The sequence below is a fragment of the Paenibacillus sp. Y951 genome, assembly GCF_056786395.1.
The window spans coordinates 1-57671 of sequence record NZ_JBXCIY010000002.1; the positions used below are offsets into that span (position 1 = coordinate 1).

The following is a 57671-nucleotide window of genomic DNA, read 5'->3' on the forward strand; positions in this document are numbered from 1 at the left end:
AGTGAAGTCTTTTCGATGCACAACGTGCTCGGAAAGATCTTCGTGTTTCGCTTGTTATTAACAATTTCACAAAGGTGAAATTGTTAATGGCAGTTCTTACTCGTTGTTCAGTTTTCAAAGATCAAGGTTATAAATTATAATAATGTATCTTCTCAGTTTCACTGATAAAATCCATTTTTTCTTTATTTCTTATCGACCAATCTCTCGCGGCGACAAGGAATAATATATCATAACTGTCTATCTCATTGCAAGTGTTTTTTTCGAAAAAGTAATTTTTGTTTTTCTTTACTTTCACACCGCTCGAAGCGACAAGTAGTAATTTATCATATAATCACTATAAGAGTCAATACTTTTCCTAATAAAATTATTAATTATATTAATTAACGCTATTTATTCACTATATTTTGATTATTTCACCATATAAAGGGCATTAATCAGTAATCAACACCCTTTTACATTAATAATTCAATACATATTGAAGTTCAACTACATTGTTTTGTGCATCCTTATTAAGGATAGCTACCTCTTTCAAATGATGACCTTGAACAAGTTTTTGAATAACTAGCGTAATATCCTCTACAATATATTGCAATTGCGGATGCTGCTGTAACTCACTTATACTCCATGACTCTTTTTTCTCACTCATAATATCAAGGAGATACTTACAACATATCTTCATCTTACTCATTACAGAAAACTCGCAAGCAAGCATGACCAACTCAACACGTTGCTCGATCGTTTCGGGACTTGCTATTAATTCTTCATACAACTTATATACACCTGGATGCACTTTACGAAGTTGTTTCCATACGGTGAGTTCAGGATGGATGCCTTCTTCTATAAGTACAAGATTGGCCCAATGATGTATCGAACCTAATATCTGGCTATAAGCATCCAACACATTACCAACTGATAAATTGCGTTTTGCCTGAAAAAGCGTTGCCAGATATCCGCTAAACTCACAAAGCTTTCGCTGATCACGCAGCTTATTGGGAAACTCAATGATTTGTTGCTTCATCTTCGCTAAATATTGTTGACTGTCCGCAATGATTTCTCCTGACATTAACCAATCCATTAAGTTATAACGATGTTGTGTAGTATTAGAATCTTGTAGTTCACGTGAATGTACCGTTCTAACAAAAATTCTCTCGTGATTAATTTCTAAGTGCTCGACCTTTGCGATATTATCCTCTTTTGTTGATACGACTAGTAAATAGAATACATATTCATTGGTGTGGAAAGGAAATTTCTCCACATTATGCATAAGCACTAGCCCTTGCACATCTTTTCTTAATGAGTAAAGTTCAAGTAATTGTTTTTTTATAATTTCCACCACTGCCTCCGTATAGCTAATCATATAAAGATACGATATAATATGAACTTGCAGACACTACATTTGTTCGACAATTACATGTTGATTCCTGCTTTTTTTCGAAATATTTTGTCTTAAGAGAGATTGATGAATTGAAAGTTGCTATTTATTGAAGCTACTATACGAGGAAGGAATGACAGAATGAAAAGTATCTTTTTCAAATCAGCAAAAATTAATGAGTTTCGACTTTGGGGGATGATTTTCACACTTGTAGGTATGGGTATTATGATTCTTGGCACGGGAGGAATTTTGCTATTTGGTAATGTAGGTAAAATTATCGCTGCATTTTTCTTAGTTATCGGTCTAATCGCTTTGCTAGTAAGTGTTGCAATCTACTTCTGGGCTGGCATGATGTCTACAAGTGCAACGATGCTGCAATGTCCTGAATGTCACAAACAAACAAAAATGTTAGGCAAAACGGATCGCTGTATGTTTTGCAAAACAATTCTCACACTTGATCCTGACGCTGCAACTACAAATGCTACAAACCTTTCTACAGAAACTACGAGTGAACAAGCTCGTTCATAGTTACTGGATCAACTCTTACCATAATAAATAATCTACATAAGAGAACAAAGGCTAGTCAATGATGATTCCATCACTGACTAGCCTTTGTTTTTATAAATCGTTAGCTTCGCTGCCAAATCCACCGCGAAGCTAACCATCGTGATCACAAGTAGATGTTTTGAACTATCTACTTAAATAATGACTTCTGTATGACCGGCCAAATTACGGGCTTCTGGAACGACCTTGCCCATGTCGCGACACCTGCTAAATCATATTGATGCACAAGATCAACTCTACTCGCAATGGAAAGCTCGTCCTCTAACCAAATTCGCTGAGTGACTCCTTCTTCCACATACTCAATATAATGTTGTCCACTGGCTTCATCCAATTGCGGTTCTAATGACTGCTCAGCAATAATCTCATCCGAACGCTTCATCCCAATCGCTTTGGAACTCACTTTCAAGGAACCATCTTCCTGAATGGTCTCAGACCATATCCGTGTGTATAATGGCATTGCTAATATTAATTTCTCAGGAGGCACTCCATCTTCTTCAATAATTCGTGAAATAGAATTTTCAACCCAAGGAAGAGACGCTACCGAACCAGCCTTTGGACTCGCCGCCCAATGTTCGTCATATGCCATAACAATCATGTAATCAACGATTTTACCGAGTGCTTCACGGTCTAGAAATACTGACCACATTTCACTCGTAGATTTAGGTGTTACGTCGATAGAAACGACTAACCCTTGTTCATGCATAATTGGCGTTAACTCTTTAATAAATTGCACAAGATTTTCTTTATCTTTTGTATATACATTTTCAAAGTCAATATTAATACCTTCAAGCTGATATAGCTGAGCAAATGCAATTAACTGCTGAATCATAAAAAATCTCTTTTCAGCACTAGCGAGCACTTCACTCGTCTGATCCGGCTCAAATCCATTACTGAATAACGCCCAAACTTGATATCCCCGTGCGTGAGCCCACTCTATATACTCATGGGTAGCTTTACCTTGAATCTTTCCAGTATCATCCACAAGTTCAAACCATGTTGGACTTACAACGTTAACACCTTCCATTGCTGGCATTTCCGTCAAGTTAGGTTGTCTACTATATATAGCTTCCCACGTTAAATTAATCTTTTGACCAGCCAAATCATGATCTATCCCTTTATATTCATCCACATCACTTGCATAAACGATCGGTGAACCTTCTATAGTATGTGATGCTTTTACAAAGCCTTCAACGCCATCTAATGTTTGAACGCGAAGCCAGCCTTCTTGTCGCTCCCACACCATAAGTTGTTGCCCTGATTCTATCACTTTATAATATGGGCTTTTAATCGTTGCAGATTCGCGTAAGTGACTCCCCTTCTCATTAGTAATAGTCACCGTATCTACAGCGTCATTTCCCTTATAAACCATCACAATTCCCGTTGAAGCAGAGTATTCGATATGAAAACCATATAATTGCTCAATAATTTCTGATGGTATATAGACCGTATCATCAACTACATCTGCCGTTAAAGTTAACTCATATGATTTCTCATTCAAAAGCGCATTCAGTGATTCCGTTTCAAATCGCAACACTTTATCAACCGTTGTTAATACCAGTGTATTACTTTCTTGCTCATAATATATTGGTGAATCTATTAAAATCGTTTCTAGTAATGGTAATGGTAGCTTTACATGCTCATCTACAATAACAGCACCAGAAGCTTGCAACTTACCTTCATAATAGATAGGATGCTCAAATGGATAGGTTGTACTATTTTGCTCAAACGAAGGGACAAGCTTTACATAACCGATCCAACATGTTGCAACCAATGCAATAACGAAAAATAGCCAGATGATACTATTAAAGCGAAAACCCTTTCGCTTATTCACGTGAAATGTTTGTCTAGGTTCCAATTTTTATCGCTCCTAATTAAAAACGTGCAGAAGAGCGATGAAATGAATCGCTCTTCTGCACGTCAAATAAATTCTAATACTTAAGTTGAGTACTGCTACATTTTTGACAGAGACCGTATATCTCCATACGATGCCCTTGAACAATAAAACCTGTACTTACCGAAGCTACACGTTCAACTTCAAGTAATGGAGGATGGATAAAATCTACGATTGACCCGCAACATTTGCAAATTGCATGATAGTGATCTGATAAATCCGCATCGAAACGACTAGAGTCATCGCCATAAGTTAGTTCGCGTATTAAGCTCGCTTCTACGAATAAACGTAAGTTGTTATAAATAGTTGCAACACTCATGCTAGGATAAGTAGGTGATAAAGCCTTGTATATATCATCAGCAGTAGGATGCGATTGCGTATCCATCAGAAAACTTAATATCGCGTGTCGCTGCGGGGTCATTCGAACGCCATTAGTTTTCAATTGTTCTAAAGCTAATTGCACGTTAGTAATCATTCCCCTCACGCCTTCCCTAATAAAATAATTATTACCATAATAAAATCATTACTACTATAATACGTTTATAATTTAAGTTTTGTCAATGTTCGCTTATTGAGCAACCTCTATAAGGATATAATTTGAGGCATACATAGATATCGTATATATAGCAGCTCCAACACTAGCTTCATATCGTTTACTATTCTTTTCAACAATTCGATCGCCTGATATTTTTCCAAAAGATACTTTAGCTCCCATTAAATAATGTGCTTTTCTTGGTAGCTTCACTACAATATTTCCTACGGTTGCGGTCAAACTCCAATTACCTGCCACCTTATTAGTTATAACATGTAACAAGCCATTCAGTGCAGTTGCTTGTACGTCATCAAGTGGATTAATAAGTGTAACCATCCCTTTCTTGCTTTGTACTGCTACACTACCATCTATGTTTTTCATAAAAACATTTCCTTGCTTAGTACTTACTTCCACATCTCCGGTTATTCCATATACATTAATTGCAGCACTATTACTTTCAATACTAAGTTTATCCAATATCGTTATCCCTTCGATATGCAGGGCACCATGCTCTAGCTTAATCCTCATACCTTCAGTAAGCTCATAATGATTAGGGATAACCATTTTCACATCCATACGCGGATAACGATTCAAGTTGTATAAAGGTAGTTGTGATTGCATTAATATTCCACTATCGAATTTAACATCAATATAACTTTGCTGCTTTACTTCTAATGCTTGTTCTTCATCTTCCGTGTTCACATATAGGACAGGGTATAACGTCAATTCATCTACATCATCCCGTACAATTTCAACGTAACCATTCAAATTTCTAAATTGAATTTTCCCTGATGCATCCATAGGTAATTTAATTGGTGCTAATTCATAGCGAAAACCAACTGATCCATCTAACTGTTCCTTATTGGGAGCAGGAGCATGAAAGCTTTGTAATATTTTTGTGGGATAATCGCTATACTGCATGACAAAGTAAGATGTGCTTCCAAGTATAATAAGGACGAACACGCCCCAATAATCAGGTCTAAACATCGCTGCTCGATTAAACCAATAGTAATATATCGCTAAAACAATAAGTTCAAGTAGAAATACAAGTGGCGTAATGTAGCCCCACTGCACCCACTGTATCGGTGCAATCTGTTGTAACCATAATAAAATGGCTAGCAATGTCAATAAAGCTCCTACCGTAATTCTACCTATTAAAATATATGTTTTTATTTTCCTTTTCAAATGCGTAACTACATACATAACAATACTCATAATTACGAACATCGGATAGTGGTAAATAATTTGTAATTTGAACGCATACGTATTACTGAATGGTAATAACAAAACAATGGTTAGCACTAACAATATTAACGAGAAAGCTATTTTGATCCATGAGTTTCTATAATAATATCGCTCATCCATTGCTTGTAAACTATTGAAAATCGCATAAAAATAATGATAAGGCAAACTAAGTATTAGAAAAGCAATCGTTAATGGTTGTTCAATAACGAGCACATGTAACAATGTATATGCAAGCGCCAGATGAAATAGAAAGCTACTCACAATAAATATCGCTTTATCGTAGATACCACGATAACAATGACCTAAGCCCGGCAATAACACCGCCAGGCCTGCTGTAATCCAATTTTTCCTATGATCTACTCGTAACCGATCCAACGAACACCCTCCACTTGCTTCAATTCCTGCACGAGTGACAAAATACTATCTTTACGTTTGCGAGAGACGTTAATATGAAGGGTAACTTTAATATGTCGTGATTCACTCAATCTTTCTCCTGTATGTGTATCGAATGTATCCATATCTTCAATCGACATTTTATTAAGTGAAACATGATGCTCATCTAGTTTTTGCTGTGTATACAATAATAAGATCGCTTGATCTGTGCATGTCATATTAACTACATAATGTTGTTTGTTACGCATAAAGCGCGATTCTAATTTGTTAAATAACCATAGAGTCAAAACAACTAAAATCATAACTGCAATAGAGGCAAAATAAAAACCTGCTCCTACCGCTAATCCGATCGCAGCTACCACCCATAAGGATGCTGCAGTCGTAAGTCCAGATATTTTTTTACCGGTAAATAAAATAGTTCCGGCTCCAAGAAAACCTACTCCTGTAATTACTGCAGCAGCAAGTCTCGCTGGGTCTACACGTACATTAACTTCATTAACGAAATCAGAAAATCCATAGATAGATAATAACATTAACAAGCATGCCCCTACGCAAACTAATATATTAGTTCGAAATCCAGCAGCATGATTAGCTTGCTCACGCTCAAAACCAATAATTCCGCCAAGTACTAATGCTATAATGAGACGAATCAAAATTTCTACCTCGTCAATATACCAAGGGTTTCCAACAGCTGCTAACAGCATATATGCACTTCCTTTATGCAATAATTATTATGAATACAAAGAGATACTGCGTGGTTTCATAGTTTGAAACCACGCAGTAATGCACTACTATTGTATGCCAATATAATCATTTAATTTACTGAGATTTCAAGCGCTCAATAAGTAGCTTGTTAACTAATGCAGGGTTTGCTTTCCCTTTAGTTTCTTTCATCAATTGACCAACTAAGAAGCCAATCGCTTTTTCTTTACCAGCACGATAATCTTCAATCGATTGCGGATTACGCTCAAGCACAGCATCAACGATGGCAAGCAATGCACCTTCATCACTAATTTGCACAAGACCTTGTTCCTCAACAATTTGTCCTGGAAGCTTACCCGTCTCCATCATTGTTTTGAATACCGTCTTAGCGATTTTACCGTTAATTGTACCTTTTTCAAGCAGACCTAGCATTTCACCTAGACCTTGACCAGTAAGCGCAATATCCGATAGTTCTTTGTTATTACTGTTCAGATACGCTAGCAGATCGCCCATAATCCAGTTTACTGCACCTTTAGCATCCTTCGTATAGGAAAGACTTTCTTCGAATAGATCGGCTATTTTTTTCGATGATGTAATCACTTCAGCATCGTAATCAGAAAGTTCGAATTGCGAAGTATAACGAGCTTTACGAGCATCTGGAAGTTCAGGGATCGTAGCACGAATCGCATCTTTCCATTCTTGACTAATGTTAAGCTTCACAAGATCTGGGTCCGGGAAGTAACGATAATCATGTGCTTCTTCTTTACCACGCATCGAGAAGGACTTACCAACGGCATCGTCAAAACGACGAGTTTCTTGAATAACGATGCCTCCTTCATCAAGAATTTCTGCTTGACGAATTTGCTCATATTCTAATCCACGCTGCACGCCGCGGAATGAGTTCATGTTCTTCAATTCTGCACGAGTACCAAACTCAGCTTGACCATAAGGGCGTAAGCTAATATTCGCATCGCAGCGTAAACTTCCCTCTTCCATCTTCACATCAGATACATCACAGTATTGCATGATCGTGCGAATTTTTTCAAGAAAAGCTTTTGCTTCTTCAGGTGAACGGATATCTGGCTCAGATACAATCTCAATTAGTGGTGTTCCTACACGGTTAAAGTCAACCAATGAAGCATAACCACCATCAATATGAGTTAATTTACCCGCATCTTCCTCAAGATGCACACGCGTAATACCAATACGTTTCGTTTCACCATTCACTTCTATATCAATATATCCATGTTCACCAATTGGCTGATCAAACTGTGAAATCTGATACGCCTTAGGTGAGTCGGGATAGAAATAGTTTTTACGATCGAATTTACTAATATCAGCTACTTGGCAGTTCAATGCCATGGATGCTTTCATCGCATATTCTACAGCTTGATGGTTCAACACAGGAAGAACCCCCGGATGACCTAAGCAAACTGGACATGTATGAGAGTTCGCAGGTGCGCCGAAAGCAGTTGAACAGCCACAGAAAATCTTACTATTCGTATGCAGCTCAACGTGCACTTCCAAACCTACGACCGTCTCGTATTTATTGGTAGTCATAATAATCTTCCTTTCGTAATCACGCACAAATTTATAACTGTGGGCGCTGCTTATGGAATTCAGTATTAGCCTCAAATGCATGAGCTGCACGTAATACTGTAGATTCATCAAATGCTTTACCGATAATTTGTAAACCGATTGGCAGACCATCAGCTTGACCACATGGTACACTAATTGCCGGAATACCCGCTAGCGAAACTGGAATTGTACAAATATCATTAAGATACATCGTTAGTGGATCGCCAACTTGCTCACCAATCCGGAAAGCCGGAGTAGGTGCTGTAGGTCCAATAACAAGATCATATTTCTCGAATACTTGATCAAAGTCTTGCTTAATCAATGTACGTACTTTTTGAGCTTTCAAATAATACGCATCATAGTAGCCAGAACTTAATGCATACGTACCTAACATAATACGACGCTTAACTTCCTGACCGAAGCCTTGACTACGAGATTTACGATATAGATCGATAAGGTTCTCTGGATTTTCTGCACGAACGCCATAACGAACGCCATCGAAACGAGCCAGGTTAGAAGATGCTTCAGATGAAGCAAGTAAGTAGTACGTAGCAATCGCATACTCTGTATGTGGCAGCGATACTTCTTCCCATGTAGCGCCAAGCGATTCATATGTTTTCAAAGCGTTCATAACTGCTTCTTTCACACGTGGATCGATACCTTCTCCTAGATATTCCTTAGGAACAGCAATACGCAAGCCTTTCACATCACCAGTAAGTGCATCCGCATAATTGGGAATCGTTACATTAGCAGATGTAGATTCCTTCGGATCATAACCGGCAATAGCTTGCAGCACATGAGCTGCGTCTTCAACATTTTTCGTAAGTGGTCCGATTTGATCAAGAGATGACGCAAAGGCAACTAGACCAAAGCGTGAAACTAGACCGTAAGTAGGCTTCAAACCAACGATACCGCAATATGCAGCTGGTTGGCGAATCGATCCACCTGTATCAGATCCAAGCGAGAAGTAAACTTGTCCTGCCGCAACAGCCGCTGCCGAGCCACCACTTGAACCACCAGGAACGTGGTTTGTATTCCATGGATTACGTGTTGCGAAATAGCTAGAGTTCTCGTTAGAACCACCCATTGCAAATTCGTCCATATTTAATTTACCAATCGTAACGGTACCGGCATCACGTAACTTACTCGTTACAGTAGCGTCATAAATAGGATTGTAATTACTTAAAAATTGGCTGGCACATGTCGTTAACAAACCTTCAGTAACGATATTATCTTTAATTCCGGCAGGCAAACCGAACAAAGCTCCTTCTGCTTGTCCATTTGCTAGCTTCTCATCTAATTGAGAGGCTTGTGTGCGTGCAGCGTCCTCATTCAATGTAATAAATGCTTTAATGCTCTCATCTGTTTCAGCGATGCGATGGTATGATGCATCGACTAGTTCTGTAACAGAAAGCTCTTTGTTTTTCAGCTTTGCTCCAACTTCTTGGATACTTAATTCAAAAGGTGACAACAGTAGTTCCTCCCTTCACTCTCTCTAAATTATTCAAGTACCGCAGGTACTTTTATTTGATCGTCTTCTTCGTCAGGCGCATTAAGAAGTACCTTCTCAATCGGTAACGATTCCTTCAGTACATCTTCACGCATAACATTCACAAGCTCAAACACATGACTTGTAGGCTCTACATGATCAGTGTCCAGCTCATTAAGCTTCTCAGCATACTTCAAAATAGCATTAAGCTGATCTGTAAACTGAGTTTTTTCAGTATCAGATAGCTCCAAGCGTGCAAGGTTAGCTACATGGTCAACATCTTTTAACGTTATACTCATCAACAATACTCTCCTTAAACTTTCATTCATATTATTATATCCTGCCTAGCGCAATTATAGCAATGACAACAGAAAAAAGAGACATAGCGAGCTTTCACACGCTACCTCTCTTTCATTAGATCCATGCTTTTAGATTAATTTGACGAATAAAATCTTCACCTGTTGCGATCTGCGGCTCAGACTCTTCTTCAACTTCCTCTTCTGCTACACCATTCATAATATTATAAAATAATTGCTCGTTCTGAGTAGCAAGTGCATAATCAATTAATGCTTCCTTCTCAATTTGCTCGGCTTCCTGCTTAAGAATTTCTTCTTCTAGCTCAATATCCTCATCAGGCACAGCAAAATTGCGATTCAGGCTAGGGACACGAACAACATAATCAAACACGTTATCGGCATTACGATCATATGCAATGATGTACCCATACTCACCTATAGGAAGCTTCTGTTCAAATTGATCCTCTATAAAAACTACTTTAGATCCAAGTGGTAACATCGACTTCAACCCCTATGATTAGCACATGAAATGCTATGTGATATGCCTATTATCCTACTAAACTTTTGGCAATCTGTCTATGCAAGTTACATAGAAATTCGCTAATTGTCGATAAAAATATACATTAGTCGCCTTTATTCTTAGTGCTTCCTTCCACATTCCCTTCAATCCCTGGTAATTCTATCAATGCTTGATCAAAAATATGAGGGAGCTTCAATTGAGACTGACCCATTTGACTAAGTAAAAGTCTAGCAAATTCATCACTTTCATCGTGATCTTGATTTTCTTTAATAATCGTTATCTCATGATGTAATCTTTCCATCTGCTCATCCAAATTATTAGCAACATCGGCCGCTTGCTTTAATTCCGCCGTAAGTTTAGATGGAACGGCTTGATCATATTTATAGAATATCTTATGTTCCAGACTCGCCCAAAAATCCATAGCGATCGTACGAATTTGAATTTCAACACAAACGATTTCACGACCAGTTGTCATCACGACAGGAACACCCGCGATAAGATGTAAACTACGATAGCCGTTAGGCTTAGGACTAGATATATAATCTTTTACTTCATAGATTTCCACATCAAAATGTTTCTGTAGCATCTCCTGCACACGATATATATCTGAAATGAAAGAACATGTAATTCGAATGCCAGCTACATCCTTAATCTCATGGCGAATGCTATTAATAGAAAACGGGAGACTTTTCCTTTGTATTTTACCAATAATACTTTCAAACGATTTCACACGAGTTTTCGTATGCTCGATCGGATTGTAATCATGCAGAAGTTGATATTCTTCCTTTAATATTTCAATTTTCGTTTCTAATTCAGTTAAGGCGAATTGATACATCATCATGACACGTGTAACATCATCGCGTAATTTTTTGAATTGTTCTACTTGATTAGAGATCAGTTGATAGTTGTTCATCTATATTCTCCTCACTTGTGCCGCCCAGCTTCACTTACCCATTATAAGTCGTTATGTGTAGTCCCTGCGTCCACCTCTCTATTGTATACGATTGAATTATCGTCACGCAAATTAGTTCAGGGTGATGTGTAATAATACAAGCTGCTGCAAATAATAGCTAACATAGCCCTTGTCAGAATTAGTCGAATTCGTATAGAATCTACAAAGCAATTACTATTTTATTAAAGGAGCAATAATCATGCGCAAATCAATTGGTGTTCACGAACGGCCACCAGTAGCAATGTCACTTATGCTTGGTCTTCAGCATCTATTTGCAATGTTCGGTTCAACAGTCTTAGTACCTACGATTCTGGAAGTAGATCCTGCGATCTGCTTGCTGATGAATGGTATCGGTACACTATTGTACATATTGATCACAAAAGGGAAAATTCCAGCTTACTTAGGTTCAAGCTTTGCATTTCTTGCACCAGTAACTGCGATTATTACGAAACAAGCTGGTGGCGGTTATGCTGACGCACTTGGCGGCTTTATCGTAGTAGGTATTATTTTCACAGTCGTCGCATTCATCATTCAAAAAGTCGGTACCAAATGGATTGATGTTGTTTTCCCACCCGCAGCGATGGGCGCAATTATTGCAGTTATCGGCTTGGAGCTCATTCCAGTAGCGGCTGGTCTGGCTGGTTGGATTAGTAAAGATCACGATCCAGATTGGGTAATGGATCCACAAGTTGTTATCCTATCTATCGCTACATTAGCAGTAACAGTAATCGGTTCCGTTCTATTCCGAGGTTTCATGCGAATTATCCCTATTCTTTTTGGTATCATATTCGGTTATGTACTAGCTATCTTTATGGGTTTAGTAAAATTCAATGGAATAAGCAATATTGCATTTTTCAAGTTCCCAACGATGACTACTCCTGAATTCAATTGGATTGCCATTGCGACAATTGCACCAGCTGCGCTCGTTGTCATCGTGGAACATATTGGTCACTTAGTCGTTACAAGTAATATCGTTGATAAAGATCTTTCCAAGGACCCTGGTCTACACCGCTCTTTACTTGGTAACGGAATCTCCACGATTATTTCTGGTTTTGTAGGGTCTACACCCAATACAACTTATGGTGAAAACATCGGTGTCCTTGCGATTACTCGTGTATTCTCTACATTCGTTATTGGACTAGCAGCAGTCATTGCAATTGCGCTATCCTTCTTAGGTAAATTCTCATGGTTAATCTCAAATATCCCAGAAGCTGTTATGGGTGGTGTATCACTACTATTATTCGGTGTTATCGCGGCATCAGGTCTAAGACTACTTATCGAATCAAAAGTAGATTACAGTAAACCTACCAATCTTTACTTAACGACAATCGTACTTGTAGTTGGTCTAAGTGGTGTAACTCTTTCTATTGGAGACTTCGCCATGTCGGGTATGTCACTTGCTACGGTAGTAGCAATTATTTTAAGCTTATTGTTCAAACTGTTTGATGTATTGAAAGTGTCCAATGATTATGAAGAGTCTGAACATTAATAACTAGAAAACAAAAAGGGCTGATCCTAAAGTATATTACAACTACTTTAAAGGATCAGCCTTTTTTTGTGCGCGATAAGTGGATATCAAAATAGTAGCTAATTTATCTAATTAGCGCATCGTATGTCCGTTCGTTTTTCGTCAAGCTCTTGTTTTGGCTTTGAACGTTAATGATCTGCCTTAGTTATTAATCGCCTCTACAAATTGCTTCAATGCTTGTTCGAGAACCGAACGTGGACAAGCAAGATTTATACGTAACCAACCTGCACCTTCAGCACCATACGTAGAGCCTTCATTAAAGGCTACCTTCGCCTTCTTATACATAAGCTCCTTCAATTCAGCTGGGTCCTCGCTAATCGCACGGCAATCTAGCCATAGCAGATATGTACCTTGTGACTCCAGTGATTTAACTGCTGGTACATGCTGTGCAAGATATTCTACTGCGTAATCTAGATTAGCTTTCACATAGACGATCAACTCATCAAGCCATTGTTCACCTTCATTATAAGCTGCTTGAACAGCATCCTGCGCAAAGTGATTGGCCATATGAATACTTAATATTTTTACACGCTTATCGAACACTTCACGTAGCTCGCTATTCGAGATAACTGCGAATGAAGTATGTAGTCCTGGAATATTGAATGTTTTTGTTGCAGCAAGTGCCGTAATCGTAATATTCGCTGCTTCTTCAGATAGAGAAGCAAACGGAGTATGTGGATGTCCTTCGAAAGTTAGATCACAATGAATTTCATCGGATACGACAATAACACCATATTGAACAGCCAACTTAGCGACTTTTTCTAATTCTGAACGTTCCCATACACGACCACCAGGGTTATGCGGGTTGCAAAGCAGCATTAATTTGGCGCCATCTTTGAACAGCTGTTCTAAATTTTCAAAATCCATCTCATAGCGTCCGTTTTCAATACGTAATGGATTGCGAGCAACGGTGCGATTATTCCCTTCAATGACATCATAGAACGGATAATAGACTGGAGATTGAAGAACTACGGCATCGCCAGGCTTCGTATACAGATCTACAGATAAACTAAGTGTCGTTACAACACTTGGAACATCTATAATCCAATCTTGTTGTATACTCCAATCATGTCTACGTTCAAACCAATTTGTGATGGCTTCGTAATATTCACTGTTTTTAATTGAGTAACCATATATCCCTATATCCGTACGTTGCTGAAGTACTTTTTGTACTGCTGGAGGGCTATAGAAGTCCATATCTGCGACCCATAGCGGCAGAATAGAAGCGTCACCGAACAAAGGACCTACTTGATCCCATTTATAAGAACGAGTATTGCGTCGGTCAATGATTTCATCAAAATTATACATCAAATTAGTCACACCTCTTATCATGTTTAATTACACTAACTTTATCACTTTTACAATAAGAAGCCAACTTTTTATCTGGCTACCGCTTGGAAACATATCGATTCCCCTCTACATAATATCGCCATAGATAATCCTTTGCTTCTCCGCTATTATCAATTCCGATTCGGGGGCTAGAAGAGATTTGTTCATACGTAATCCCTTGTGCAATATATAGTGGAGCTTGCGTGAACTGACTACCGTAATCGTCCATCGTAATGCCTAGCGCTTGACATAGCTTACCTGGACCATTCGTTAGATCCTGCTCCTTCTTATCTTCGCCGCGTCGTTGCTGCATGATCGGAATGCCAACTACAGGCTCTACCGCTCGAATTAGTACAGATTCAGGTATTCCCACATCACCACTCACAACATTTATTAAGCAATGACGATGCATCGTATGTGTATATACATGCCCCGCTTCCGAAAACAAAATTTCCGTCCGTACCGTTATACGATTTTTATAGCCATGCGCCGCTTGATCCTTTGGACCAAGATAGCCCTCCGTTTCAACAATATAGCCTGCTGTTATACCCGCAGCTGTTTCCTTTACGAGAATATGACCGAGTAAAGCCTGTGCTAGCTCTAGCGTGCTTTGATTATAGAAGGATTGCGGCAATATATCTAGTTTCACCATGTACGCCCCTTTACAGAAATAGAAGAAGGATAATATGAGTCAGCTGTAAGCTAATCAACATTATCCTTCTCATTATCTATTCATTCTTATACCTATTGTTAATAAGGTAGGTAAATCTTTAACTTTTCTTAATACAGTGTAATCACTTTCTCCCATGTTAATGATTGACCAGCCTCATTCGTGAAGGTGATGGAAACTGTTCCCTCTTCGCCTTTCAGCGAATCATCATAGAAGAACCCCATAAATTGACCATTTCCACTAATGTAGAAACCATCTTCACCATTGCCACCATGCTCGATTGCTTCTTGCAGTGTATTAACTACTTCGGATGATGATGAACTCCATTTCATTGAAGTTAGCATATAACCCTCTGGTCGCTTTTGTACGGAAAAGTCAAAACTATTGCCTTCAATCGGTTTCTCTGCCTGATCAATAATGATTAATATCTGATCATTGTTAGCTTCTGCGACTGGTTCGGTTGGCTTGGTTGGTTCTGTTGTTGACGGAGAAGTTTCATCTACATTTGTATCTTCATTGCCTGGGATTTCTGATGTTATAGGTGCATTAACGTTATTATTACTCTGATTCACATTATTACCTGCTTGCTCACCACACCCACTTAATAACGCAACAATAACCCCTGTCATTACCATATATCTAATCTTCATTATAAATCACTCGCTTTCTGTTAATGAGAAGTAGAATTCTACTCCTTGCTTAGTATTCCTTACCCCATATTCGCTATGATGTAACTGTAAAATATGACTTACAATGGCTAGACCTAGTCCAGTACCACCTGACTTGCGATCTCTAGCTTGCTCTAGACGATAAAATTTCTCCCAAATATTGATTAATTGTTCTTCTGGGATATGTTCGCCTTCATTATGAATACTTATAACAACATGATTATCATCTTGATGCTGTACTTTAATATTTAACTCGCTACCAACAGGTGCATGGCGAACAGCATTACTTATTAGATTAATTAGTACTTGCGTAATCCGTTTAAAATCAGCTTCTACCAAATATTGATTATGCCGCGAAGGACTGAATGCTAGATATAAGTTCTTTGCTTCTATAATCTTAGAGAACGATTGGCATACTTGTTGGATAAGCTCAACGATATAAAATTTACTAAGTTCCAATTGAATGACTTTTACTTCGTACTTAGATAATTCCAACATATCGAGAATTAATTCATTCATTCGATCGCTCTCATTAACAATATGTGTTAGATACTTGTCACTCTTCTCCTTGGCTACACCATCTTGCAATCCTTCTGCATAACCTTTGACAATGGCAAGAGGTGTTTTCAATTCATGTGATATATTAGCTACTAACTCTTTTCTGAGCTGTTCAGAGCGTTGCTTTTCCTTCATTTCCGCTTGCAATTGCTCATTCCGTTCTGATAATTGAGTTAACGTAGCTTCAAGATTTGTAGAAAGCTCGACTAAGCGAGTAGCTAACTGTCCGAATTCATCTTTGCTACTTAGTGGTGACTTCTCAGAGAATTGAAGCTTAGCTAGTTGCCCTGCAAACCTATTTAACGTTACAAGTGGCTTTGTAATATACCTTGAATAGAAAATCGCTAATATAAATACAACTATAATGATGATAGGGAATATATAAAGTACATATTTTTTCATCATTTCTACTGCTTCATCAACGGGTTGTAGCGATGTCATAACCAGTACGTATTGCTGCTCATCTGTTACCTTCTGTAACGAAGTCACATATTCAACACCACTCCACGGATCATTCCATACGGTCGTTACTTGTTCTTGTTGCGCCCAATGAATATTCGCCCACTCTTCCGATAACATCCAATCTTGAATCATCTGCTTCACTAAAAGATCTTGATACATTGGATTATACGATCGTTGCTCTGGTATTTGCATGTCGATTATGGTCCCTTGTTCTCGCACTAAACCCTGTTCAAGAAGACCGCCATCTGATAGCAATTGTACAGGATGCATAATGCTATCTTGTTCATCCATGTAAATCCCATCTACCGTGATCGTATTACCTACATGAAGTCCAATAGGAAGCTGATCGAAAGTCATTCCGGCCATTGGAAGTATTATCGTAATGGCACGTTGCTGCAACTGCATTACAATATAATAAGGATCGTATTCACGCAGTTGAAACTGACTGTCTAATATTGCAATACTAGCATCATACTCATTCATATAGTGACCAAGCAATTGCGATACAGCTTGATGATTGGTAGATACTTTCTCATAACCTTCTGCAAAACTAGATGTTTGCCTCTGCAATTCAGCAAGCTTCATATTGCGATAGAACTTCTCGAAAAACATACTCTCCATAATCATCACGACCGCGAACAACAAAATAATCATAATAGAAGTAATCATATACAATTTGAATACGACCGAATGTCTCCTCATAGCAGCGGATCGAATTTATAGCCTGATCGAATGACGGTTACAATGAATCGTCCTTCCGCTCCTAGTTTGGCTCTTAATTTCTTAATATGAGTATCAACCGCGCGATCATCACCTTCATAATGATAGCCCCAAACTGTGTTCAAAATAAAAAGACGAGATAACACCTTCCCACTATTTTTTGTTAATAGTAGTAATAGTTCGTACTCTTTCGGGGATAGATTAACGACCTCATCGGTTATCTTCACCTCATGAGAATTGCGATGAATGGTAAGTTCACCAAATTTAAGTAGCTCACCTTCACTACCTACTGTCCCCTCTGTACGTTTCAACAACGCGTTCGCTCTAGCAACTAATACACGAGGACTGAATGGTTTCGTTACATATTCATCTGCACCTAACTCATAGCCAAGCACTTGATCATCATCTTCAGCCTTTGCTGTAATCATAATAATTGGTACATCGGAATTTCTACGAATGCTACGGCAAACTCCGATGCCATCGAGCTTTGGCATCATAATATCAAGAATAATAAGATCAATCGTATCTTCTTCGAATTTTTCAAGTGCGATTAGCCCATTCTCAGCTTCAATGACATCCCAATGCTCAGCAATAAAATAATCCGCAACAATCTCTCGCATATGAATATCGTCTTCAACAAGTAATAGTTTTCGTCTCATTGACGCTCACTCCAAGTCTTATCTTCTATCGTGTATATGAGTATTGTATATTTTGTCCAAAACTATACCAACCTTAATTACACAATATTTTCAATCACATTATACCACCTCGTTTGTTGCATCCTATCGTAATTATAAGGAGTTCATGTGTACTTCATGTGTATATTACGATATAAATGAGAACTGCCCTTCAAGGTAGACACCTTAAAGAGCAGTTTTTCATATCAATATTACGAAATCTAATCTATTTGCGGATTCAAAGATTTACTAATTATTTCAGATTGAAGCATGTGAAGGAAAGATTCTATGCTATAGGAAAACGACTTTTTCCCTCCAAACTGTCGAACATTGACTGTCATTTGTTGCATTTCCTCATCACCAACAACAATGATATAAGGTACTTTCTTCAGCTGCGCGTCACGTATCTTATATCCTAACTTCTCTTCACGAGTATCAAGTTCAATTCTAATTCCTGCCTGTCTAAATTGATCATATACCTGCTCTGCATATGGCATATGGATACTATTGGATATAGCGACTATTTTCACTTGTACTGGAGCTAACCATAACGGAAAAACTCCACCGTAATGTTCGATGAGTATACCAAGGAATCGATCGATGGAACCAAATACAGCACGATGAATAACTACTGGTCGCTGTTTTTCATTATGCTCATCCATATAATTCAATTCAAATTTCTCTGGTATTTGGAAATCTAGTTGCACTGTAGCACATTGATGACTGCGAGCAATGGCATCTTTAATATGAATATCTATTTTCGGTCCATAGAATGCCCCATCCCCTGCATTGATAGTATAAGGAAATCCTAAATCATCTAAGACATTCATTAAAGCTGCCTCTGCATAATCCCATACGTCATCGCTGCCCATATATTGCGGTGGCCTAGTAGAAACTTCGATTGAAAATTCAAATCCAAATATATCATACATATGCTTAATCAGTTTCAGTGTTAATCCGATCTCTTGCTCAATCTGATCTTTTCTTACAAATATGTGGGCATCATCTTGGCAAAATGTTCTCACTCTTAACAAGCCGTTCAACGCACCGCTAAATTCATGACGGTGAACCTGACCAAACTCAGCCATTCGAATTGGTAGATCTCGATAGGAACGTAGCTTCTCTTTGAAAATCAACATATGTCCCGGACAATTCATTGGTTTTAGCGCAAATTGTTGATGATCTACTTCAGTAAAGTACATATTATCTTTATAGTGATCCCAATGTCCGGAACGTTCCCATAATCGCTTATTCATCATCAACGGTGTTCTTACTTCCTGATAGTCATACAGATGTTGAAGCTGACGAAGAAATCCTTCTAACTCATTCCGAATGATTTGACCATTTGCCAAATAAAAAGGCATTCCTGGAGCTTCCTCTGAAAACATAAACAATTCTAACTCCTGTCCTAATTTGCGATGATTCCGCTTTTGTGCCTCCTCCATCTGATGAAAATAGTCTTTCATTTTCTGATTAGATTCAAAAGCAACACCGTATATCCGTTGTAGCATTTGATTGTTACTATTTCCACGCCAATATGCTCCTGATACAGAAGTTAACTTGAACGATCTAATATAACCTGTTGACGGTACATGTGGACCTCTGCAAAGATCAATATAATCATCTTGACGATAGATTGAAATTACATCTTCGCTTGGAATATCCTGTAGCAATTCTAGCTTTAATGGATCCTTTGCGAACAGTTTCATTGCAACATCATAAGAAATCTCTTCTCTGTTAATAACATAATTCGAATTGATAATACGTTTCATTTCCTTCTCGATACTCTCTAGTTGATCAACCGAGATAGTTTCACATATATCAATGTCATAATAAAAACCATGTTCGATAACTGGACCTACGCCAAAGTTGGCATTACCATATAGATTTCTCACTGCTTGAGCCAATACATGACCTGCTGAATGACGCATTACTTCTAGCCCTTCAGGTGAGTGGATATCATAAAATTTAATAGTGGACGATTGTTCAATACGCATATTCATGTCTACTAATACGTCGTTCACCTTTGCTACGACGGCATTTTTCTTCAAACTTGAAGATACAGACTGAGCGATTTGCATTGCAGTAATACCTCTCTCATACTGCTGTTCCCGGCCATTTGGGAAAATGATTGAAATTGGGTGGTGTTCCATTAACCTCGACTCCTTAAATTTATTGTGAAACAAAAAAACACACGCATCCCTACTAGCAGGGACGAGCGTGTGTTAGACCCGTGGTTCCACCCATATTCTCAATACACTTTTCCCGTGTATCGACTTATGATCGCCTTATCGCAGCGTCTACGGTATAAGTTACTTTACATTCACTTATACTGCTCCAAGGTGGTAAATACTTCGACTGCATTAGAAGACTCTCACCATCGTCTTCATCTCTGAAAATCGTCCTTAAGTATTCGTATCCTTTTCTTAGCCTTAAAAATATACAAATAAAAAAACACACGCATCCCTAAAAAAGGGACGAGCGTGTGTTAGACTCGTGGTTCCACCCATATTCTCGACACAAATGAATTAACTTGTATCGACTCATGATCGCTTTATCGCAGCGTCTACGGTATAAGTTACTCTACATTCACTTATACTGCTCCAAGGTGGTAAATACTTCGACTGCATTAGAAGACTCTCACCAATGTCTCCCTCTCTGAAAATCGTCCATAAGTATTCATATCCTTTTCTTAGCCTTTTCATATTGTTATGAATTATAATAAATTGCTCTATACTAGTCAAGCGACAAGTTACAGTGACATTTTCACAGACGATTGACAATGAGAAATTACATTTACTAGAATCCCAGTCCCAATCGACCACCCACGTCGATATAAAAAACCGCTAAAACAATAATCATTTTAGCGGTTTTCCATAAATTGAAGTATTATTTCGTTGATCGGATCATTATCTTTCTATCATCCGTATAGTGTGATCAACGTATGTGTACCCATTATTGCTCTCAACGATTTCCTTTTATAAACAACGAATAATAGTATATACAATGGCAAAAGTAATTAGGGCAGCAGCAAGGGAAATTAAGCGAATCCATTTTCTATTGTACATGAATTCAAGTCACCTCTTTCACATCATGCTGAAACATCTTGATGTATTAATATATTAAGCAAACAGCATTTTGTAAACACTTTTCAAGAAATTATTTTAATGCGACTAATCTCCACACAAAAAAGGCATTACCACGAATATCTCCCTAATCGGAATATTCAATGATAATGCCTCGTCCATCGTTCACAGTTGGTGAAGATGTAATAATTATTAAGTTAGAGCTACCATTATGGTTCTCTTACGATCTCAACATAACCCGATTGGCTGTCCCATAGTATTTCTGCGCCAAGAGCAGTTGCTAAAGCTCGCGCTGGTGCGTAAGTAGTTCCATCGATAACTACAACTGGTGTTGGCCACTGTACTGTCGTACCGTTAATGATCGCTGTGTCACTACCAATTTGTAGCTTAATCGCTGTCTCTGTAGCTTTATCGTAGATATGAATTTGCTCTGTTGCTTTATCAAATCTAATATTTCCACCGAATTCTTCAATGATCTCTCTAACAGGGATCATTCCATAATTATCTTGATTAACAAAAGCAGCATAGTATCCTGGTTCATCAATATAGTTCCAGTACGTTTGCTTGGAAATATGCAGTTTATTTTTCAATAAATCATAGACAACTGAATCCTCATCAAAGTAATTAACGATTTCAAAACCTTTCAAATAATCAAAAGACTCTAATTTCACTTCTAGACCAGATGCCACAGGTACTTCTGCAGAAACCTTTCCATTAATATTCCAAGCTTCACTTTCCGACGTAATGCTTATTCCCTCAAAAACAGAAGTACCAAGCTCTTCCTTCATTGCATCACTTACTACATAGTTCAATGAATAAGCTTGTTTGCGAATATCTAGATTTGAATCGATATACATATCGAATTTAATCTCTAATGAATCGTCTAAGTATAATTCAAGCATTTCTTTATCTTCTGTTTCTATTTCATTCATTGAAGTCTTCATCTCTTCTAGAGAAGTAACAATTAATGTAACAGTTTCATCGATAAGAGCTTGCTTATCAGCTTCCGTAATAATTCTTGCTTCGAATTCTCCATCATTGAAAATAGCAAGATCTTCAATCAGTTCAGGCTCATCTTTAAATAAATTCAGTACTTCGCTAAGTAATTTTTCAAGTCCTGCACGATCATCAAGTAGCGCGTTCGTGATTTTCTTGAACCAATTCCATAGCTCCATACCTTTTAATTCACCATGAATTTTCATTAATTTCGTTGCTTCACCATTGATATCCTCTGTTACAGGCGTCGCAGACATCCGCTCAAGATTAGGAAGTTTTTGAATACTGAAATCGGTAATAAGTTCGCTTGCAGATTGCACAGCAGCAATAATTTTCTCATCATCAATCGCAATCTCCGTGACATTGTCAACATCTTCAGCTGTCACTCCGTATTCAGAGTACATATAGTCATTCATTAATCTCTCACTAGTTTCACCTGTAAGATCGAAAGTGAATGAACGAGTAGCACCTTCTAAAGAAATGATAAGTAATGTTTCTGACATTTTCATATCAAACTTAATTTCTGATAGATCACCTAAAGTTAGATGCCCCTTCAAAGAAATATTATTTTGATCCTGCATTTTCATATCGGTAATCGATACTTTTACATTAGATATTAAACGTAAAATAGAAATAAGTTCCTCATCTTCAGCAAAAATCTCATCATTAATCAACGCTTCTTCATTGAATTTCAACTTAAACTCCATAGAAGAATTACCTTCTGATGACGTTACTTTAAGCGTCTTTTTCAATGCTTCATTAATGTCTACTCCACCAATAGCTTGGCAACCAGCTAAAATCACCATGCTACAAATTAAAACTAAAGCTACTAATCTCTTAACACTTTTTAGTTTCTGCATTAACTTATTTTCCTCCTAAGTATGTTGGTAAAATTTAGTGCACCATTGATAATATTACTATTAGGATGGAAATATGTAAACCATTGCACAGATTAATCATCTACTGTCCATTCAATAGTTATGCTCGAACATAAGCAAGTAGCATGTCTTTCAATAGTTTTTGCTGATTATGAGGCTGAATATCGTCATCAAGATAAGTAATTTCTGATTTCAGCACAATATTATTGCCGAATATACCGTAAGCATTGATAACCGTCATAATCGACTCTTTAATAGGGATATCCTGTCGCAAGGAACCATCTTTCTCTCCATCTACAATAATCGGAGTAATCATATCTGAAATTTGCTTCTGTGTTTCAATTTACTCTTCGATATTAGATAATGGTTCTTTGGAAAATGCGGCGTAGCTTTCAAACGCTTCTCTAAACTTTGCGGAATTATGTCTTGTTTCTGTTTGATTTTCTAGTAAATAATTTAATATATCTTCCAAACGCTCAAACGCAGATTTCGGCGACTGTGCGATTTGTTGAAAAACTGGTATCGATCGTTCTAAGTTTTGAATGGCTACTGCTACGATCATTTTTTTTATCGTAGCTTAATCGACATCGAATATGAAAGTCCGCTTCTTGAACCATTATTGGAAGAGGAAGTTCAAAAAGCGGACTTTAAACCTTTATTGGAAGACTCGGGCATTTGAACGCTCGTGTACGCATGACGTACACATTGCTGGGTTTTGTTGTATCGTCTGCCATTAGACCTTAGTTTCGTATTGTTTCCTCATAGCTCAGAACAATATTGGATAGCTGTGGCGTGTTCTTCCCACGCTCGGTGTATAAGCCTACGCTATATTGAATTCGATCGAATTTAGAAGTGCTAGTGATGACTTGACCATTCGTAACCTCTTGCCAACTATCCCATGAATGACTACCTACTGACCTTGTTCGGATCCATGCCTTCACAGCAGTATAATCAAGAATGACTTCGCTCCAACTTAAAGTCGCCTTTCTCCCTTCGTTTACTTCGATAATCTCTGATTGAATAAATCCATGCGGGATATAGGGCTGGAATACTTTTTGTAAGTAGGATAGCTGTCCGGTAAACTCAGTACCATTCAAATATTCAGGTGGAATGAATTGCGAATTCATCGTGTTTGCTTCATCTACCGTTATATAAAATTTAATCGTTTCTGACGTTAAATCTCCAAGTACATGTTTCGAAATACGATATTCAATCTCTTCGCCCGCTGAATTGATGATATAATCAATATCCTGCTCGCCTAACCATTTCCAGCCATCATTACTATGCTGATCTGTAAAGCTTTCATCCCATTTATACAATCCTCCATTAGATACTTTATACGTTGCAGCAATATACCCCGAATTCCACCATGAACCTTTGAAGCCATCTAATAGCTGACCATCCGAGTCAATATATATATTGTAGTAATATTGCGGAACACCGTTGGCATCTGTATCAAAATTAATGTGACCAGCAACTTTTAATTTGATATATAAATATTGACGATCATCTGTCATCGATAAGCTAGTTACAGCGGCATCTTCAACTATATCGGGATTCATATAAAGCTGATCGCTATTACTCCAATCCGTCATTTCTCCATCAATCGTAATCGCATCATCGAAGTAGTAGCTACCCTGATTTCTAGCTAATGTTGCTGTATGAGAAGCTTTATCTATTGTTGCAGTACTACCTGTAAAATAACCTGTCGTAATCTTTCCACTTTGCTCCTGATGCAGTAACATACCTAGTGGTTCATTTAGAATGTCATAATACTTTACCGTTTGCATCGATGGATGCGCATAGCTCCACCCATATAGCTCATGAACAGCATTGTTTAGGAACGTATAGTTAATTCTTGCTTGATCGTCCAGCTCACCATAGCTCTGAGTTAGTGTTTTGATTGTTGAAGGGCTAATAGCGTTTTTCTGCTCTATATAGTCAAGCTGACTATTATTAAAATTCCATATGTATGAATTCGTATCTGCTGCACCATTGGCACGATCCATATCCCAGTACGGATAATTGTAATTGAACTTTAATAGTACTTGTTCCATACTCAATGAATTAGCCCCGTTAAATTCAAATCTTAACTTCAAATATTTCGATTGCTTCCCGATACCGATCCAGCTATCCGCTTCACTTGTCCATAGATTTGGAACTTCCGTCCATGTATTACTGTCAAACGGTAAGCTATTGCCTATCCACGCTTGTATAGAAACAGTATCATTACTTCCTCCAGTCCCCTTCCATTGTGGATATATCCAATCGTACTGAGCTCTATTATCTTCCGCTTGTAAAATTCGATCCATATCCACGACAATTTCCATTGCACCTTTCTCGCCACCAACTACTTTACCATCCTTAATAGTTGTCGTACCTTCAAAGCTCCAATCTGTAAATCTTCTACCATAAGTAGTTTCTCCATCTATAGAAGCTGTCCGCCCTAATGATATCGAGGAATCCCACACCAGTTGATTAGAATTCCAATAGCTAACATAGCTTTCCCATAAATAATAATCACCAAGCTCAGCAAACGATCTCGTTCCATTAACAATACTTTCCATCCCTAGAGACTTAATATATTCCGTAATTTCTTGAAGTTTTGAGTAGAAAATTTGTTGCTTGTCGGCCTCCTCCTGATATGCAATATTCCAATAAGCAATATCACACTCATCAAGAAAAATACCATCGGCGATCCCCTGCTCCTGCAACGACTTTATTGTTGCTTTAATCGATTGCATATATTGCTCAGAATCTTCAAATCTTGATCCGAAAGGAATATACTGAAAAACTTTAACCCCCTGCTCCCTTACTTTTGTTACACTCTCCAAATTTTTGTCAGAAACAATTATGAAATCATATATTGAATAATCAGTGATCCCGCTATAATTCAATTCTCCATAATAAATGATAAATTGATGCGGCTGAGAATATGTAGTATCTAATGTCAACGCGGACGAGGATCTTTCTAATATTCCTGCTGTTGTAGTATCTATCGATGACATATCAAATTCGTGGGTTTGAATAATCGTCTTGCCTTTATCATTACCTAGCATACTTTCACATCCGATCAATACAATCACTATTAATAATAGACTCAAAGCTGTTTTGAACATTGTATCCTCCTCATCTTCGACGAACTCTCTTTAATTTACCATATAATAGAAGTTAAGGAAATAAAAAAAGCAGAACACATCCAGCTTAGATTTGCTAAATAATTGAGATTAGCAATTACGATGAGCTATCATTTTTGCTATAATATAACTATGTCTTTTTGAAAGAAAGTAGGGATCAATATCATATTTTATATTATCGCAATGGTAGTAGTTTTAATCGATCAGTTTACTAAATATGTAATTCGAGCTTATATCGATATAGACCAAGCCTTTACCTTCTGGGGAATTCCTCTCACACATATTGAAAACAGTGGGATGGCAGGCGGCTTGTTTCCAGGTAACGCACGACTCTTCGGTGTAATAGCGGTATTATTCGTAGTTGGTGTTCTATATTTTCGAAAGACTGGTGATATGAAGGGAGCTCTAATCGATAGTAGCTTTGGGTTTCTTGTCGGAGGAGCGATCGGCAACGGTATAGATCGACTGCTACATGGCCAAGTGACAGACTTTATTATTCGTAGAAATGGCGTTCTTAATATTGCAGACCATGCGATCGAAGTAGGTGCACTATTGCTTATTATTTATGGGATAATTAGTTGGTTCAAAAAACGTGCTTTATTAACAGAAACAGAAAGTTAACTATATACTCGGCGAAAAATATACATAAAATTTATATTGATGTTGTAAAACCCAAAGGAGATTTTTAGTCTATTAGATTCGTCAGCGCATATTTGGCTCATTATGCTCAATATTTTTCGCCGAGTATATAGATTTCAAAATAAAGCCTCTAGAATAGTTGCAGAAAAATCGCAATCCCTATTCTAGAGGCTTTTACTATACAGCAATATCCTCACGGTTCTAGAATTTTCACGATTCTAGAATTCCTCAAGGCTTTCTAAGCTTGTTTTTTAACTTTCTCCTATAGCAATTCTTTAGCTAGTAGCTGCACACATTGCAAGCGAGAAGCCTGTCCATGTTGATTCAAATTGAACATCACTTCTTCGAAGCCGTAGTAGTCTTGATCTGCACGAAGGCGATCTGCTACTTGCACAGCTGTTCCGACCAAGTGAATGTTACGATTTTGTTGTAAGTTCATCTTATCCATCTCAGAGAATTGCACATCTGCCGCTTCTTCTGGAGATAGTATTTGTCCGATTTGTCCCTTTAAGAAATTTAAGCGCCATATATCAAGCGGCTTCGCATAAAACTCCGCCTCATCTACCGTCGGTGCAACTGTTACGGAATAGGTAACATTAATAAGTGGTTTTTCCATAAAGTATGATGGTTCAAAATAAGCGCGATACGCTTCAAATACCTCTTTATGCATTTCACCTGAGAAGAAATGGGCAAACGAATATCCAACGCCCATCTTGCCTGCTTGAATCGCACTATTGCCTGTCGATCCCAGTAAAAATGCCTCGGGAAGCTGAATATTGGTCGGAGACGCAATAACAGAATCATATATCGCTGAGTTTGGCTTACGATCACTCATCAGGCGAAGCGTTGTTGATAGCTTGTCATACATATCCATACTCATTTGCGAACGTCCTTCTGCCAATGCGCGAGTTGCTGCTGGATCTCCTCCTGGAGCACGTCCTACGCCAAAATCGATACGTCCCGGATTAAGACCAGCAAGTGTTTTGAACACCTCTGCCATCTTAAATGGTGAATAGTGCATCATCATGATGCCACCCGTACCAATGCGAATGTTCTTCGTTTTCGCGGCAAGATGTGCAGCAAGTATTTCTGGAGCTGTGCTCACATACCACTGCGTATTATGATGCTCTGCCATCCACATGCGAGAATAGCCAAGCTGATCTGCTAATATCGCCAATTCTTCAACAAATTGAAGCGCCTGCTCAGGCGTATGTCCTTTGGTAATGGGTCCTTGATCTAAAATTCCGATTTTCATGTTATGTATCTCCCCTCTTTATGCGACTGACTTAAAAATATTGTGGATAGCCTGTAAACTTGAAATCTTTCCCCACAGCTGTAATCGTTAGATCTGCCAAATCTATAGCGTCCTTCATTAACGTGACACCTGCGCCTTCAAGAAATGTCGGTGCATGAGTTCCTCCGACTAATTTGGGAGCGAGATAAATAACGACTTTATCAACAAGCTTATTTTCCAGAAAAGCAGCATGAATCGTGCCACCACCTTCAATTAAGACAGACGAGACAAGCTTTTCACCCAATATACGAACAACATCGCGAGGATCGGCATGCTTCTCGCCTGAAGTTGCATATATGGAAATGCCAAGCGCTTCTAGCTTTTCCCTCTTGTGCTGATCATAATGCTGAGCTGTAAATATCCATGTTTCAGCCTTTTGATCCGTAACAACTTTTGAATCTAATGGAATTCGCAATGTAGAATCTAGCACGACTCGGATCGGATTTCTGCCATTAGCTATTCTAGTCGTCAACTCAGGATCATCCTCGATGACCGTATTCACACCAACTAATATCGCCATATGTTCGTTTCGTAGTATATGTGCATCATATCTTGCTTCGTCCGATGTAATCCATTTGCTATCTAAAGTATGTGTAGCAATTTTGCCATCTAATGTACTTCCCGCTTTCATCGTTAAGAAAGGCTTCTTTTCAACAATGAATTTGTTGAATACTTCGTTCATCTTGCGTGACTCAGCTTCCATCACACCTACAACGACTTCAATACCAGCGTCTTGCAATAGTTTAACGCCATTACCAGCAACGACGGGATTCGGATCTAACGTTGCGATAACAACTTTTTTGATCCCCGCTTCAACTATTGCTAACGCACAAGGTCCTGTTCGTCCATAATGAGAGCAAGGTTCAAGCGTAACATAAATCGTCCCATTGCGCGCTTGCTCTCCTGCCATGCGAATCGCATGAATTTCAGCATGTGGCTCTCCTGCTTTCAAATGAGTACCGATACCTACAATTCGATTATCATTAACAATAACTGAGCCGACTAATGGATTCGGGTCAGTCTGCCCTTTCATCGCACGCGCGTTATCGAGCGCTAATTGCATATATATTTGATCATTACTCATTGGAACACACTCCATCGTCTTTCAAATGTCCAGAACGCTCAATTTTTGTCTGTAAATAATTTTTATTAAATTCGGAATTATCTCCCCATATTGGCTCTCTTCCAGAAAGGGTTAGACCAGCATTTTTCATCGCTGCTACCTTCTTCGGATTATTCGTCATAAGCGTCACTGGCTTCGTCCGCAATGTTTTCAGCACTTTAATCGCATCATCATAATTTCTTGAATCATCGACAAAGCCAAGACTTTCATTGGCATCCACTGTGTCGTAGCCATTTTCTTGTAGCACATATGCCATCGCTTTACTAAATAAGCCAATGCCTCGTCCTTCATGGTTTGCCAAATAGAAAAGCGCACCCGTGCCACTATCAACGATGTTTTTCATCGACTGCTTTAATTGATAACCACAATCACATCTTTTGCTACCAAATATATCGCCAGTATGACAAATCGAATGCATGCGAATCAGCGCATCCTCGGCATTAGCGAAATCACCATAGACAAGTACACTAGATTGCTGATACTCTGCCAAATTTGCTGAGGATAGTTGCTTAATTACTTCTTCATAATTGTTAGTCGCCTGACATTTGCTTAACCAGCAATACCATTGAAAAACAACCGTTTCGCCTTCTAAATTAACAGGTAGCTTAATCGGACCTACTAGATAAACGGCACCTTTACCGGATTCAATCATTTGTATTTTATCTGTTAATAAATTAAGCATTTCGGGTTCAAGTGCTGTATGCAATATATATCATTCCTTCTAGATGAATTTGATTATTAATTCGAGTATAAGACTACCTTACCATTATTTCATATTTGCTTACCTTTTGTAAGTAGTGAATTTATTATTATCTATTTAAATGATTATGGATAATCACTTATAGTATTTCACAAGCCAGTATAAAATAAATATTACAAAAATTAGACGATAAATCTCCAGTAAAAACCGAAAATCAATCGCCACTTTAACTTTTATTTATTGTTATCTATCGGATAAGGCTATAGCTGCTGCAATTACTCTTTGTTGGTCGTGTGTTGCAAATGGGTCAAGGTTTGAATAAATATCTCTTTCACATGATCATCATCTATAGAATAGTATACTGTCTTGCCTTCTTTACGGCGCTTTACCATTCTTATATTACGCAAATATCGTAGTTGGTGAGATACGGCTGACTGAGTCATACCAAGTACAACGCAGAGATCATGTACGCATAATTCATTATTCAGTAAAGCATGAATTAGCTTCACTCGTGTTGGATCGCCTAATGCTTTAAATATATCGGCCAAATCAACAGCTGTCTTCTCGTCAAGGTTGATTTTTTTCAAATCAATAGGATTAATCTCGGTGCCCAAACAAGTGCCGTCGCATTGCTCTTCCATTACTCGAACCATTTCTTCCACACCGCCTTTTCATTCCTTAATAGAGGTAGTACAAAAAGCACTAATATTAATATTATATCAGAAAGATTACGGATAAGGCAGTCATCATCTATGCATGATAAAGATTAACGTAATACTTCACTCAATCCGTTCATTGTCATTGACATACTTACATATTTGGCATATCATATGAGCAAGTGTTCATATGATTGTATTGAAAGGAGGAAGTTCAATGAATGAATATCGTGTGAAAGGGCTTTCCTGTGGCGGTTGCGCCCAGAGAATTGAAGATGAGCTCAAAAAACTGGAGCATGGGAACGACTCATCTCTTAGCTATAATTCAGGTAAACTTACCATTAATCCACAAATTTCTATGACTGAGGTCAATAAAATTTTGAAATCCGATGGCGCCTATATTGCGAAGCAATTAAATGGCGATCACGACCATTCAGATGAACATTCACATAGTAATCACGATCATAGCCATGGCGACCACGGACATGATCATAGTCATGCAGATAGTAATAATAAAATATTAATACTACTGATCACTTCCGGTGTTATCTATATCGCAGCTTTACTACTGGAAGGTGTTCTCGACCAACAAGCTCTCATTCTTTTATTTTTGGCAGCAACGATCATTAGTGGATACACAACCTTTATGCGTGGCTTAAAAAATATTATAAGCCTAAAATTCAATATCGATACATTAATGACGATCGCTTTAATTGGTGCTGTAGCTATTGGCGAATGGAAGGAAGCTACACTTGTAGCAATTTTGTTCGGTGTCAATGAATTACTCGAAGGCTATGGCATGGAAAAGGCTCGACGATCAATGGAAACATTGCTGCAAGTTGCACCCAAAGAAGCGCTAAAGTTAGACAATGGTCAAGAATCAATTGTTCCGATCTCCACCTTACAAATCGGCGATCTAGTCAAAATTAAACCTGGTGAAAAGATTCCATCTGATGGTATCGTCTTCGAAGGTAAAAGTTCCGTTAATGAAGCTGCTATTACTGGTGAACCATTACCAGTGGAGAAGGGAAACGGAGAGACCGTCTTTGGAGGAAGTATTAACAATGAAGGCTTGCTCATCGTTCGCATTGAAAAAGCATATAAAGATTCTTCCTTAGCAAAAATTCTCCACCTTGTGCAAGAGGCACAGGAAACGAAGACGCCAACTGAACTCTTCATCAATAAATTTGCAAAATACTATACACCGCTTATTATGATTGTCGCTGCACTTGTTATGCTCATCCCTCCTTTGCTTTTGCAAGGTGATTGGATGACATGGCTATATCAAGGTCTCTCGGTACTAATTGTTGGCTGCCCGTGCGCATTAATTCTATCTTCGCCAATTGCTATCGTTTCAGGGATTACACGTACTGCTAGACATGGGATACTCGTTAAAGGTGGCGTTTTCCTTGAACAGCTGGGTAAGATAGATACCCTTGCCTTTGACAAAACAGGTACATTAACGAAAGGAGAGCCTCATGTCGCTCAGCTAGAAATATATGACGAAGCACGTTTGTTCAAAATTGCTGGAGCAATCGAGAAATCATCTTCGCATCCATTGGCGAAAGCCATTATGAAAGAAATCGAACGTAGAAATATTGTTAGTCCCGATCCCGACGAAATCGAGACGATTAGCGGTCGAGGCATTAAAGCAAAAATTGCTGGACAGCTCTATTGGCTCGGTAATGAACAAACGATTGAGCATCTCGTTATTCCAGCAGCTATACAGCAGCGAATTAATGAGTTGAAAGATGAAGGCTTCACGCTTGTACTAGTTGCAGATGAACAACAACTACTTGGCATGTTCGGAATTGCTGATGAAATTCGCGAAGAAAGCCGATCTGTCATTGCAGCTTTGCATCAGCTAGGTATTAAGCGCACTGTTATGCTAACAGGTGATCACCAGAAAACAGCTGAGAAGGTTGCTTCTGCCGTTGGTGTTTCCGAGTATTACGGCAATCTACTGCCAGAAGATAAAGTGAGCCGTGTGAAGGAGCTATCTGCCAAAGGTATAGTAGCGATGATTGGCGACGGTATTAATGACGCTCCGGCGCTTGCTTCCGCGCAACTAGGTATTGCGATGGGTAAAGGTACGGACAGTGCCATCGAGACAGCGGATATCGTCTTGATGCAGGATCATTTGGGTAAGCTTCCTGAAGCGATCTCAGTTGCCAAGCGTGTCAATCGGATTATCCGCTTCAATATTACAGTAGCGCTCGGCTTGAAAATCATTGCACTATTGTTGACGATTCCCGGTTGGCTTACGCTATGGATTGCCATCCTGTCTGATATGGGAGCGACTATCTTTGTAACACTAGTAAGTTTGACGATATTAATTGAGCGTAAGCGAGGATAATCGTTCTCTTTCTCTCCATCCATCTGTCCAATTCTGAAATTTCCCCTATAGATAAAGCTCATGCCGGGCGCACAAAAATGGCGATGTAGGAATCTCTCCTGCATCGCAATTTCACCCAAATCTTCGGAATAATTTAAGCTATTCACTGATCTACCAAAATAGTTCACCATGATTTAACAGTCGTGAGATGCCTTCTACAAAGAAATAATCACCGTAAATAAGTGGAACATCAATATTTTTACCTTCTGGGTAATGGCTAGTGCCATGCAATAGTAGTCCTTCCTCAGCATCATTATCCCAAGCTCCGTACTGGCTATACAAAGCATGCAGCATCCGCTCACCTGCCTCTTTGTATAGCGTAGCTTCTGAATCAGCTACCTGCTCGGCGAGTAGCAACAAGCCGCAAGCGGCACAAGCACCAGCCGACGTATCACGGTATTGAGGTACATCGCCAGGTAGACGAAAATCCCATACTGGGACATGGTCAGCGGGAAGATTTGCTATGAAAAAATGAGCTACGCGCTGCGCCGCATGAAGATAACGTTCCTCTCCCGTATGCTTATAGCTTAATGCCATACCGTATATAGCCCAGGCCGCACCTCTTGACCATGCGGACTGCTCGGAGTATCCTTGTCCTCCATTCACACCTAGCTTCTCTCCGCTTTCGGGATCGAATATTACAATATGATTGACCGACCCATCAGGTCGGATAAAATGCTCGAGTACAGTATCCGCATGCGCAATCGCGATATGCTTGTACCGTGGGTCACCGGATATCTCGGAAGCCCAGTGCAGCAACGGCAAATTCATTGCGCAATCGATAATCGCCCAGCCTGAGTTGTCTTCTCCTGGCTGCCACGGATTCCATGCGCGAATATAACGCCCCTTAATATTATAGCGAGCGCTAAGCAGATTGGCCGCAAGCAATGCACGCCGCTTCGACTCTTCTCCACCCAGTATCTTGAATCTAGCAACACTAGTTAACTGCCACATGAAGCCAATATCATGATCGAGACGATAATAATCGGCAATGACTTGATCTAATTGCTGCTCGCAACTTTCCCCAAGCGCGCGTAGTGACTCATCCTTTGTATCACGATAAACGAGCCATAGCAGTCCAGGCCAGAAGCCTGCCGTCCACCAATGCGGCGGCTCCAACACATATTCACCATTCACGCTAGCATGCGGGAAACGATCCTTAATTCGTTTGCTCGTCCGCGATACTTTGCGTACAATTTGCTCCCAAGCCTCTTGTTCCCAGTTCTTCGTTACTGTCATCGCTCTCAATCTCCATTCTATCGTCATTGTGATTTTTTAGCTTATAATATATAAATACATTTACCATGAAAAGCAGTTTTTTGATATAGTAAAAACAAAATCCCCCTTCAGAAAAACTCTTCCAAAGGGGGATTGCTTTATGGGATAATGCTATTCTACATAGGATACAAATTCATTGACAGGCTTACGATAGCCTCTCGGTCTTCTGCTTGACACTTTTTCTTTTCCGAGCGTAATCATCATAACAACTTCATATTGATCATCAATATTCAATATGTCCTTAACAGCCGCGGCATCAAATCCAATCATTGGGCAAGTATCCCAACCCTTATCTTTGGCAGCTAGCATAAACATCATTGCCGATAGCGAACCATTTCGAATCGCTTCATCACGCTGAAAACTGTCTCCGCCTCGCTCATAAAATGCCATCGTATCTTCAACCTGGAAATCATACTCTTGTTTATTAACGATTCCTAGCAACAATAATCCTTCATATATTGTTGCTGCATCTCTAAATGCTAATTTATCTCCAGTAACAATAATAACCGCTGAGGATGAGGACACTTTATATTGATTTTTAGCTGCAGCTTGTAGCTTTTCTTTCACCTCAGAGTTAGTAATAACTGTATAATGAGGATGTTGGAGGTTAAATGCTGTTGGAGCGAACTTAACCGATTCAAAAATTTCATCTAGTTCTTTATTCGAAATCGGATGATCCGGTAGAAAATTACTCGCTGAACGTCTTTCTTTAACTAGTTCTTCAAATGGTGTCATATGTACTTCCCCCCAGTATTATAATTAGATCGATATCGTTTGTATAACTGACGATAATAATATTATAACTCAGACGCTTACTTTTTGTAAGTGCATAAGTTATATATTATTGTCATTTGTCTTATTAATAGAATAGAAGCCAAACGAGGTGAGTTGACGTGCAGATCATATCTAGAAAAATAATTACAGCAGCAATAGCTGGAACCATTCACTCTATACTATTAGCATTATTTTTCCCTACCCCTTTTGGACAATCTGATGGTTCTAGTTATATTTCAGATTTTATTTCAACTACTCCAACGTACATGATGTATGTTTTTCCTATCATTTATACTTATGGTATATTAACATCTATCATCAGTGATAAGTTAGGAAGCATTTTAGCGAAAAAAAGTGGTGATCCTAGAGTCGAAATCATGGTGTCTGGATCTCTCCACATCGTGTTCGGTCTTGTCCTTTTATTGTTTAGTTTAATTGGAGCAATTGTCTTTTTCTTAGTTGATAAAGTATTATTGAAAGCAAATAAAAATTTCACTTGGGTAGCAGCATTGGTGAGTCTATTAATCCCCTTGTTATCTTTGTCCTTTTTTATCCTGCTAAATTAGCTACAGCTCCCTGAACGAATCGGAGATCGCTACGTGAACTAATCGATAAAAACAAGGTTACTTTATTTACTCTGTAACATCAATTTTGGTGCTACAGTATCATGTACGATGCAAATTTTACTCAGTAACACCAATTTTGGCGCTACAGCATCATATACCATGCAAATTTCGCTCTGTAAACATCAATTTTGGCGTTACAGCATCATGTACCATCAAATTTTGCTCTGTAACATCAATTTTGGTGCTACAGTATCATGTACCATGCAACTTTCGCTCTGTAACATCAATTTTGGTGCTACAGCATCATATATCATGAAAATTTCGCTCTGTAACATCAATTTTGGCGCTACAGTATCATGTACCATGCAAATTTTACTCTGTAACATCAATTTTGGCGCTACAGCATCATATACCATGAAAATTTCGCTCTGTAACATCAATTTTGGCGCTACAGACATTCGTCCTCTCTATTTTCTTATTAAGCTCAATGAAGTCAGCTACTTGTTCTGTTCCAATTCTATCCCTCTTTTGTTACATGCCGTGCCTCTGGCACACCAGACAGAAAATAGCTGGAACCTTTGATACCACTAAAAACTTATACTTTCTAAATATCCGGAAAAACACCTAAAGATCCCTAGAATACTTATCTAGAGACCCTCGATATTAATATGGCAGCCAGAAACTCATCTCCCCCTGCTTGCGATTGCCCCACAAATAATAAGGGATTGCTTGTAAACGAACAGGTTTCGTCTGTTTTTGAATTGAATTTCCCGCAATCGTAATCTCGCAATTTTCTTTCCAGTCAAACACGCAGAGCGAATTCCATAAGTGGGATTCGTTATCCGTGTTTGTCGTCTGGTAACATATGAACATACATCACCGCAATTGTGAACAATAACGGAAATGAATTGAACCTAAATGAACATTGAGGTATGATTCTAGTTAAGGAAATACTATCTTACTAAGAGGAGCGATTTACTATGGAAATTCGTCACGCATCACACCCGCAAGAAGTTAAAGGATACGATACAACTCGTTTACGTCAAGATTTCTTAATGGAATCATTATTTACTGAGAATGAGCTTATGCTTTATTACAGTCATGTTGACCGTTTCATTACTGGTGGTGCTTACCCAACTACATCAGCTATTAAGCTAGAAGCGGATCGTAAAGATATGGGTTCTGACTTCTTCTTGGAACGCCGTGAAATTGGGATCATTAATATTGGTGCGCCAGGTAAAATCACCGTTGATGGCACTACTTATATGATGGAACCAAAAGATGGACTTTATATTGGTCTTGGTGCCCAGGACGTTATCTTTGAGAGTGTTGATGCTGCTAATCCAGCTAAATTCTATATCAATTCCTCACCTGCACATAAAAACTATCCAACTGTACACATCCCAATCAGTGAATCTACACCAGCTCATCTCGGAAGTCCTGCTACATCCAACGAGCGAGTTATTAATAAATACATTCACCCACAAGGTGTTCAAAGCTGTCAGCTAGTCATGGGCTTAACAATGTTGAAACCAAATAATATGTGGAATACGATGCCATGCCATACTCATAATCGTCGTTCTGAAGTGTATTTCTACTTTGATATGCCGGAAGATGGCGTTGTGTTTCACTTTATGGGTGAGCCTCAAGAAACTAGACATCTTGTCGTTCGCAACGAACAAGCGCTTATCTCACCAAGCTGGTCTATCCATAGCGGTGTAGGCTCAAGCAACTATACATTTATCTGGGGAATGGCTGGGGAGAACCAAATCTTCGATGATATGGACCATGTTGCCATGCAGGATATAATGTAGTAAGAGCTTAACATTGGCTGATGTGTAGTCGGTGAGGGCAATTACGTATATAAAGGAATGGTTAGTTTGTCTAGTATGAAACGTCATCAGCAAATAATGGAGTTACTCATTCAGCAAGGGGAAGTAAAGGTACAAGAACTCAGTGAACAGTTAGATGTCACCGGGAAAACGATTCGTACTGACTTGGAAGTACTAGAACAGAGGGGTCTTCTGACGAGAGTTCATGGTGGAGCTGTGTTGAAGCACGCTACAGACCTTGGGCTGCTTCCATTACAGATTCCGAATCAAAAGCATATAACGGAAAAGAACGTTATTGCACAAAAAGCACTTGAATTAATAGAAGAAAATGATATTATCGCCCTCGATGGTGGGAGCACAACACTCGCCATTGCCAAGTTATTGGAAGACAAGCCACTTACAGTTATTACGAATGATCTGTTTATTATGAGTGAGCTTATTCGCAAAACCAAAATACGGCTTGTTATTCCTGGTGGCTATCGTAATCGTAACTTACTAGTTGGCAGCGAGGCGATTTCGTTCATTCGCAAGTTGAATATTCAGAAGGCATTTATAACAACAACTGCAATCCATCCGGAACAAGGTCTATCGATTTACACGAGTGAGTTGTATGATATGAAACGGGCTTTTCTTGAAACTGCCAAAGATATATATTGTGTAGTGGACTCCAGCAAATTTGGAAAGACAGCATTGTTAACCTTTGCCCAGTTAGATGAGTTTAATTCTATCATCACGGATCGAAAGCTATCGGCTGATGAGATTCATGCTTATGAAGAACATAAAGCAAATCTCGTGTTCGTGGATTCACCTCATCAAGCCAATCATTGAACCATAAGTGGAGGTATATATAATGAATCAATTATTTCAATTATCGGGTCGAACTGCAATTGTAACTGGCGGTGGCGGTGGATTAGGCTTAGGAATGGCTAATGGTTTAGCGAAGGCTGGAGCCAATATCATTCTACTGACACATAACGAACCAAAACCAGGAGTGCTTGAGCAGCTTCGCTCTTATGGTGGCACCGTTCATCCGATAACTGCTGATTTGTCTGATCTAGCAAAAATTTCTGATATCGCTGCTGAAGCTATAAAGTTAGCTGGTGGTAAAATAGACATTTTAGTCAATAACGCAGGTATTATTCGTCGTACCCCTGCCGCTGACCATGCGCTTGAAGATTGGCATGCTGTACTCGATCTCAATATGAACAGTGTGTTCTATCTATGCCAAGCTATCGGTAAAAATATGATCGAGCATGGCAGTGGTAAAATTATTAATATCGCATCAATGCTTTCCTTCCAAGGTGGTATTAATGTTCCTGGATATACGGCATCTAAGCATGCGGTTGCCGGTATTACAAAATCATTAGCTAACGAATGGGCTTCAAAAGGGATTAATGTTAACGGTATTGCGCCAGGATATATGGCAACAGATAATACGACTGCATTGCGTCAGGATGAGAAACGTAGTGCAGAAATACTTGGACGAATTCCAGCTGCTCGCTGGGGTGCTCCAGAAGATCTAGCAGGTCCTGTAGTATTCCTAGCTTCCAATGCTTCAGATTATGTCAATGGGCATATTTTATGCGTAGACGGTGGTTGGATGAATCGCTAATAGTGCATGTTCAAAAAGTTGGATTTTTGAACAAACTCTAATACTTTAGCAAGGTGGTAAATAATGATGGGCAGTACTCTATCTCTTTCCGTCGTAGGTGATGACGGTTCTATTAAAGCTAGCCATTCAGATAATGGGTCAGTAAGTTTGCTATACACGAACCTATATGAACCTGGAGATGTTATTGTTCTGGGTAGTACAGCACAAAACGTTTACCTAGTCATTCAGCTAGAAGATTCGATGAGTGCGGAATTTGTATATCTTGCTGGAACAGAATTTAAATTTGTTATACCTTTTGCCGAGAAGAGATCATCCTATTCTCCAAAATCATTTACTGGTAACTTGCATCTGCTGACAGCCCGCCTTGCGACAAGTGAAGAAATTCTAGCAGATCGTACAATTAAACAAAACGCCTGAGCGACAAACTGTTGCATTAGAGCCTAAGCAGGTCGAATGGGTGAAGTTAAGCGAGCTTATTCAATCCGATGATCCATCTCCATTCCCAGCTTTAACTCAGATTGAAGTGTACGGACGAGAGTGTTCATAGTATAAGATATAAGCCTGATAGATCAAGAATCTTGATCACATCAGGCTTTTACTATGTTAGTTATAAGGGAAGATTAATTTCATTACCCTCGATATAAAGCCGTTCGATAATGTGAAATCGTGCTGATTTTATGGAAAATAGCAATTTCAACTCCTTCAAATCTTTCTACTAATGCTTGATTCACAAAGGTATGCACCGTACCTTTTCTTAAAGGGGTAATTGATAAGTGCAGTTTTGCATACTCCAGCTCGTCTTTGAATTGCTTTAATCCAATCGACCAAGCCTCTCCATAATGAATATGATCGGTAATCATTCTTTCATTGAGGTAAGCAGCAGCAACATCTCCATCATACTCAATCTCCATAAATACATCTGCAACTTCTTTTGGCCAATTCGTATCAATATGAATAAGTGCACTTCTTTCAAGTGGATGCTCAATACTAAGCGATGGACAGTATGATTGCATCTTAATCGTAATGAGATCAAACAGCCCTTCCTTGGCTTTACTCACTTTACCAAAGGAAGCCACAACTTCTGAAGGTATAGCTGGATAAACAGCCAAATCCCAATCTTCATTACCTTCTGATGTACTCACTAACCGTTCATCCTTCACAAACAATCTACTTGAGCTAATGATTAAACGCTCTTCTCCCCATAGCTTAAATTTATATAATTGAAGCGCTTCTTCACGAGTAAGAACTATGATTCTAGTCGTAGCTCCGTTTGTTAGTAGCACATCTATAGATGATTCTTTTCCTAGTTTCGGTGAAATCACATAAACTTCCCCGTCTTGATTAATACTTGTATCGATCGAGCTTATAGCAGATACATTCAGCTTACTAATAACCAGTTCTGGCTCCAAACCTTCAGGAGCATAGAAAACAATAAGCTTCTCTTGATCATTCTGATCTAATACGGTAAGTGGTTGAACAGTAGCGGATACAATAGATACTTCTGCAATTTCTATATGAAATGGCAACACCGTACTTACATTTTGTTTAATAGTCATGCTTCCCGAATACGGGAATGTAACCTTACCTTTAACCGAATCAATTTCTAGCGTAATACCTTCACGATCAGGCAGATCTAGATGGTCCTGGAAGTTATTAATGAAAACAAAGCCAGATCCGTCTTTTTGTCTGACACACCATCTTAATGATTCCGTGTCAACAGGATCAATCGTTGCTTGACCCTCGGGTAATTCTGTACCCATTGGTGCAATTATAGATCCAAAGGAGTCCATAAACAGAGATAAGGAGCGAATGCGATCATATGATGTACCTACTCTACCAAATTCGCCGAGTGGAGCTTGGTAATCATATGTTATTTTAGGAAGCCCATATTCATTCAAGAAACCACGCTTACCTACTGGATTAGATCCACCATGGTACATATAATAACCTAGCATATTACTGCCGCTAGCTAATTTCACTAAAGTCATTGCTTCTACACTTTCAGGACTCACGTTCGGCCTTGCTGTGTAACTAACCTGCATCCCACCAGCCATCTCACAATAAGCAACGGGATACCCCAACGTATTATAATTAACAGGCTCAGAAGGGGTTACATGTAGATCACGATAAATATATTCACCACTTGGTGGTTGATTAGGAATCCAAGGCGTATAGGCATAACCTGCAAGCATAGGTAGCGTATCCTCTTCTGGTACCGCTGCTCCACCCCAAGCTGTAACTGTAAAGAATGCTGGATTCATTCCTGATTGTTCTGCAATTTTTCTAAGCTGGGCTAAATGTTCATTACCACCTGTTCCAGACGACATAAATATACCAGCTTTATAGCCCCATGAATCTAATGGCGCACCACAATGCATATATTCATTTTCTAATTGAATACCAATAATCGTTCCACCTTCAGCGAAAAACAAGCCTTTAATTTGCTTTGAGATTTGCAGATACAGTCTTCTTGCATAGAAAAGATACTGTTCGTCATTAGATCTGATTTCTAAAGGCTTATTGAAAATCCAATCCGGTATACCACCGTTTCGCACCTCACCATGACAAAACGGTCCAATTCTCACTATTAGCGGGAACTGATGCTTGGCACATAAATCAGCAAAATGACGAAGATTCCGGTTTTCATCCCAGCGAAAAACCCCTTCCTCTTCTTCGTGGTAATTCCAGAATACATAGGTAGCGATAACTTGAACACCGCCAGCTTTCATTTTCAATAGTTCTTCTTCCCAGTGTAAATATGAAAATCTAGTGAAATGGAATTCACCTACTACTGGGACAATCGGTTCTTCATTCCAAGTCATATAGAAATTTGTAAATCCAAAACTTTCACCATAAGGATTTTTTGCTTTGTTTCCAGCTAGCTTACCTTCTGAAATCTGTTTATTTTCACCTGATAATTTTAGAGAATATGTTGTCATCGTTCATTCCTCCATGTCTTATTTACAATAGCTTATTGTTCTCAAGCGCATAATTGTTATATTATGCTTTCAACCCGGAAATATCAGCAAAGTCTATCACTCTACAATTAAAAACGAGCTGTAGAATTGCTTCTACAGCCCGTTTTTCGTGAAGGACTACTTGATTATCCTTATATGAATGACAACATTTTCAATTCATAGTCAATTAGCTTCTGTGCAATTAACGAGCTAATCCTGCTGTCTCTCAATAATGCCTGTTAAAAAGGACAACGCTAGTCCCTGTCCCCATCCTTGGGCCCATTTTCGCGGTATTTCTAGATATCCTTCGATGTTATTCATTACCGCAGTACCACCAGATACATTCAGCACCTTTCCGTTATCGGCTATATTCGCCAATATTCCGTGTAATGCCCTTTGAACATATTTGGTATGTAATGGGTTGCCCTGCATAACCATCGCAGCGGCTATACCTGCTGAGGCAGATACTTCAGCATAAGCTTCTGGATGGTCAAGAACCGTTCCCCATAAGCCATCTTCTCTTTGCAATCTTTTGAGTGCAGCTAGCTGATCACGTAAGGAGCTATCGATATGCATAAATGGAGGATATAAATAAGGCTGAGGAAGTACTCTGCCAACTCTAGACATCGTATAGGCTGCCCATGCATTGGCTCTTCCCCAATAAATACCCGACATATGATCTTTAGCGATATGGTTATAGCCGTGATACCACAATCCCGTATGCTCATCCTGTAAATAATTAATATGCCAGTAATATTGATGTAAAGCATCATCGATTAATGCTTTATCATTAAGCATAACTCCTACTCGCAGCTCCAAATATGCCGCCATAAATAACGTATCTGCCCAGCATTGCTCGGGGAAGTCATTATTAGCAGATACCGTATGCTGAAGTACCTGATCTCCGAAACGTAGAGCATTATTCTTTATATAATCGATCTTGCTCATAATAAGATCCAAATATTTTTGATCATTCGTTTGCTCGTATAACGTCACTAGCATATGTCCCATGGCACAAGTATTTACCGTCCATGTAGGTAGCCCTACTTCAATATATTCCTCACACCATGCTGCCATTCTGTCCAAATAATTCTGGTTACCAGTAGTTTCAAATGCTCGACTTACTCCGTAATAGGCAACGCCGCATGGCCAATCCCATGTTAGATCCATACTTAACGTATAATCTACAACACGATCAATCGTAGATTTCAATTCGTTGATGTCTGTATTTAATTTCTTCATGTTATACCTCCATAACCCAAGCTCCTGCAAGAGCAGGAGCTTGGGGAGTTTTAGATGTTATATTCTGCTTTTTGAACTTCCTTCAAATAAAGGTTCAAAAAGCGGGCTTTCAGAACCGAGCAGGTGAAGCGCTACTTGAGAAAGGCGGAAGCGCAAGTGTACATGATTACGTACACGCGAACCGTACTTTCCAAGTTCGCTTCAGATGCGATGTCGAATATGCTACGTCAGCATCACTTCGTTATCAAAGTCCGCTTTTTGAACTTCCTCTAACCGCTATTAGCGGAAGTTGCCTTTTTCGATGATACCCTGCTTCTCATCTAAAATTTCTTGGTATCCGGCTTCTAGATAAATTTGTTTTGATTTTTCATATAATGCATCAAATTGATCTTCAGGAGCAGTTACAATTTTAATATACAGCTCTTGGAACAATTCGTTCAGATCCGCTTTATATTCACCAACCGTTGTCACAACATCAGTAAACAATGCATCCGGAGTACGATATTGTGCAGTATCAGCATAATATTTCAAGTGAGTTTCAATTAAATCCTCGTATCCTGGTGGTGCCCAGTTTCTAATTTGAGCTTTTTTGTTCACTTCTGCATCTGGATATTGTGCACTTTCTGTTACAATAGCCCAGTAATCTTTATTATTGTTCATAGATAAAACAGATTCACCAGTGTATTCTTCATTTTTCATTGCAATTCCTTCTGCATCAAGTGTATAGTTATCACCTTCTACACCGTTTTGTAATAAGAATAGAACATCCGGTTGACTCATCCACTCTAAGAATTTCCAAAGTGCAATACGCTCAATTTCAGGCGTTTCATAGTTAATGCCCATAATGAAACCAAATGGCCAGTAAGCACGACCTTGAGGCTGAAGCCCCTCTGGAATAGCAGCGTTAGGTGGCAGAAGAGCAAATTCAGCTGTCGGATTATTAACCAGCGTCGCAGACATTACATCTGTATTGCTAGATAGATAAGTGGCATAAGTACCCGTTCTTCCAGCTACGAACTCTGATTTCACTTTATTGTCATCATCGCGTAAGTAAAACTCTTTATCAACAATTCCATTATTATATTGATAATTCAAATTACGAAGGTAACGTTCTGTTGCTACAGTTGTAAAATCTGCAACGGAAAGATCAGAATAAAGCGCACGATATTCTGCATCAATTGGCCAATCGCGGAATCCATAGTTATAGTTGAAGTTGTTACGAACCAAGGCTCCTCCAACGACTCCTAGACCAGCTTCTTTCCATTTGACAAGCATTTCATTATATTTCTCTAGTGAAGTTAAATCTTCTACTTTCAAACCAACCTGTTCAACCCAGTCTTTACGAATCAAAGTTAAGAAGTTATCCGCATCTGGACGACTTGCAAAGAAAAAGATTTGTTCGTCATTAATAACACCATATTGTTCAATCGTAGAACTCATACTTGCCCAATAATTAGGTGCATAATTGGCAACTTCATCCCAATTGATAGGCTGTAAAACCTCTTCGCTGTAATAAGCGATCTGCTGTGGCATATCGTAGTGGAAAATGATATCTGGTGCTTTATGAGCTGCTAGCAGCTGTTGGAAATCCTGCACTTCATTACCACGAGAAATAGGTACATATTTCACAGTTACATTATTTTTATCTCCAAATTCTTTTTGAATCCAGCGAGTATAGTAGTTGTCAGCAACGTTCCAGCCTTCAAAAGCACGGTCATAAACGGGAATTTCAATCGTTACATTTTCCGGGAAACCTGCAGAATAATCAGTGAAAGCGCCCTCTTCTACATTATTTGTTGCAGCAGGCGGTGAAGATGGTTTCTCTGAGTTTACGGGTTTATTATTACCGTTTGAACTACATGCAGACAATAAACCAAAGACCATAACTAACGTTAAAACGATAACTACTAATTTTCTATTTCTCATTGCAAATTGCCTCCCTAATTAATATTAATGAAACAGTATTGAGTCCTTTTACTCTTTGACAGCACCAAGCATGACACCATTAACAAAATACTTTTGAATAAATGGATATATACAAACTATGGGAACGGTAGCAAAGATAACGCAAGCTGCTTTCAATACATCGGGATTCGTTACTTGCACCATAGTTGCCTCAAGTTGAAAGCTTTCACTAGCTTCAATGACCATATAGTAAAGCTTTAATTGTAATGGACGCATTTCCGTATTCTGCTTAATATAGAACATCGCATCTTGATAGGCAATCCATCGGCCCACTGCATAAAATAGCGACAATGTTGCGATAATTGGCTTAGACAGCGGAAGTACAATGTTGAATAATATTCGAAAATGTCCTGCACCATCGATACGTGCTGATTCCTCTAAACTTACTGGAATACTGCTAGAGATCGCACTTCTCATAATTAAAAAGTTGAATGCACTAAATGCTTGTGGCAATATAAGTGACCATATGGTATCCAGTAGTCCAAGCTGATTAATAAGCATATACTCTGGAATTATTCCACCGCTAAAGTATAGCGTCATTAAAAAGATAAATGTTATAGCTGTCCGTCCTTTAAGCTGTTTACGGGATAAAGGATAGGCTGCACAAATCGTTATAATCATACCAATTATTGTAAACGCTATTGTTACGACAACAGATACATATAAAGATCGTAAAATAGATGAATCACTTAGCACTTTTCCATACGCTTCAAAAGTGAATCCTAGTGGCCAAAGCATGACTTTATTCGCTAATACATAGGCGTCTGCACTCAACGACTTCGCCAAAGTGTGTACTAGCGGTAACAAGCATGCTAATGATGTCATAGCCACAAAAATATTGATTATAACATCCCACACATCAAACCGTTTTTTTTGACTCACCATAATTAGGTTATTAGATGCTTTCATAGTTTGTCTTCCTTTCTACAGTAAGCCGTCCTCGCCGAGTTTTTTGGCAATTCTATCAGCCAATATAACTAACGCAAGCCCTATTACTGCCTGAAACAGTCCTAGTGCAGTAGCTCTACTAAAATTACCACCTTCAATACCCCAACGATACACCAATACCTCTATAGTCGTTGTATACTCCGTGGTAGCCTTATTCGCAAGCGCATAAATCCGTTCGAAGGAACCGCCCATCACTCTCCCTAAATTCATGATCAATAGCGTAACGATCGTCACTCGAATACCAGGTAGTGTTACGTTCCACATTTTACGCCAGCGTCCTGCGCCATCGACAATTGCTGCCTCATATAGCTCCGGATTTATAGCACTCATCGAAGCTAAATAAATAATTGTCCCCCAGCCCATACTTTGCCAAACTCCAATAGCTAGATAGCTAATTAGCCAGTTATTATCCGCTTGCAGAAATGGAATCCGTGTGCCGCCCAATGAATCAATAATATTGTTGATAAGACCATTACCTAAACTTAGTAGTTGATAAGCAATTGCGCCTATAATAACCCATGATAAGAAGTGAGGTAGGTACAATAACGTTTGATTAATTCTTTTCATTTTCACGCTTTTAATTTCATTAAGTAGTAACGATAAAACAATTGGCGCTGAGAAGCTTAGTATTAAGTCTGATACATTAAGAAGTAAAGAGTTTTTAATAGCTCTTGCAAAATCGCGTTTTGCAAAAATATCAAGGAATACTTGGAATCCTACCCAATCGCTATCCCAAAAACCTTTCGCAATTTTATAGTCCTTAAAAGCTACTATTGTTCCGAACATAGGTGCTATTTTGAATAGAGCTACAAAAATGATTGGTAGCAAAAGCATCAAGTATAATTCTTTGTCTCGCTTAATGTAGAACCATATTCCTTTTCCATCAACACCACGACTTTTTAAAGCGTTTACAATTTTCACATCTATACCTCCTCCTTCGATCTACATCCCCTTTTCAAATTTGAAACCTGGGCGAATTCGAAATCTTGGTAAACTTTTTATGTTTGAACGGTGAAGCTACCTCAATATTACACTGAGTCTTTAACAAACGTAAATCTTGGATTTTGATTGCATCTATCATTTTTGATTATTGCCAAAAACCCTTGATACGACTAGTTTCTTACAAATTTATATCCTAATTGTGCCTTCCCTTTCCCCTTTACTTCTAGCATCTATGTGCTCGATTCTTTTACTTGAAATCAAAAAATACAGTAGTAATCAAAACTAATCAATAGTATCCTGTCTGAACAGGATAAACAAAAATGGAGCTGTCTTCGTTGGTCTGTACTGACCACCGAAGACAGCTCCATTGAACTTATTGTTAGACATATTGCAGCATCTCTTATGACGTTAGAGTCTTTGAGATCTTCGAGATCTTTGCAGCCTTATAGCTAGTCGGGGATATACCCTCGTACTTTCGAAAAAATCGATTGAAGCTTTGAACATTATAATATCCGACTTCGGTAGCAATTTGAGTAATATTAAGATTTGATTCCAACAGTAATTGCTTCGCCTTCTGGATCCGCAACATATTAACGTAATCAATCAAGCTTTTGCCCGTTAGCTCGTATATAATTTTGCGCATATAAGAATAACTAATCCCGATTACCTTCGCCATATCTTCAAACACGATCTCTTCGCAAAACTTTTCTTCCAAGTAATGGATGATCCGTTCTCCGTAGTTAATTTCGCCCATATTGTGTGCAAGATACTCAATAATATCACCAAAGAACTCACATAAATGCTCTTCAAGCTCATCAAGCGTATCAGCAGAAGCAATTGCATAATAGATATTCTCATGCCCCAAAAATATCCGCACTGTACTAATATTATTTTCCATTAGATGCCTTAAAGTTGCGCCTATCATTTGGTTGTAGATAAACAAAATATTATCGTAGGATATATATTCGGCGGATTGAATCTCGTTACGAATAATTTCCATTTCTTTAATGATGCTTCCGCGATCTCCGATATCCAAATAATTGAGAATACGCCTTTCGCTGTTCGAGGGATAAATATATTTTTTACCGCGCTCAGCTCCCTGATTCCAGAAAGTGATTCCGCCACTCCCTTCGATCAAGCGATGTTTAATGACTTCCATCGCTTCCACCACTTGATCAGAAATCATTGAACTACTCTCCGTCGGACTACTCACACCGATTGTCACGGAGTTACCAAGCAGTTCAATCGCTATCTCTCGGATCGTGACGAGAACTCCCTTGATCCTATCCAAATTATTTTCCAGTTCATCTTGCCCATAATTAATTACAATAGCGAAGCAGCCCTCACCTTTATATACACTTCGCGCATGTATACCAGCTGGAAATTGGCTCTCACATTGCGAGATAAGAAGATGTCTGTTGTAGCTACGTGTCTCCCGATTGGCCTTGCTCACATACAGCCTGTGCTGATCAATAGATACAATAGCAACAAGGTAATTCGATTCTGGAAATAGCTCAGCGATCTGTTTGGAAACATCGCCGCGCAGCAGATTGTGGATTGCAAGTTTACGAGTATCTTGTTCGCGCTCTTGAAGAAGCTTATGTAATCCCTCCTCTTCCTCTTCCATTCGCCTAAAAGCTGCGTCAAGATAAGCGAGTTCATTTTTACACGTCCCCCCCGGATTACCACGCGCACGCACCGTCCTAACTAGCTCTCGCACCGGCTTGGACAGCCATATCGCTAGAAAGGCGGTTAATACTGTTCCAACAAAAATGATAATCATCGTTAATAAAACAATACTGCGCTGCAAGTTATCGGTTTTGATCATCAGCTTATCCATCGAATAAATATTGACATACATCCATCCCAGCGGCTCCGAGCGGGACCATGTATACAGCAAGCGCTCGCCTTCAAATTCATGGAATGTATAACCCTCCGTCGTTCCCTTACTCAATATTTCTTGAATGAATGGCTGCTTGCTGCCATCGGTGAACAGCAATTCCTTATTATCATGTGAAATAATAGTGCCATCTGATGTCATGAGCAGGTAGTCATGCTCTCCCTGTTCTGATGAACTCAAGTAATCGCCCATTTGACTTTCTCGCAAATTGACGACTATAGTCCCGCTAGTTGTCGTCGAAAGACTACTCAGTGGCAGCATATAAGATAAAACGTCGACGCCCGAGCTTAGCTTACGTGGAAACCATACACCGCTTATCCCTCTTTTTTCAGCAATAGCTTCCTCCATCCAGTCGGTGGAATCATACTGATCCAACATCGTAATTCCTTTATCGGTTGAGACTACATAATCGGAATCATTTAAGTAAAAGTAAGAGGAATAGACACCATCCACCCTGTGATTCAAATTATTCAGCTCCTGCAATATCGCCTGTGCGCTACTTACATTGCTATATTTTGAGTTAAGCTCCGCAAAGGTCTCAAAATTGCGGATTCGATTAAATATGCTAGTTACAGTAAGCCGCACCGCATCCTGAGCAAGATTATTAAGCGCATTATTATTAAGCTCACGATTCGCATTCAGCCCTGCCAAAGAGGTTTCTGCGATCGCTTCCTCGGAATTATGTAGAATTTGTGTACCGCTATACCAAGTTAGAATTGCTGTCGGAATTGCCATAACGCAGAACAGAATCAGTGCCATTTGCAGCATCATAGGAATTCGTTTCATTAGGTCACTCCTCTTGCCATTAATTGTATTCATGGCTCCGTATAGTATACGCTTATTCCAGTATAAATTATATAAAGCGCTTTCATATGGCTGGTTTTTTATTGTTTAGTGTTTAGTTCATATATTGAGAGAGAATTCCAAATAAAACCCAACATAAAAAATTAGGTTTTATTACTGTAGTCACATCTGTGGTGCTTGCATTTGCGAAGTCTACATTCAAGAATTTATACCTTTTACTTCGACTCCGTATCCCTTTGATTTCCGTTTGAAATAGTTATCCTTTTCCTTATCGATCGCTTCGATTCCTAATACTTTCAGTTGAACGATCATCTCTTCATACTGTTTGTTAAACTCTTCATCGTTCTTTGCCATAATGATGATCGCAATTTGCGATTCTTTATAGGCTTTAATTTTTATTTCATCGTTGGCTAGATCACTATCTACAGGTAACAAGTCACCAGGTATTATAAGTGGTGACTTGTTATAAATTTGAATGCCTGACGTTCGGCTATACGCGCTAGATGCCCTGTAAACAGTTATGGCAGACCTATCCGTCTCTTCGGTCGGTCCAGCGGAAACGCTCCAGATGAATGCGTTATGATGGAATGGCCAGAAAGCAAAAACTCCGGTATTCATATAGTCAGTCGCGTTCTTAATCCCTTGTTCCGTCTTCACCACTAGACCTTTATCGTCAATAGTGTAATCGACACCTTCAAATCCGAAGCTATGTAAGAGCATTCCTTCTTTACTAGTCATAAAGCTAAGCCATTTCGCCAGTTTTTCTGGCTCTTTGGTAGATTTAGAGATAAAGGTTTTCATCCAGCCGCCATCTGGCCGAAAGCTCTTGCCTAGAACTGGTATCGTCCCATTGTCAGATAAAATCGCGCCCGAGGATGTCCAGTAATCGTTATTAAAGTAGGCATTATTCGCCATGTTTCCGATAAATGTGAATACTCTCCCTGTAGCAATATCTGCCTTCACCTCTGCATTATCTACCGTTAATTGACCTGGATCGAAGTAACCTCCCCGTTGTGCTTTATAGAGGAACTCCAGCGCCTGTTTCGTTTCTGGAGCCAGAATGACATCCCGATAGTTACCCTGCTTATCAACTGGCATTGCGCCAAATGTATCCTGGAGGAAGCTCAATGTCGAATACTCCTGATAGGCTTTTCCATCCACTAGTAGAGGAATGATAGGCGCTCCATCAATCTCAAGGTTCAGGTCTTTAACTTTCTGATAGGCTGCAAGCAATCCTACTTCTGTCCTCAGGTCATCAAGCGTCAGGCCTGCTTCCTTCAGTATATTTTGATTCACGATAATACCTTGGTTATATCCATAGCTTAGCAAATCCCTGTAATATTGCTCGGAAAGTTGATATACCCTTCTAGCATCAGACGAGTTGATGTGGCTCGGATAAGCATAGAATCCACCATCCCGTGCCTCGATGACTTCCTTCACATCGGCCGGAAATTCTTTGAGGATATGTGATTCAGGATCATATTGGGTAAGGAACTCGTCCAGATCCCAAACCTTCCCTGTCTCAATTAATTTACCTACCAAAATCGGATCAGTTAATGTCATTACATCAGGCAAATCTTCTTTCGAAACGAGCATCAGATTCAGCTTCGTTGCACCACTTTGCGCTGGAATATTGAATTCGAACGTCAGTCCGGTCTGCTCCGTAATCGCACCTGCTACAGTCTTTGGATCTGTGCTCCATGTTTTGGGCGGATTCCAGAAGTCTACCGTCGAGAACCAGACTACTTTGGATGACGTCTGCGATTGAGTGTTGCCCTGCAATGCAGTTTTCGCTGAATAGTTAACTCCTTCATTATTTCCTTTGGAGGTACAACCTACTAACACTATAGCAATTATGAGAAAAGCATAGACGAGCAATTTCTCTTTCTTAATCTTCATAAGAGTGTAAATCCTTCCTTTATAGAGTTCCAGATAGCGTAATCGACATCAAGGCTACCATTTATAGCTTACGAAACTTACTTGGCGTAATTCCGAAGTGCTTTTTGAATAGCTTGTTGAAATGAAAATAATCTTTGTAACCCACTCTATGAACAATGTCTTGAATCGAAAGATCGGGATCGTTCATTAACTCCTTAGCTGTATTTAATCGCTTATACATAATATAATCTGAATAGGTTACCCCTGTTTCTTTCTTGATCAAAGTACTCACGTACCCGAGACTAAAATTGAAGTCTTTGGCAATCTCACTTAACAAAATATCCTCGGTAAAGCTACTATCAATAAATTTGATGATTTTCTTTACTTTTTCATTGGGGATATATACTTCTTCTCCGCTCAATTGATTGAAGAATGCTTTCAACCCATCGAAGAGTTGTTTGATTGATTCGTATGACCGGGCGATTGACTCATAATGGAGATGGGAAATTTCGTTGATCTTGCCCGAATGCCCATGGTATTTGTAAACAAGTGAAACGACTTGATTATAGATCGAGGATATAAGATCGATATTTATAAATTGATTATTGCACTCATCGCCTAAGCGACTCAGAAGGGTTTCGATTTTCTCTCGTGTTTGTTCTTTGATGGACACTTCCAAATTCAGAATTATTTTACGAATCTCTGGCGAAAGCTCTTGTGCTTCGTAATATAAGGTCTGTTTCCCACGATGAAAGCTAGTCGTGAACATCGCGATATCTGATTCCTGATAAAGCTTGGCAATCGGTGCAGAAAATAATCCGATGCTACTGATCCCAACGAACTCCACACCAGCTAGGTTATCCGTGATATAATCCACTACTTTGATGGGGTGCTTGCTTTCATCATAATTAATAAGCATCGAAACTTTGTTATGTCCTGTGCGAATCCGGACAGACTGCAGTCCATTCACCTGCAACTTATGTTCAGAGAAAAGAGATATCGTTGAGGAACAATATTTGCAGCAAAGAAATCGGTAATGCGGATAATTAAATGCTAGCCCTCTGTTAGACAGAAAATTTCCGATTGTAAAATTATTATCCGATTCCAAAAACTCGAACAGATCATCTAGTGGCAATTCCTGCTCCTGCGTTGCCTTTTTCTTTTGCAGCATTCCCACCTTAAACCGCTCAACCATACTTAGTAGCTTGTCTTTTTCAATCTGCTTTAACAAATAATCGAATGCTCCTAAGCGTACCGCCCTTTGGGCATAAGCGAAATCCGCATATCCACTTATGAGGGCAACCTTTGTTTCTAATTTCAGCCCATTGACTTTTTCCAATAGTTCGATTCCGTCCAGTCCAGGCATCCGGATATCAGAAATAACCAGTTCCGGTTTTTTATCCATAATAATGTCCAGCGCAGTCAAACCATCATGCGCTTCTCCAATAATAGTGAATCCGAGACTCTCCCAATCTATTAAATTCGCAATTCCATATGCAACCCAAGGTTCATCGTCAACAATCAATACGTTATACATTGGCCTCCCCCATTTCTTTAATGCCCATATCTGTAGGTATTGTAATGCATATAGTGGTCCCTTTCTTCCATTCACTGTCGATCGTCAAATCCGCTTGATCTCCATAAAATAGTTTAATTCTGCGGTAACTATTAGCTAGCCCAATGCCTTGGCTAACATCATTCAACTGGTTTCCGGATGTTTCTAATTGCTGCAATGAAACCCTCAATTCTTGGAGACGGTCTGCTTCTATTCCGCAACCATCATCTGCAATCGTAACTCGAATCATATTCTTTCCAATCCTGACAATGCTAACATTAACTATTCCTGGAGCGATCTTTTTCTCCAGCCCATGAAACACTGCATTCTCCACTAAAGGCTGAAGTAACATTTTTAATATCTTGACTTTATAGACGCTTTCATCAGCGTTAATGACAATTTTAATTTTACCTCGAAAACGAAACTCAATAATGTTGGCGTATTCCTGTATATGAATAATCTCATCTTGAATAAATACAATATTGTCTCCTTTTACGGAGTAACGGAACATACTCGACAGAGATGTGGAGATATGTGCGATATCCTCTACTTTATGAAATAAAGCCATCGCTCGGATCAATTCAAACGTATTATATAGGAAATGAGGATTTATTTGGTTGCGTAAAGTCGAGACCTCCATTTGTTTATTCACGATTTCAGTTTCATACATCCGCAGCTGCACATTTTGAACATCTTGACTTAATGTATCGATATCATCAAGCATCTGATTCAAGTTATTAGCAAGCACTCCGATTTCATTGTGGTAAACGACATTAAACCTACTTTGACCGTCGCTTCTCGCATAATTTTTCACGAAATCTAGTAAAGCTTTAACAGGCTTCAGAATACGACTATAGAATATGAGCAAAAACAAACAGAATATCGAGAATATAATGATATACGTAATGATATTTAAGCGCTTAATGATGTTCAGATCTTCCAGAAGCTCCTTTTTGGGGATGATGCTAATGATTTTCCAACTATTGTAGGCCAGCGTAATATCTTGAACAATATAGCGATTATCATTGCGCAACACTTCTACTTGAACTAGTTCTTCCGTGCTTACCTCATCTGTACCCGTTATTATTTGATCGTTTTGATCGACAAGCAACAGTTTAGAGTTCTTCGAAAGCTTTGATTTGCTAAGTATATTTTTGAAGTGCATGACGTCCATAATAAATACGCACATCCCGCGATAATCCTCAAGTACGCGATTGTTTTGCAAATTATACACCGGAACGGAAATCGTATAATATGTACCGTTCAATTGATTAGGATTAACGACCGAATATTCGATATCAGACACTTTTCGCTTCATTACTGGGGAATAAGCTTGTCCGGCACTTGCGGCCATCTGACCTTCCCTGTCATAGAGCTGAATGCCCATCATGTTCTCCTTCAAAGCAAGCGTACTGGAAAATACAGATAACATTTCTTTATTCATTAAAATTCTTGATAGATCTTCATTCATACTCAAATACGATTGGATCGTTGGACTGTAAAGCAATGAATAAGAAATACCGTCCATATCCTTAAAAAAGCTCGCCATCGTTTCTTCGATCTGCAATATAATTTTATTTGAGGACTCCGTAACCTTATTCTCGACAGTGCGCTCAGCAATTTTGTTAGAAATGATAAAAGAACTCAAGAGAATGATTAGCATAAACAAAATAAGATACATAATTTGTTGAATCAGGCTGAGTTTCTGAAGTCGTTCCTTCATATAGTATTTCCCACTCCTATACCACCAATTAACTTTTCTATTGATTTATTGATATATATGTTAATTCAATTTTATGATAAGCGTTTTCATTCAATAATGCAATTTACAAAAAACAAGCTGCTCCGCTAGCTATTTTCGCTAATGGAGCAGCTTGTTACATATCAAAGTCTACTGTTTTGAACTTCCCCTTAAAGTGAAAGATATACGAGGATTATGCTGATGACTGTCGAACATGTTAGAAGTACAGGAGCGATGCAGAATGTCTACTATTCATAATGTCGATCTTCACAGCGTTCCCCTCTATTTCGTTTATGAGCGCAAAAGTATGAATGAGAAGCAATTTCAAGGCGTATTTCATGCCCATCAGGGCCTCGAGATTCTAATGATACATGAAGCTCGTTCTCAAGCTCCTCATTAGGTTTGGGGAATCCAGTCTCAGTAGAGATAGAAGCTTTCACCTTCCATGGGACAGATATTCGGGCGTTTTTGCCTTGCATAATTAACTGCTGCTCTTCACCGTGATGAACAACTGAGCTTGTAATTTGACCAAGAGCGCCTCCATCAAAACGAAGCATAGCCATCGACAAATCTTCTACCTCGGCATTATCATGCGATACATTGCTCATAAAGGCTTGTACTTGGCTCGGACAGCCTACCATCCAGAGCATGGCATCGATATGATGTACAGCATGATTTAACGTTGGCCCTCCTCCTTCTTTTTCCCAGGTGCCTCTCCACCACAAATCATAGTAGCAGTGACCTCTCCACCAGAATGAGTCAACTTGTACATGTACAAGTTGACTCATTAGATTACTATCAATGACTGACTTTAATTTCATCATGGGCGTTCTGAATCTATTTTGTGCAACAACAGATAACAATTTACCCGTTTTTTGAGCAGCCTCATTCATCTGATCACATTCCGCCAATGAGGAAGCCATCGGTTTCTCGACCAATACATGCTTGTTAGCTTCAAGAAATTCAACAGCCAAAAAAGCATGTGTATAGGGAGGCGTGCAAATGGATACTACATCAATATCTTCAGCTAAAATATTTTTATATTCGGTATATGCACTTGCTTCTAGCCCAAATCTTTGAATTTGTGCTAATGCTTTTCCCTCATAAATATCGACAATCGCCACAATTTTACAACGGGTAGGAAACTGTAGGTACGCTTCAATATGGGCGCTGGAAATAGCACCCGAACCAATAATAGCTACTTTTAGCATCGCTAAACCTCCAATATAGTTGATATTAGAATCGTATCAATATTCCTATAGTGTTTGTACATAGATATTGCGTAAAAATACCGCTACTTTGTGGTTTGTTCATTGGCTGTAAGTGGAATCACTCATGCTGATAGTGTTCCGTTCGTAGATTTCGATCAGAGTATGCTATATTTGCTTAGCCTTTATTCATAATACAGTGCGAATACATCTTTCCTAAGTTTCATAATTTTGGGGATACCAAAAAGCCTTAATAAATCAGCATTTCTGCTGCTATCAAGGCTTTTCTTTGCCTCATTCATAATGGTTAGAAATCTCATTTCAATCGCTTCGACTTACACGAAAACCTTGATCAGGACCAAAGCCATTTGCCTCGAACTTGCCTCGAAAAGATGCTTCATTGTTGCTGATATCTCCTATCCAGCCGCCACCCTTTACCACTCGGTATAAACCTTCCTTAATATCCACATCTTCATACCAATTCCATACCCATTCCCTTACATTACCTGACATATCATAAAGTCCTAGCTCGTTGGGTTCCTTTGAGCCGACCACTTTTGTTTGATTATTGTTGCTTTCTATGATAGGCCAATTCCAATCTCCAGTTAAGTAGTTATCGCCAGCATTTTTCCAATACCATGCTACTTCATCAGCTTCATCACTTCCACTGTATGTGTACCCCTCACTCATCTGACCTCCACTCGAAGCATATTCCCACTCCGCTTCGGTCGGCAAACGGTAGCCATTAGTTCCCTCATTGATCGTTACTGTCCATTTCATATTGTCGTATTCACTTTTATTATCCGGATCTTTTTTCTTCATGTCTATATTGTAATAAGGTTTTAACCCCTCTTGTATACTCCTTTTATTACAGTACTCAATGACGTCGTACCAGCTTACCATTTCTACGGGTAAACTTTCGCCTATGAATTCTGAAGGATTACTGCCCATTACATTCTTCCACTCTTGTTGAGTCACCTCATATTTACTTATATAAAAGTCAGATATTGTTACATCTTTTTCATAAAAATTAGTTTTAGTATTCACGAAAGTCCCGCCTGCGACGAGCACAAAGTTCTCATTCATCTCATGTATTTCATTGTTTTCATTGTTTTCACTGTTTGTAGTATTCTTTGTTTCCGTTCCTTTTGAACATGCGCTAGTAACTAATATAATAGAAATGAAAAGGAAAACTAACCATTTTCTCATTGATATATCTCCTTTAGATGAAGAGGAAGAGTTATAGTTTGAAATATATAAGGCCGCCGGATGTGAGACCGGCAGGCCTTAGCAATACCAAATAAAAAATTCACTCTATATAATGAAAGTCATCAAGCATTCGTAATTTCCCTTGCTTTACCGCTTACCATACCGTTACGTTAGAACTACCACTACTTTGATAGCCTTCTGTCGCCATGA

Annotated in this window: 49 protein-coding genes and 2 other annotated features (1 of these 51 running past the window's edge); of the genes, 10 read left to right on the forward strand and 39 right to left on the reverse strand. The window is 38.9% G+C overall.

The window, feature by feature from the left end; all coding sequences use genetic code 11:
• Positions 1-457: 457 nt before the first annotated feature.
• The gene (locus tag AC1TPB_RS02730) at positions 458-1333 is read right to left on the reverse strand and encodes a nucleotidyltransferase-like protein (protein WP_482075081.1); all 876 of its coding nucleotides are present in this window, start codon (positions 1331-1333) and stop codon (positions 458-460) included.
• Positions 1334-1522: 189 nt separating this feature from the next.
• Between AC1TPB_RS02730 and AC1TPB_RS02735 the strand changes: the two genes are divergently transcribed.
• Positions 1523-1900 carry a YgzB family protein gene (locus tag AC1TPB_RS02735; protein ID WP_482075432.1) on the forward strand — a complete coding sequence of 126 codons (378 nt, stop codon included), beginning with the start codon at positions 1523-1525 and terminating at the stop codon, positions 1898-1900.
• Between the two features lie 166 nt (positions 1901-2066).
• Here the strand turns inward: AC1TPB_RS02735 and AC1TPB_RS02740 are convergent, their stop codons facing one another.
• The 9 genes from AC1TPB_RS02740 to AC1TPB_RS02780 form a co-directional block, all read right to left on the reverse strand.
• Positions 2067-3791 (reverse strand): glycosyl hydrolase family 18 protein, encoded by a 1725-nt coding sequence (locus AC1TPB_RS02740; protein ID WP_482075082.1) that lies wholly within the window; start codon positions 3789-3791, stop codon positions 2067-2069.
• Between the two features lie 73 nt (positions 3792-3864).
• Positions 3865-4302 (reverse strand): Fur family transcriptional regulator, encoded by a 438-nt coding sequence (locus AC1TPB_RS02745; RefSeq protein WP_482075083.1) that lies wholly within the window; start codon positions 4300-4302, stop codon positions 3865-3867.
• A gap of 93 nt (positions 4303-4395) precedes the next feature.
• Positions 4396-5979 carry a DUF4097 family beta strand repeat-containing protein gene (locus AC1TPB_RS02750; protein ID WP_482075084.1) on the reverse strand — a complete coding sequence of 528 codons (1584 nt, stop codon included), beginning with the start codon at positions 5977-5979 and terminating at the stop codon, positions 4396-4398.
• Complete coding sequence (locus AC1TPB_RS02755) at positions 5961-6701, reverse strand: MgtC/SapB family protein (RefSeq protein WP_482075085.1); 741 nt, start codon at positions 6699-6701, stop codon at positions 5961-5963. Before AC1TPB_RS02755 ends, AC1TPB_RS02750 begins: the two co-directional genes overlap by 19 nt.
• Positions 6702-6816: 115 nt before the next feature.
• Positions 6817-8259 (reverse strand): Asp-tRNA(Asn)/Glu-tRNA(Gln) amidotransferase subunit GatB, encoded by a 1443-nt coding sequence (gene gatB / locus AC1TPB_RS02760; protein WP_482075086.1) that lies wholly within the window; start codon positions 8257-8259, stop codon positions 6817-6819.
• 31 nt (positions 8260-8290) lie between these two features.
• Positions 8291-9748 carry an Asp-tRNA(Asn)/Glu-tRNA(Gln) amidotransferase subunit GatA gene (gene gatA, locus AC1TPB_RS02765; protein ID WP_482062517.1) on the reverse strand — a complete coding sequence of 486 codons (1458 nt, stop codon included), beginning with the start codon at positions 9746-9748 and terminating at the stop codon, positions 8291-8293.
• Between the two features lie 29 nt (positions 9749-9777).
• Positions 9778-10065 (reverse strand): Asp-tRNA(Asn)/Glu-tRNA(Gln) amidotransferase subunit GatC, encoded by a 288-nt coding sequence (gene gatC / locus AC1TPB_RS02770; RefSeq protein ID WP_482075087.1) that lies wholly within the window; start codon positions 10063-10065, stop codon positions 9778-9780.
• Between the two features lie 115 nt (positions 10066-10180).
• Positions 10181-10561, reverse strand: a complete 381-nt coding sequence (locus tag AC1TPB_RS02775) for an ATPase (protein WP_482075088.1) — start codon at positions 10559-10561, stop codon at positions 10181-10183.
• A gap of 124 nt (positions 10562-10685) precedes the next feature.
• A complete protein-coding gene (locus AC1TPB_RS02780; protein WP_482075089.1) occupies positions 10686-11495 on the reverse strand; it encodes a GTP pyrophosphokinase in 810 nt (269 codons plus the stop codon).
• A gap of 238 nt (positions 11496-11733) precedes the next feature.
• On the opposite strand from AC1TPB_RS02780, the gene uraA reads away from it, so the two are divergent.
• Entirely contained in the window at positions 11734-13023 is a 1290-nt protein-coding gene (uraA, locus tag AC1TPB_RS02785; protein WP_482075090.1) for a uracil permease, read from the forward strand.
• Between the two features lie 180 nt (positions 13024-13203).
• Here the strand turns inward: uraA and AC1TPB_RS02790 are convergent, their stop codons facing one another.
• The 10 genes from AC1TPB_RS02790 to AC1TPB_RS02835 all read right to left on the reverse strand — a co-directional run bounded on the left by AC1TPB_RS02790 (position 13204) and on the right by AC1TPB_RS02835 (position 26225).
• Positions 13204-14373 (reverse strand): MalY/PatB family protein, encoded by a 1170-nt coding sequence (locus AC1TPB_RS02790; RefSeq protein ID WP_482075091.1) that lies wholly within the window; start codon positions 14371-14373, stop codon positions 13204-13206.
• Between the two features lie 76 nt (positions 14374-14449).
• A complete protein-coding gene (locus tag AC1TPB_RS02795) occupies positions 14450-15043 on the reverse strand; it encodes a DNA-3-methyladenine glycosylase (RefSeq protein WP_482075092.1) in 594 nt (197 codons plus the stop codon).
• A gap of 128 nt (positions 15044-15171) precedes the next feature.
• The gene (locus AC1TPB_RS02800) at positions 15172-15711 is read right to left on the reverse strand and encodes a hypothetical protein (protein ID WP_482075093.1); all 540 of its coding nucleotides are present in this window, start codon (positions 15709-15711) and stop codon (positions 15172-15174) included.
• Between the two features lie 6 nt (positions 15712-15717).
• Entirely contained in the window at positions 15718-17418 is a 1701-nt protein-coding gene (locus tag AC1TPB_RS02805) for a sensor histidine kinase (protein ID WP_482075094.1), read from the reverse strand.
• Between the two features lie 29 nt (positions 17419-17447).
• The gene (locus AC1TPB_RS02810; protein ID WP_482075095.1) at positions 17448-18128 is read right to left on the reverse strand and encodes a response regulator transcription factor; all 681 of its coding nucleotides are present in this window, start codon (positions 18126-18128) and stop codon (positions 17448-17450) included.
• Positions 18129-18367: 239 nt separating this feature from the next.
• Complete coding sequence (thrS, locus tag AC1TPB_RS02815) at positions 18368-20299, reverse strand: threonine--tRNA ligase (RefSeq protein WP_482075096.1); 1932 nt, start codon at positions 20297-20299, stop codon at positions 18368-18370.
• A gap of 54 nt (positions 20300-20353) precedes the next feature.
• Positions 20354-20583, reverse strand: a binding site (T-box leader).
• Positions 20584-20616: 33 nt separating this feature from the next.
• Positions 20617-20849, reverse strand: a binding site (T-box leader).
• A 592-nt stretch (positions 20850-21441) separates the two neighbouring features.
• Positions 21442-23088, reverse strand: a complete 1647-nt coding sequence (locus AC1TPB_RS02820; protein ID WP_482075097.1) for a copper amine oxidase N-terminal domain-containing protein — start codon at positions 23086-23088, stop codon at positions 21442-21444.
• Between the two features lie 118 nt (positions 23089-23206).
• Positions 23207-23422: a hypothetical protein gene (locus tag AC1TPB_RS02825; RefSeq protein WP_482075098.1), complete on the reverse strand. Its 216-nt coding sequence runs from the start codon at positions 23420-23422 to the stop codon at positions 23207-23209.
• Positions 23423-23449: 27 nt separating this feature from the next.
• Complete coding sequence (locus AC1TPB_RS02830; protein ID WP_482075099.1) at positions 23450-23668, reverse strand: hypothetical protein; 219 nt, start codon at positions 23666-23668, stop codon at positions 23450-23452.
• A gap of 178 nt (positions 23669-23846) precedes the next feature.
• The gene (locus AC1TPB_RS02835) at positions 23847-26225 is read right to left on the reverse strand and encodes a hypothetical protein (RefSeq protein WP_482075100.1); all 2379 of its coding nucleotides are present in this window, start codon (positions 26223-26225) and stop codon (positions 23847-23849) included.
• 183 nt (positions 26226-26408) lie between these two features.
• Between AC1TPB_RS02835 and lspA the strand changes: the two genes are divergently transcribed.
• Complete coding sequence (gene lspA / locus AC1TPB_RS02840; RefSeq protein ID WP_482075433.1) at positions 26409-26864, forward strand: signal peptidase II; 456 nt, start codon at positions 26409-26411, stop codon at positions 26862-26864.
• Between the two features lie 280 nt (positions 26865-27144).
• Here the strand turns inward: lspA and AC1TPB_RS02845 are convergent, their stop codons facing one another.
• From AC1TPB_RS02845 to AC1TPB_RS02860, 4 genes are all read right to left on the reverse strand, one after another.
• Positions 27145-28137, reverse strand: coding sequence for an LLM class flavin-dependent oxidoreductase (locus tag AC1TPB_RS02845; protein WP_482075101.1), 993 nt, complete (start codon positions 28135-28137; stop codon positions 27145-27147).
• 31 nt (positions 28138-28168) lie between these two features.
• Entirely contained in the window at positions 28169-29260 is a 1092-nt protein-coding gene (gene ribD / locus AC1TPB_RS02850) for a bifunctional diaminohydroxyphosphoribosylaminopyrimidine deaminase/5-amino-6-(5-phosphoribosylamino)uracil reductase RibD (RefSeq protein WP_482075102.1), read from the reverse strand.
• The gene (locus AC1TPB_RS02855) at positions 29253-29981 is read right to left on the reverse strand and encodes a GTP cyclohydrolase II (protein ID WP_482075103.1); all 729 of its coding nucleotides are present in this window, start codon (positions 29979-29981) and stop codon (positions 29253-29255) included. The genes ribD and AC1TPB_RS02855 overlap by 8 nt, the downstream gene beginning before the upstream one ends.
• Positions 29982-30274: 293 nt before the next feature.
• Positions 30275-30652, reverse strand: coding sequence for an ArsR/SmtB family transcription factor (locus AC1TPB_RS02860; RefSeq protein WP_482075104.1), 378 nt, complete (start codon positions 30650-30652; stop codon positions 30275-30277).
• Positions 30653-30872: 220 nt separating this feature from the next.
• On the opposite strand from AC1TPB_RS02860, the gene AC1TPB_RS02865 reads away from it, so the two are divergent.
• Complete coding sequence (locus AC1TPB_RS02865; RefSeq protein ID WP_482075105.1) at positions 30873-33011, forward strand: heavy metal translocating P-type ATPase; 2139 nt, start codon at positions 30873-30875, stop codon at positions 33009-33011.
• Between the two features lie 150 nt (positions 33012-33161).
• Here AC1TPB_RS02865 and AC1TPB_RS02870 read toward each other — a convergent pair whose 3' ends face one another.
• Both AC1TPB_RS02870 and AC1TPB_RS02875 read right to left on the reverse strand, forming a co-directional pair.
• Complete coding sequence (locus AC1TPB_RS02870) at positions 33162-34289, reverse strand: glycoside hydrolase family 88 protein (protein ID WP_482075106.1); 1128 nt, start codon at positions 34287-34289, stop codon at positions 33162-33164.
• 150 nt (positions 34290-34439) lie between these two features.
• The gene (locus AC1TPB_RS02875) at positions 34440-35063 is read right to left on the reverse strand and encodes a nitroreductase family protein (protein ID WP_482075107.1); all 624 of its coding nucleotides are present in this window, start codon (positions 35061-35063) and stop codon (positions 34440-34442) included.
• Between the two features lie 158 nt (positions 35064-35221).
• Between AC1TPB_RS02875 and AC1TPB_RS02880 the strand changes: the two genes are divergently transcribed.
• A complete protein-coding gene (locus tag AC1TPB_RS02880; protein WP_482075108.1) occupies positions 35222-35668 on the forward strand; it encodes a hypothetical protein in 447 nt (148 codons plus the stop codon).
• Between the two features lie 663 nt (positions 35669-36331).
• On the opposite strand, the gene AC1TPB_RS02885 is transcribed toward AC1TPB_RS02880, so the two are convergent.
• Positions 36332-36541: a hypothetical protein gene (locus AC1TPB_RS02885; protein WP_482075109.1), complete on the reverse strand. Its 210-nt coding sequence runs from the start codon at positions 36539-36541 to the stop codon at positions 36332-36334.
• Between the two features lie 107 nt (positions 36542-36648).
• On the opposite strand from AC1TPB_RS02885, the gene kduI reads away from it, so the two are divergent.
• The 4 genes from kduI (at position 36649) to AC1TPB_RS02905 (ending at position 39529) form a co-directional block, all read left to right on the forward strand.
• Positions 36649-37482, forward strand: coding sequence for a 5-dehydro-4-deoxy-D-glucuronate isomerase (gene kduI / locus AC1TPB_RS02890; protein ID WP_482075110.1), 834 nt, complete (start codon positions 36649-36651; stop codon positions 37480-37482).
• 75 nt (positions 37483-37557) lie between these two features.
• The gene (locus tag AC1TPB_RS02895) at positions 37558-38328 is read left to right on the forward strand and encodes a DeoR/GlpR family DNA-binding transcription regulator (RefSeq protein ID WP_482075434.1); all 771 of its coding nucleotides are present in this window, start codon (positions 37558-37560) and stop codon (positions 38326-38328) included.
• 22 nt (positions 38329-38350) lie between these two features.
• Complete coding sequence (gene kduD / locus AC1TPB_RS02900; RefSeq protein WP_482075111.1) at positions 38351-39112, forward strand: 2-dehydro-3-deoxy-D-gluconate 5-dehydrogenase KduD; 762 nt, start codon at positions 38351-38353, stop codon at positions 39110-39112.
• Between the two features lie 63 nt (positions 39113-39175).
• The gene (locus AC1TPB_RS02905) at positions 39176-39529 is read left to right on the forward strand and encodes a hypothetical protein (protein WP_482075112.1); all 354 of its coding nucleotides are present in this window, start codon (positions 39176-39178) and stop codon (positions 39527-39529) included.
• A gap of 212 nt (positions 39530-39741) precedes the next feature.
• Here the strand turns inward: AC1TPB_RS02905 and AC1TPB_RS02910 are convergent, their stop codons facing one another.
• Both AC1TPB_RS02910 and AC1TPB_RS02915 read right to left on the reverse strand, forming a co-directional pair.
• Positions 39742-42051 (reverse strand): beta-galactosidase, encoded by a 2310-nt coding sequence (locus tag AC1TPB_RS02910; protein WP_482075113.1) that lies wholly within the window; start codon positions 42049-42051, stop codon positions 39742-39744.
• A 228-nt stretch (positions 42052-42279) separates the two neighbouring features.
• The gene (locus AC1TPB_RS02915) at positions 42280-43311 is read right to left on the reverse strand and encodes a glycoside hydrolase family 88/105 protein (RefSeq protein ID WP_482075114.1); all 1032 of its coding nucleotides are present in this window, start codon (positions 43309-43311) and stop codon (positions 42280-42282) included.
• A 135-nt stretch (positions 43312-43446) separates the two neighbouring features.
• On the opposite strand from AC1TPB_RS02915, the gene AC1TPB_RS02920 reads away from it, so the two are divergent.
• Positions 43447-43584, forward strand: coding sequence for a hypothetical protein (locus AC1TPB_RS02920; RefSeq protein ID WP_482075115.1), 138 nt, complete (start codon positions 43447-43449; stop codon positions 43582-43584).
• Positions 43585-43590: 6 nt separating this feature from the next.
• On the opposite strand, the gene AC1TPB_RS02925 is transcribed toward AC1TPB_RS02920, so the two are convergent.
• The 10 genes from AC1TPB_RS02925 to AC1TPB_RS02970 form a co-directional block, all read right to left on the reverse strand.
• Positions 43591-45237 (reverse strand): extracellular solute-binding protein, encoded by a 1647-nt coding sequence (locus tag AC1TPB_RS02925; RefSeq protein WP_482075116.1) that lies wholly within the window; start codon positions 45235-45237, stop codon positions 43591-43593.
• Between the two features lie 48 nt (positions 45238-45285).
• Positions 45286-46185, reverse strand: coding sequence for a carbohydrate ABC transporter permease (locus AC1TPB_RS02930; RefSeq protein ID WP_482075117.1), 900 nt, complete (start codon positions 46183-46185; stop codon positions 45286-45288).
• 15 nt (positions 46186-46200) lie between these two features.
• Positions 46201-47145 (reverse strand): ABC transporter permease, encoded by a 945-nt coding sequence (locus AC1TPB_RS02935; protein WP_482075118.1) that lies wholly within the window; start codon positions 47143-47145, stop codon positions 46201-46203.
• A gap of 421 nt (positions 47146-47566) precedes the next feature.
• Complete coding sequence (locus AC1TPB_RS02940; protein WP_482075119.1) at positions 47567-49852, reverse strand: helix-turn-helix domain-containing protein; 2286 nt, start codon at positions 49850-49852, stop codon at positions 47567-47569.
• A 216-nt stretch (positions 49853-50068) separates the two neighbouring features.
• Entirely contained in the window at positions 50069-51769 is a 1701-nt protein-coding gene (locus AC1TPB_RS02945; RefSeq protein ID WP_482075120.1) for an extracellular solute-binding protein, read from the reverse strand.
• Between the two features lie 61 nt (positions 51770-51830).
• Positions 51831-53285, reverse strand: coding sequence for a response regulator transcription factor (locus tag AC1TPB_RS02950; protein WP_482075121.1), 1455 nt, complete (start codon positions 53283-53285; stop codon positions 51831-51833).
• On the reverse strand, positions 53278-55026 hold the full coding sequence (locus tag AC1TPB_RS02955) for a cache domain-containing sensor histidine kinase (protein ID WP_482075122.1): 1749 nt from the start codon (positions 55024-55026) through the stop codon (positions 53278-53280). Before AC1TPB_RS02955 ends, AC1TPB_RS02950 begins: the two co-directional genes overlap by 8 nt.
• 266 nt (positions 55027-55292) lie before the next feature.
• Positions 55293-56255: a Gfo/Idh/MocA family protein gene (locus AC1TPB_RS02960; protein WP_482075123.1), complete on the reverse strand. Its 963-nt coding sequence runs from the start codon at positions 56253-56255 to the stop codon at positions 55293-55295.
• 318 nt (positions 56256-56573) lie between these two features.
• Positions 56574-57461 carry a formylglycine-generating enzyme family protein gene (locus tag AC1TPB_RS02965; protein ID WP_482075124.1) on the reverse strand — a complete coding sequence of 296 codons (888 nt, stop codon included), beginning with the start codon at positions 57459-57461 and terminating at the stop codon, positions 56574-56576.
• A gap of 154 nt (positions 57462-57615) precedes the next feature.
• A protein-coding gene (locus tag AC1TPB_RS02970) for a glycoside hydrolase family 11 protein (protein WP_482075125.1) crosses the window boundary here: on the reverse strand, positions 57616-57671 show its 3' portion. Its footprint extends 580 nt past the window's final position; only the last 56 of its 636 coding nucleotides appear in the window; its start codon lies beyond the right edge, outside the window; the stop codon is at positions 57616-57618.

What these genes read in the sequence shown, in the direction of transcription:
- AC1TPB_RS02745 (WP_482075083.1), bottom strand. Translation starts at nt 4,302, where the DNA reads ATGATTACTAACGTGCAATTAGCTTTAGAACAATTGAAAACTAATGGC.
- AC1TPB_RS02755 (WP_482075085.1), bottom strand. Translation starts at nt 6,701, where the DNA reads ATGCTGTTAGCAGCTGTTGGAAACCCTTGGTATATTGACGAGGTAGAA.
- gatB (WP_482075086.1), bottom strand. Translation starts at nt 8,259, where the DNA reads ATGACTACCAATAAATACGAGACGGTCGTAGGTTTGGAAGTGCACGTT.
- gatC (WP_482075087.1), bottom strand. Translation starts at nt 10,065, where the DNA reads ATGAGTATAACGTTAAAAGATGTTGACCATGTAGCTAACCTTGCACGC.
- AC1TPB_RS02775 (WP_482075088.1), bottom strand. Translation starts at nt 10,561, where the DNA reads ATGTTACCACTTGGATCTAAAGTAGTTTTTATAGAGGATCAATTTGAA.
- AC1TPB_RS02780 (WP_482075089.1), bottom strand. Translation starts at nt 11,495, where the DNA reads ATGAACAACTATCAACTGATCTCTAATCAAGTAGAACAATTCAAAAAA.
- uraA (WP_482075090.1), top strand. Translation starts at nt 11,734, where the DNA reads ATGCGCAAATCAATTGGTGTTCACGAACGGCCACCAGTAGCAATGTCA.
- AC1TPB_RS02795 (WP_482075092.1), bottom strand. Translation starts at nt 15,043, where the DNA reads ATGGTGAAACTAGATATATTGCCGCAATCCTTCTATAATCAAAGCACG.
- AC1TPB_RS02800 (WP_482075093.1), bottom strand. Translation starts at nt 15,711, where the DNA reads ATGAAGATTAGATATATGGTAATGACAGGGGTTATTGTTGCGTTATTA.
- AC1TPB_RS02805 (WP_482075094.1), bottom strand. Translation starts at nt 17,418, where the DNA reads ATGATTACTTCTATTATGATTATTTTGTTGTTCGCGGTCGTGATGATT.
- AC1TPB_RS02810 (WP_482075095.1), bottom strand. Translation starts at nt 18,128, where the DNA reads ATGAGACGAAAACTATTACTTGTTGAAGACGATATTCATATGCGAGAG.
- thrS (WP_482075096.1), bottom strand. Translation starts at nt 20,299, where the DNA reads ATGGAACACCACCCAATTTCAATCATTTTCCCAAATGGCCGGGAACAG.
- AC1TPB_RS02820 (WP_482075097.1), bottom strand. Translation starts at nt 23,088, where the DNA reads ATGCAGAAACTAAAAAGTGTTAAGAGATTAGTAGCTTTAGTTTTAATT.
- AC1TPB_RS02825 (WP_482075098.1), bottom strand. Translation starts at nt 23,422, where the DNA reads ATGATTACTCCGATTATTGTAGATGGAGAGAAAGATGGTTCCTTGCGA.
- AC1TPB_RS02830 (WP_482075099.1), bottom strand. Translation starts at nt 23,668, where the DNA reads ATGATCGTAGCAGTAGCCATTCAAAACTTAGAACGATCGATACCAGTT.
- AC1TPB_RS02835 (WP_482075100.1), bottom strand. Translation starts at nt 26,225, where the DNA reads ATGTTCAAAACAGCTTTGAGTCTATTATTAATAGTGATTGTATTGATC.
- AC1TPB_RS02845 (WP_482075101.1), bottom strand. Translation starts at nt 28,137, where the DNA reads ATGAAAATCGGAATTTTAGATCAAGGACCCATTACCAAAGGACATACG.
- ribD (WP_482075102.1), bottom strand. Translation starts at nt 29,260, where the DNA reads ATGAGTAATGATCAAATATATATGCAATTAGCGCTCGATAACGCGCGT.
- AC1TPB_RS02855 (WP_482075103.1), bottom strand. Translation starts at nt 29,981, where the DNA reads ATGCTTAATTTATTAACAGATAAAATACAAATGATTGAATCCGGTAAA.
- AC1TPB_RS02860 (WP_482075104.1), bottom strand. Translation starts at nt 30,652, where the DNA reads ATGGTTCGAGTAATGGAAGAGCAATGCGACGGCACTTGTTTGGGCACC.
- AC1TPB_RS02865 (WP_482075105.1), top strand. Translation starts at nt 30,873, where the DNA reads ATGAATGAATATCGTGTGAAAGGGCTTTCCTGTGGCGGTTGCGCCCAG.
- AC1TPB_RS02870 (WP_482075106.1), bottom strand. Translation starts at nt 34,289, where the DNA reads ATGACAGTAACGAAGAACTGGGAACAAGAGGCTTGGGAGCAAATTGTA.
- AC1TPB_RS02875 (WP_482075107.1), bottom strand. Translation starts at nt 35,063, where the DNA reads ATGACACCATTTGAAGAACTAGTTAAAGAAAGACGTTCAGCGAGTAAT.
- AC1TPB_RS02885 (WP_482075109.1), bottom strand. Translation starts at nt 36,541, where the DNA reads ATGTTCATATGTTACCAGACGACAAACACGGATAACGAATCCCACTTA.
- kduI (WP_482075110.1), top strand. Translation starts at nt 36,649, where the DNA reads ATGGAAATTCGTCACGCATCACACCCGCAAGAAGTTAAAGGATACGAT.
- AC1TPB_RS02895 (WP_482075434.1), top strand. Translation starts at nt 37,558, where the DNA reads ATGAAACGTCATCAGCAAATAATGGAGTTACTCATTCAGCAAGGGGAA.
- kduD (WP_482075111.1), top strand. Translation starts at nt 38,351, where the DNA reads ATGAATCAATTATTTCAATTATCGGGTCGAACTGCAATTGTAACTGGC.
- AC1TPB_RS02905 (WP_482075112.1), top strand. Translation starts at nt 39,176, where the DNA reads ATGATGGGCAGTACTCTATCTCTTTCCGTCGTAGGTGATGACGGTTCT.
- AC1TPB_RS02910 (WP_482075113.1), bottom strand. Translation starts at nt 42,051, where the DNA reads ATGACAACATATTCTCTAAAATTATCAGGTGAAAATAAACAGATTTCA.
- AC1TPB_RS02915 (WP_482075114.1), bottom strand. Translation starts at nt 43,311, where the DNA reads ATGAAGAAATTAAATACAGACATCAACGAATTGAAATCTACGATTGAT.
- AC1TPB_RS02925 (WP_482075116.1), bottom strand. Translation starts at nt 45,237, where the DNA reads ATGAGAAATAGAAAATTAGTAGTTATCGTTTTAACGTTAGTTATGGTC.
- AC1TPB_RS02930 (WP_482075117.1), bottom strand. Translation starts at nt 46,185, where the DNA reads ATGAAAGCATCTAATAACCTAATTATGGTGAGTCAAAAAAAACGGTTT.
- AC1TPB_RS02940 (WP_482075119.1), bottom strand. Translation starts at nt 49,852, where the DNA reads ATGAAACGAATTCCTATGATGCTGCAAATGGCACTGATTCTGTTCTGC.
- AC1TPB_RS02945 (WP_482075120.1), bottom strand. Translation starts at nt 51,769, where the DNA reads ATGAAGATTAAGAAAGAGAAATTGCTCGTCTATGCTTTTCTCATAATT.
- AC1TPB_RS02950 (WP_482075121.1), bottom strand. Translation starts at nt 53,285, where the DNA reads ATGTATAACGTATTGATTGTTGACGATGAACCTTGGGTTGCATATGGA.
- AC1TPB_RS02955 (WP_482075122.1), bottom strand. Translation starts at nt 55,026, where the DNA reads ATGAAGGAACGACTTCAGAAACTCAGCCTGATTCAACAAATTATGTAT.
- AC1TPB_RS02960 (WP_482075123.1), bottom strand. Translation starts at nt 56,255, where the DNA reads ATGCTAAAAGTAGCTATTATTGGTTCGGGTGCTATTTCCAGCGCCCAT.
- AC1TPB_RS02965 (WP_482075124.1), bottom strand. Translation starts at nt 57,461, where the DNA reads ATGAGAAAATGGTTAGTTTTCCTTTTCATTTCTATTATATTAGTTACT.